Origin of the sequence: Kitasatospora sp. NPDC057940 (assembly GCF_042887425.1) — a bacterium.
GTDB lineage: Bacteria > Actinomycetota > Actinomycetes > Streptomycetales > Streptomycetaceae > Kitasatospora.
Map to the genome: position 1 here is coordinate 1 of NZ_JBHVPH010000039.1, position 56,837 is coordinate 56,837.

General features: G+C 72.9%; 49 protein-coding genes, 1 tRNA gene, 1 pseudogene and 1 riboswitch (1 of these 52 running past the window's edge). Of the genes and pseudogenes, 21 read left to right on the forward strand and 30 right to left on the reverse strand.

Translation table 11 applies throughout. The features are described 5' to 3' along the window. Positions 1-44 precede the first annotated feature (44 nt). Positions 45-1,337 (reverse strand): extracellular solute-binding protein, encoded by a 1,293-nt coding sequence (locus tag ACFVTF_RS35180; RefSeq protein ID WP_363619340.1) that lies wholly within the window; start codon positions 1,335-1,337, stop codon positions 45-47. A 337-nt stretch (positions 1,338-1,674) separates the two neighbouring features. Between ACFVTF_RS35180 and ACFVTF_RS35185 the strand changes: the two genes are divergently transcribed. From ACFVTF_RS35185 to ACFVTF_RS35200, 4 genes are all read left to right on the forward strand, one after another. Beyond that, the gene (locus ACFVTF_RS35185; protein ID WP_244293370.1) at positions 1,675-2,466 is read left to right on the forward strand and encodes a GntR family transcriptional regulator; all 792 of its coding nucleotides are present in this window, start codon (positions 1,675-1,677) and stop codon (positions 2,464-2,466) included. Positions 2,467-2,848: 382 nt separating this feature from the next. Beyond that, positions 2,849-3,115 carry a DUF3311 domain-containing protein gene (locus ACFVTF_RS35190; protein ID WP_350879663.1) on the forward strand — a complete coding sequence of 89 codons (267 nt, stop codon included), beginning with the start codon at positions 2,849-2,851 and terminating at the stop codon, positions 3,113-3,115. Next, positions 3,112-4,725, forward strand: coding sequence for a monocarboxylate uptake permease MctP (gene mctP, locus ACFVTF_RS35195; protein ID WP_387818076.1), 1,614 nt, complete (start codon positions 3,112-3,114; stop codon positions 4,723-4,725). The genes ACFVTF_RS35190 and mctP overlap by 4 nt, the downstream gene beginning before the upstream one ends. Positions 4,726-4,880: 155 nt before the next feature. Continuing rightward, complete coding sequence (locus ACFVTF_RS35200; RefSeq protein ID WP_387818077.1) at positions 4,881-5,669, forward strand: histidine phosphatase family protein; 789 nt, start codon at positions 4,881-4,883, stop codon at positions 5,667-5,669. Positions 5,670-5,748: 79 nt separating this feature from the next. Here the strand turns inward: ACFVTF_RS35200 and ACFVTF_RS35205 are convergent, their stop codons facing one another. Then, entirely contained in the window at positions 5,749-6,726 is a 978-nt protein-coding gene (locus ACFVTF_RS35205; RefSeq protein WP_387818078.1) for a helix-turn-helix domain-containing protein, read from the reverse strand. A gap of 397 nt (positions 6,727-7,123) precedes the next feature. On the opposite strand from ACFVTF_RS35205, the gene ACFVTF_RS35210 reads away from it, so the two are divergent. After that, complete coding sequence (locus ACFVTF_RS35210) at positions 7,124-7,618, forward strand: GNAT family N-acetyltransferase (RefSeq protein WP_371517178.1); 495 nt, start codon at positions 7,124-7,126, stop codon at positions 7,616-7,618. Between the two features lie 135 nt (positions 7,619-7,753). Next, positions 7,754-9,910 (forward strand): acyltransferase family protein, encoded by a 2,157-nt coding sequence (locus ACFVTF_RS35215; protein WP_387818079.1) that lies wholly within the window; start codon positions 7,754-7,756, stop codon positions 9,908-9,910. 7 nt (positions 9,911-9,917) lie between these two features. Here ACFVTF_RS35215 and ACFVTF_RS35220 read toward each other — a convergent pair whose 3' ends face one another. The 5 genes from ACFVTF_RS35220 to ACFVTF_RS35240 all read right to left on the reverse strand — a co-directional run bounded on the left by ACFVTF_RS35220 (position 9,918) and on the right by ACFVTF_RS35240 (position 16,385). Next, complete coding sequence (locus ACFVTF_RS35220) at positions 9,918-11,114, reverse strand: glycoside hydrolase family 113 (RefSeq protein WP_387818080.1); 1,197 nt, start codon at positions 11,112-11,114, stop codon at positions 9,918-9,920. A gap of 15 nt (positions 11,115-11,129) precedes the next feature. Next, positions 11,130-12,581 carry a glycosyltransferase family 2 protein gene (locus ACFVTF_RS35225; RefSeq protein WP_387818081.1) on the reverse strand — a complete coding sequence of 484 codons (1,452 nt, stop codon included), beginning with the start codon at positions 12,579-12,581 and terminating at the stop codon, positions 11,130-11,132. 83 nt (positions 12,582-12,664) lie between these two features. Next, positions 12,665-13,579, reverse strand: coding sequence for a hypothetical protein (locus ACFVTF_RS35230; protein ID WP_387818082.1), 915 nt, complete (start codon positions 13,577-13,579; stop codon positions 12,665-12,667). A gap of 182 nt (positions 13,580-13,761) precedes the next feature. Continuing rightward, positions 13,762-15,216, reverse strand: coding sequence for a glycoside hydrolase family 26 protein (locus ACFVTF_RS35235; protein ID WP_387818083.1), 1,455 nt, complete (start codon positions 15,214-15,216; stop codon positions 13,762-13,764). Between the two features lie 140 nt (positions 15,217-15,356). Continuing rightward, positions 15,357-16,385 (reverse strand): hypothetical protein, encoded by a 1,029-nt coding sequence (locus ACFVTF_RS35240; protein WP_387818084.1) that lies wholly within the window; start codon positions 16,383-16,385, stop codon positions 15,357-15,359. A 443-nt stretch (positions 16,386-16,828) separates the two neighbouring features. Beyond that, positions 16,829-16,971: riboswitch (cobalamin riboswitch) on the forward strand. A 191-nt stretch (positions 16,972-17,162) separates the two neighbouring features. Between ACFVTF_RS35240 and ACFVTF_RS35245 the strand changes: the two genes are divergently transcribed. The 4 genes from ACFVTF_RS35245 to ACFVTF_RS35260 all read left to right on the forward strand — a co-directional run bounded on the left by ACFVTF_RS35245 (position 17,163) and on the right by ACFVTF_RS35260 (position 21,996). Continuing rightward, positions 17,163-19,574 (forward strand): ribonucleoside-diphosphate reductase subunit alpha, encoded by a 2,412-nt coding sequence (locus ACFVTF_RS35245; RefSeq protein WP_387818107.1) that lies wholly within the window; start codon positions 17,163-17,165, stop codon positions 19,572-19,574. Beyond that, positions 19,571-20,590, forward strand: a complete 1,020-nt coding sequence (locus tag ACFVTF_RS35250) for a ribonucleotide-diphosphate reductase subunit beta (protein WP_363619348.1) — start codon at positions 19,571-19,573, stop codon at positions 20,588-20,590. Before ACFVTF_RS35245 ends, ACFVTF_RS35250 begins: the two co-directional genes overlap by 4 nt. Before the next feature lie 171 nt (positions 20,591-20,761). After that, positions 20,762-21,298 carry a Scr1 family TA system antitoxin-like transcriptional regulator gene (locus tag ACFVTF_RS35255; RefSeq protein WP_387818085.1) on the forward strand — a complete coding sequence of 179 codons (537 nt, stop codon included), beginning with the start codon at positions 20,762-20,764 and terminating at the stop codon, positions 21,296-21,298. 260 nt (positions 21,299-21,558) lie between these two features. Further along, complete coding sequence (locus ACFVTF_RS35260; protein WP_387818086.1) at positions 21,559-21,996, forward strand: hypothetical protein; 438 nt, start codon at positions 21,559-21,561, stop codon at positions 21,994-21,996. Positions 21,997-22,077: 81 nt separating this feature from the next. Here the strand turns inward: ACFVTF_RS35260 and ACFVTF_RS35265 are convergent, their stop codons facing one another. After that, entirely contained in the window at positions 22,078-22,542 is a 465-nt protein-coding gene (locus tag ACFVTF_RS35265; protein ID WP_387818087.1) for a hypothetical protein, read from the reverse strand. 187 nt (positions 22,543-22,729) lie between these two features. Between ACFVTF_RS35265 and ACFVTF_RS35270 the strand changes: the two genes are divergently transcribed. Next, positions 22,730-23,011, forward strand: a complete 282-nt coding sequence (locus ACFVTF_RS35270; protein WP_387818088.1) for a hypothetical protein — start codon at positions 22,730-22,732, stop codon at positions 23,009-23,011. A gap of 148 nt (positions 23,012-23,159) precedes the next feature. Here the strand turns inward: ACFVTF_RS35270 and ACFVTF_RS35275 are convergent, their stop codons facing one another. The 5 genes from ACFVTF_RS35275 to ACFVTF_RS35295 all read right to left on the reverse strand — a co-directional run bounded on the left by ACFVTF_RS35275 (position 23,160) and on the right by ACFVTF_RS35295 (position 29,183). Then, complete coding sequence (locus ACFVTF_RS35275) at positions 23,160-25,739, reverse strand: ABC transporter permease (protein WP_387818089.1); 2,580 nt, start codon at positions 25,737-25,739, stop codon at positions 23,160-23,162. A 30-nt stretch (positions 25,740-25,769) separates the two neighbouring features. Further along, complete coding sequence (locus tag ACFVTF_RS35280) at positions 25,770-26,528, reverse strand: ABC transporter ATP-binding protein (RefSeq protein ID WP_387818090.1); 759 nt, start codon at positions 26,526-26,528, stop codon at positions 25,770-25,772. A gap of 218 nt (positions 26,529-26,746) precedes the next feature. Then, a complete protein-coding gene (locus ACFVTF_RS35285) occupies positions 26,747-27,997 on the reverse strand; it encodes a sensor histidine kinase (RefSeq protein ID WP_387818091.1) in 1,251 nt (416 codons plus the stop codon). A 5-nt stretch (positions 27,998-28,002) separates the two neighbouring features. Further along, entirely contained in the window at positions 28,003-28,719 is a 717-nt protein-coding gene (gene cseB, locus ACFVTF_RS35290; RefSeq protein WP_387818092.1) for a two-component system response regulator CseB, read from the reverse strand. 245 nt (positions 28,720-28,964) lie between these two features. Then, positions 28,965-29,183, reverse strand: a complete 219-nt coding sequence (locus tag ACFVTF_RS35295) for a hypothetical protein (protein WP_387818093.1) — start codon at positions 29,181-29,183, stop codon at positions 28,965-28,967. Between ACFVTF_RS35295 and ACFVTF_RS35300 the strand changes: the two genes are divergently transcribed. Continuing rightward, positions 29,176-29,298, forward strand: a complete 123-nt coding sequence (locus tag ACFVTF_RS35300; protein WP_387818094.1) for a hypothetical protein — start codon at positions 29,176-29,178, stop codon at positions 29,296-29,298. The two genes, ACFVTF_RS35295 and ACFVTF_RS35300, sit on opposite strands and share 8 nt — an antisense overlap. An 80-nt stretch (positions 29,299-29,378) precedes the next feature. On the opposite strand, the pseudogene def reads toward ACFVTF_RS35300, so the two are convergent. From def to ACFVTF_RS35340, 8 genes and pseudogenes are all read right to left on the reverse strand, one after another. Then, positions 29,379-29,918: pseudogene (def, locus tag ACFVTF_RS35305) on the reverse strand (peptide deformylase); the annotation flags it as partial. Positions 29,919-30,112: 194 nt separating this feature from the next. Continuing rightward, a complete protein-coding gene (locus tag ACFVTF_RS35310) occupies positions 30,113-31,105 on the reverse strand; it encodes a tetratricopeptide repeat protein (RefSeq protein ID WP_387818095.1) in 993 nt (330 codons plus the stop codon). A 303-nt stretch (positions 31,106-31,408) separates the two neighbouring features. Next, a complete protein-coding gene (locus ACFVTF_RS35315) occupies positions 31,409-32,740 on the reverse strand; it encodes an HD-GYP domain-containing protein (RefSeq protein ID WP_387818096.1) in 1,332 nt (443 codons plus the stop codon). A gap of 23 nt (positions 32,741-32,763) precedes the next feature. Further along, positions 32,764-34,200, reverse strand: coding sequence for an HD-GYP domain-containing protein (locus tag ACFVTF_RS35320; RefSeq protein WP_387818097.1), 1,437 nt, complete (start codon positions 34,198-34,200; stop codon positions 32,764-32,766). A gap of 349 nt (positions 34,201-34,549) precedes the next feature. Further along, positions 34,550-34,957 carry a mycothiol system anti-sigma-R factor gene (rsrA, locus tag ACFVTF_RS35325; RefSeq protein ID WP_371517200.1) on the reverse strand — a complete coding sequence of 136 codons (408 nt, stop codon included), beginning with the start codon at positions 34,955-34,957 and terminating at the stop codon, positions 34,550-34,552. Then, positions 34,954-35,697: a sigma-70 family RNA polymerase sigma factor gene (locus ACFVTF_RS35330; protein WP_387818108.1), complete on the reverse strand. Its 744-nt coding sequence runs from the start codon at positions 35,695-35,697 to the stop codon at positions 34,954-34,956. Before ACFVTF_RS35330 ends, rsrA begins: the two co-directional genes overlap by 4 nt. Before the next feature lie 301 nt (positions 35,698-35,998). Continuing rightward, entirely contained in the window at positions 35,999-36,634 is a 636-nt protein-coding gene (locus ACFVTF_RS35335; protein ID WP_387818098.1) for an alpha/beta family hydrolase, read from the reverse strand. A 73-nt stretch (positions 36,635-36,707) separates the two neighbouring features. Next, positions 36,708-37,460 (reverse strand): SOS response-associated peptidase, encoded by a 753-nt coding sequence (locus tag ACFVTF_RS35340; RefSeq protein WP_387818099.1) that lies wholly within the window; start codon positions 37,458-37,460, stop codon positions 36,708-36,710. 138 nt (positions 37,461-37,598) lie between these two features. Here ACFVTF_RS35340 and ACFVTF_RS35345 point away from each other — a divergent pair, with 138 nt between their 5' ends. The 5 genes from ACFVTF_RS35345 to hisN all read left to right on the forward strand — a co-directional run bounded on the left by ACFVTF_RS35345 (position 37,599) and on the right by hisN (position 42,245). Beyond that, positions 37,599-38,330 (forward strand): M50 family metallopeptidase, encoded by a 732-nt coding sequence (locus tag ACFVTF_RS35345; RefSeq protein WP_371517203.1) that lies wholly within the window; start codon positions 37,599-37,601, stop codon positions 38,328-38,330. 154 nt (positions 38,331-38,484) lie between these two features. After that, positions 38,485-39,816, forward strand: a complete 1,332-nt coding sequence (gene aroA / locus ACFVTF_RS35350) for a 3-phosphoshikimate 1-carboxyvinyltransferase (protein WP_387818100.1) — start codon at positions 38,485-38,487, stop codon at positions 39,814-39,816. A gap of 15 nt (positions 39,817-39,831) precedes the next feature. Continuing rightward, the gene (gene rsgA, locus ACFVTF_RS35355) at positions 39,832-40,887 is read left to right on the forward strand and encodes a ribosome small subunit-dependent GTPase A (protein ID WP_363619364.1); all 1,056 of its coding nucleotides are present in this window, start codon (positions 39,832-39,834) and stop codon (positions 40,885-40,887) included. Between the two features lie 131 nt (positions 40,888-41,018). Then, entirely contained in the window at positions 41,019-41,342 is a 324-nt protein-coding gene (locus ACFVTF_RS35360) for a multidrug efflux SMR transporter (protein WP_063347889.1), read from the forward strand. A 105-nt stretch (positions 41,343-41,447) separates the two neighbouring features. Next, complete coding sequence (hisN, locus tag ACFVTF_RS35365; protein WP_063347890.1) at positions 41,448-42,245, forward strand: histidinol-phosphatase; 798 nt, start codon at positions 41,448-41,450, stop codon at positions 42,243-42,245. A gap of 84 nt (positions 42,246-42,329) precedes the next feature. On the opposite strand, the gene ACFVTF_RS35370 is transcribed toward hisN, so the two are convergent. Then, on the reverse strand, positions 42,330-43,805 hold the full coding sequence (locus ACFVTF_RS35370; RefSeq protein WP_363586983.1) for a catalase: 1,476 nt from the start codon (positions 43,803-43,805) through the stop codon (positions 42,330-42,332). Between the two features lie 103 nt (positions 43,806-43,908). On the opposite strand from ACFVTF_RS35370, the gene ACFVTF_RS35375 reads away from it, so the two are divergent. After that, positions 43,909-44,328, forward strand: a complete 420-nt coding sequence (locus ACFVTF_RS35375; protein WP_063347892.1) for a Fur family transcriptional regulator — start codon at positions 43,909-43,911, stop codon at positions 44,326-44,328. 40 nt (positions 44,329-44,368) lie between these two features. On the opposite strand, the gene ACFVTF_RS35380 is transcribed toward ACFVTF_RS35375, so the two are convergent. From ACFVTF_RS35380 to ACFVTF_RS35390, 3 genes are all read right to left on the reverse strand, one after another. Then, positions 44,369-46,342, reverse strand: a complete 1,974-nt coding sequence (locus ACFVTF_RS35380) for a tetratricopeptide repeat protein (protein ID WP_387818101.1) — start codon at positions 46,340-46,342, stop codon at positions 44,369-44,371. Positions 46,343-46,698: 356 nt separating this feature from the next. After that, a tRNA-Met gene (locus ACFVTF_RS35385) sits at positions 46,699-46,772 on the reverse strand. A gap of 88 nt (positions 46,773-46,860) precedes the next feature. Further along, positions 46,861-49,830 carry a UPF0182 family protein gene (locus ACFVTF_RS35390; RefSeq protein WP_371517207.1) on the reverse strand — a complete coding sequence of 990 codons (2,970 nt, stop codon included), beginning with the start codon at positions 49,828-49,830 and terminating at the stop codon, positions 46,861-46,863. Positions 49,831-50,029: 199 nt separating this feature from the next. Between ACFVTF_RS35390 and ACFVTF_RS35395 the strand changes: the two genes are divergently transcribed. Then, the gene (locus ACFVTF_RS35395) at positions 50,030-50,611 is read left to right on the forward strand and encodes a PPA1309 family protein (protein WP_387818102.1); all 582 of its coding nucleotides are present in this window, start codon (positions 50,030-50,032) and stop codon (positions 50,609-50,611) included. A 66-nt stretch (positions 50,612-50,677) separates the two neighbouring features. On the opposite strand, the gene ACFVTF_RS35400 is transcribed toward ACFVTF_RS35395, so the two are convergent. The 4 genes from ACFVTF_RS35400 to ACFVTF_RS35415 all read right to left on the reverse strand — a co-directional run bounded on the left by ACFVTF_RS35400 (position 50,678) and on the right by ACFVTF_RS35415 (position 54,002). Further along, positions 50,678-51,793: a PDZ domain-containing protein gene (locus ACFVTF_RS35400; protein ID WP_387818103.1), complete on the reverse strand. Its 1,116-nt coding sequence runs from the start codon at positions 51,791-51,793 to the stop codon at positions 50,678-50,680. Positions 51,794-51,835: 42 nt separating this feature from the next. Then, positions 51,836-52,027 carry a hypothetical protein gene (locus ACFVTF_RS35405; RefSeq protein WP_350879703.1) on the reverse strand — a complete coding sequence of 64 codons (192 nt, stop codon included), beginning with the start codon at positions 52,025-52,027 and terminating at the stop codon, positions 51,836-51,838. Between the two features lie 277 nt (positions 52,028-52,304). Beyond that, positions 52,305-52,745, reverse strand: coding sequence for a molybdenum cofactor biosynthesis protein MoaE (locus ACFVTF_RS35410; protein ID WP_350879704.1), 441 nt, complete (start codon positions 52,743-52,745; stop codon positions 52,305-52,307). A 108-nt stretch (positions 52,746-52,853) separates the two neighbouring features. After that, positions 52,854-54,002 carry an NAD-dependent epimerase/dehydratase family protein gene (locus ACFVTF_RS35415; protein WP_107452871.1) on the reverse strand — a complete coding sequence of 383 codons (1,149 nt, stop codon included), beginning with the start codon at positions 54,000-54,002 and terminating at the stop codon, positions 52,854-52,856. 200 nt (positions 54,003-54,202) lie between these two features. On the opposite strand from ACFVTF_RS35415, the gene ACFVTF_RS35420 reads away from it, so the two are divergent. Together ACFVTF_RS35420 and ACFVTF_RS35425 are read left to right on the forward strand one after the other, a co-directional pair. After that, entirely contained in the window at positions 54,203-55,777 is a 1,575-nt protein-coding gene (locus ACFVTF_RS35420; RefSeq protein ID WP_387818104.1) for a zinc-dependent metalloprotease, read from the forward strand. Then, entirely contained in the window at positions 55,774-56,361 is a 588-nt protein-coding gene (locus ACFVTF_RS35425) for an NUDIX hydrolase (RefSeq protein WP_387818105.1), read from the forward strand. The genes ACFVTF_RS35420 and ACFVTF_RS35425 overlap by 4 nt, the downstream gene beginning before the upstream one ends. A 129-nt stretch (positions 56,362-56,490) precedes the next feature. On the opposite strand, the gene ACFVTF_RS35430 is transcribed toward ACFVTF_RS35425, so the two are convergent. Beyond that, a protein-coding gene (locus tag ACFVTF_RS35430; RefSeq protein ID WP_371517208.1) for a M48 family metallopeptidase crosses the window boundary here: on the reverse strand, positions 56,491-56,837 show its 3' portion. The gene runs 310 nt beyond the window's last position; the window shows 347 of its 657 coding nt (coding positions 311-657); its start codon lies beyond the right edge, outside the window; it ends in the stop codon at positions 56,491-56,493.

Genomic DNA, 56,837 nt, shown 5'->3' on the forward strand with positions numbered 1-56,837 from the left:
CACCGACCCCCCGCCGGGGGTCGGTGAGCGACGCCGCTCGGTGCCTACTGCTTCTGGTTGAGCCGCTTCGCGATCTCGTCGTCGTACTTCTTCGCGGTGGCCGCGTAGTCGCCACCCTGGAGGGCGGCGGTCAGGAACTCCTTGATCGGGTTCGGCTTGTCCTCGACGCTCGCCCAGTTCGGGGTGATCGGGGTGACCGCGCCGACCGCCGAGGCGGACTGGGCGGCCTTCGCGAAGTCGCCGGTGAGCTGGCTGTTCAGCGCGGCCTTGTTCGGGATGTTGCCGGCGGCGGCGACCGCACCCTCGTTCTTGTCGTTGAGGGCGATCTTCAGGAAGTCCTTGGCCATGTCGGTGTTCTTGCTCTGCGCACCGATCGCCAGGTTCGAGCCGCCGAGGAAGACGCCGGAGGGCTTGTCAGCGGTCTTGCCCGGGAGCGGGAAGAAGCCGATCTTGTCCTTCGGCATGTCCTTCTCCGCCGGGAGCTCCCAGCCGAGGGCGATCATGGTGCCGACGTTGCCCTTGCCGAAGACGTCCTTCTGCTGCGGGGTGGCCTCGTCCTTGTCCTTCGGACCGGTGGCCGAGTAGCCCTGCAGCTTCTTGTAGGTCTCGAAGGCCTTCTGCGCCTCGGGCGAGGACAGGCCGCCGACCCACTTGTCGCCGTCCTTCTTGGCGATCTTGCCGCCCTCACCGGTGAGCAGACCGAAGTAGGTGTACCACTCCTGACCCGGCAGGTAGATCGGGTCGACGACGCCCTCGGTGGCCTTCAGCTTGTCCAGGTCGGCGTAGAACTCGTCCAGGGTCTTCGGCGCGTCGGTCAGCTGGGCCTTGGCCCAGAGGTCCTTGTTGTAGGCGACGACGCGGTTGGAGACCCACCACGGGGCGGCGAACTGCTTGCCGTCCAGCTGGGCGGCCTCGTTCTGGTTGGCGTTCCAACCGTCGCCGCCCAGGGCGGACTTGTCCTTGGTGATGTCGAGCAGGCCGCCCGAGGCCGCGTAGCCGGAGGTCTGGGTGTTGCCGAGCTCGACGACGTCGACCGAGCCCTCGGACAGCGCGGCGGTCACCTTCTGACCGATGCCGTCCCACTCCTGGATCTGGAAGTCGACCTTGGAGCCCGGGTAGGTGGTCTCGAACTCGCTCTTGACCGCGTCGGTCCAGCCCTTCGGGGCGGAGCCGGTCATCAGCCACACCTTCAGCGTCTTGCCGCTGTAGTTCTTGGCGCCCGCCGCGGACGACGAGTTCGAACCGGCGTTGTCCTTGCTCTTGCCGTCCGAGCCACAGGCCGCCAGGCCGACGACCATTGCTGCGACGCCGACCGCCGCGATGAGCTGACGCTTCACGCCATCCTCCTGAGGGATGCCTGGGTTACCCCCGTCGGGCGGCAGCGGCAGACCCACGTAAAGCGGGGGGAAAGGTGCCGCGGACCCCTTCGAGCGGGTGGGGGGATTCATAGTGACCGGCCTAGTGGTGTAGACCAGATGCCTGGAGCTTGGCCTAGACCAATGGGCCTGTCAACGGCTGTTCGACCGATCCGGACCACCCGTTATCAAGCCGACACCGCACATCGTTCATCGCGTGATGAGGTATTCGTTCCGTAGCCATACATGCAACGATGTCACCCGTTAACTATGTGGCGGGGCCCGTAAAGGCCCCGCGAGAAGCGGGAGAACAGGTCCGATGAGCAGCGACGGGGGAACCACCGCCCAGGTCAACGACCCCGAGGTGAAAAACCTCCCGACGCAGGCCGGCGCCGACCCGACCGCGCGCGTCCCCAAGTACTACGGTCTCAAGCGCCACCTGCTCCAGCTCACCGAGACCCAGCCAGCCGGCACCCCCGTCCCGCCCGAGCGCGCGCTGGCCGCCCAGTTCGACACCTCCCGCACCACCGTGCGCCAGGCACTGCAGGAACTGGTCGTCGAGGGCCGGCTGGAGCGCATCCAGGGCAAGGGCACCTTCGTCGCCAAGCCCAAGGTCGCCCAGGCCCTCCAGCTCACCTCCTACACCGAGGACATGCGGGCCCAGGGCCTGGAGCCCGCCTCGCGGCTGATCGAGATCGGCTACATCACCGCCGACGACCGGCTCGCCCCGCTGCTCGACATCAAGCCCGGCGGCCGGGTGCTGCGGATCGAGCGCCTGCGGCTGGCCAACGGCGACCCGATGGCCATCGAGGTCGCCCACCTGTCCGCCAAGCGCTTCCCCGCGCTGCGGCGCAACCTCGCCAAGCACAACTCGCTGTACGCGGCGCTGCGCGAGGTGTACGGGGTCACCGTGGCCGAGGCCGAGGAGACCATCGAGACCACCCTCGCCAACCCGCGCGAGGCCGGGCTGCTCGGCTCCGACCTCGGGCTGCCGATGCTCCAGCTCTCCCGGCACTCCTTCGACGCCGACGGCGACCCGGTGGAGTGGGTCCGCTCGATCTACCGCGGCGACCGCTACAAGTTCATCACCCGGCTCAAGCGCCCCGAGTAGTCCGGGCGGAGCAGTTCCGGACGGAGCAGTTCGAGGCGAAGCAGTCCGGGGCGGAGCAGTCCGGGCGGGGCACTCCCCCCGCGCACCACGGGCACCGGCGCGCGCGACCCGCGCGCGCCGGTGCCCGTTCGCGTCACGGGAGGAGCAGTACCGGTCGAATGCGGCCGGATGGCGTCCGGATGGCGGGAAGTCGCACCGACCCCGGTGACATGGATCACTCCATGCCCTAGATTGCGCAGCCGTACTGACTGTCGATCACCGATGGTGCTGCTCGGCGGGTTCGCGGGGGCGTGCGGTGCCCCGCGGGCTGCGGCGCCGACGGGGAGAACCCTCCGGAGCGGAGCCGAAGATGCCGTCTGATCCCGATACCGTCGAACCTGTCATGCCCGAGCCACCCGGGGACCGGGTGCCCGCGGTGACCCCCGAACGGGTGCTGGCCGGGCTCGCCCTGCTGGTGCCGATCGTCGCGATGCTGTGGGTGTCCTCGTACGACAAGACCGACCCGGGCGTCGGCGGGGTGCCGTTCTTCTACTGGTACCAGCTGCTCTGGGTGCCGGTGTCGGCCGTGTTCACCGTGGCCGCGTACCTGCTGATCAACCGGGACGAGAAGGCCCGCAAGGCGGCGCGGAAGGCGGGTGGCGCGCGATGAGCCACGTCAACGTGCCGGCCCTCACGGTCTTCGTGCTGTTCTTCGTCCTGGTCACCGTGATGGGCTTCCTCGCCGCCCGCTGGCGGCGCGCGGACGACGCGGCGCACCTGGACGAGTGGGGCCTGGGCGGCCGCAGCTTCGGGACCTGGGTCACCTGGTTCCTGCTCGGCGGCGACCTCTACACCGCGTACACCTTCGTCGCCGTCCCGGCGGCGGTCTACGCGACCGGCGCGGCGGGCTTCTTCGCGGTGCCGTACACGATCGTCGCCTACCCGCTGGTCTTCCTCTTCCTGCCCCGGCTCTGGTCGGTCTCCCGGGTGCACGGGTACGTCACCCCGGCCGACTTCGTCCGCGGCCGGTACGGCTCGCGGCCGCTCTCCCTGGTCGTCGCGCTGACCGGGATCCTGGCCACCATGCCGTACATCGCGCTCCAACTCGTCGGCATCCAGGCGGTGCTGGACGTGCTGGGCGTCGGCGGCGGCGAGAACGCCAACTGGTTCGTCAAGGACCTGCCGCTGTTCCTCGCCTTCGGCGTGCTGGCCGCGTACACCTACTCCTCCGGGCTGCGCGCCCCGGCGCTGATCGCCTTCGTCAAGGACGCCCTGATCTACATCGTGATCATCGTCGCGGTGATCTACATCCCGATCCGGCTCGGCGGCTACGGGCACATCTTCGACGCGGCCGCGCACAAGTTCAGCGCCCCCAAGTCCGCCGGCTCGCTGACCCTCCCGGGCGACAAGCAGTGGACGTACGCGACGCTGGCGCTGGGCTCGGCGATGGCGCTGTTCATGTACCCGCACTCGGTGACCGGCGTGCTGGCCTCCAAGTCCCGCGCCACGGTGCGCCGCAACATGGCGATCATGCCCGCGTACTCGCTGATGCTGGGCCTGCTGGCGCTGCTCGGCTTCATGGCCATCGCGGCGGGCGTCGGCAAGGGCGACAAGAAGTTCAACGCCCAGCTGTCCGTGCCGCAGCTGTTCGCCGACATGTTCCCGGACTGGTTCACCGGCGTGGCCTTCGCGGCGATCGGGATCGGCGCGCTGGTGCCGGCCGCCATCATGTCGATCGCGGCGGCCAACCTGTTCACCCGCAACGTCTACAAGGAGTGGCTGAAGCCCGCCGCCACCCCGGCGGACGAGACCCGGATCGCCAAGCTGGTCTCGCTGCTGGTGAAGGTCGGCGCGCTGGTCTTCGTGCTCGGCATGGACAAGCAGGCCGCGATCAACCTCCAGTTGCTCGGCGGCCTGTGGATCCTGCAGACCTTCGTGGCGATCGTCGGCGGCCTGTTCACCCGCTGGTTCCACCACTGGGCGCTGTTCGCCGGCTGGGCGGCCGGCATGGCCTACGGCACCTGGAAGGCCTACGGCATCGCGAGCCCCGCCACCAAGCACTTCGGCGGCAACGCGGCCGCGATCCCCGGCATCGGCGAGATCGGCTACATCGGCCTGACCGCCTTCGCGCTCAACCTGATCGTCGCGGTGGCGCTCACCCTGGTGCTGCGCGCCGTCAAGGCGCCCGAGGGCCCGGACGAGACCAGGCCCGCCGACTACAGCGCCGAGGCCGGCGACGAGGAGCCGAAGAACGCGCCGGAGCCCGTAGCGGCGCACTGATTCGCGCCGCACGCGCCCTGTGATCGCGCCGCCCTCTCCGTGAACACTGGAGAAGGCGGCGCGATCATATGTATGAACAGCCGCCTTCGCAGGGCACCACCAGACCGGACCGGCGACCGGCCGGCAACTGATCGACCCACGGGGAGCACGCGGCCATGGCAGAACTCGGCACCACCCTCAACGGCCAGCACCAGTCCACCCAGAGCCCGCACCACCTCACCACCCACCGCCCGGTGTCGGCCACCCGGCTGCCGTCCGTGCTGATCGCCACCCGGCACGGCGAGTCCACCGCCAACGTCGAGTTCCAGCTGGCCGAGGCCGCCGGCGCGCTCAGCGTCCCGATCAGCTGCCGGGACGCCGACATCCCGCTGTCGCTGCACGGCCAGCAGCAGGCCCAGGCGCTCGGCCGCTGGTGGGCCGCCCTGCCCAGCGCCGACCGCCCGCGCAGCGTCTGGTGCTCGCCGTACGTGCGCACCACCGAGACCGCCCGGATCGCGCTCGCCCAGGCCGCCGGGCTCGGCGCCGTCCCGGTCACCCTCGCCGTGCGCCACGACGAACGGCTGCGCGACCGCGAGCTGGGCGTCCTGGAGATGCTGACGCGGGCCGCGATCGAGGCCAAGCACCCGGAGGAGTCCGCCCGGCGGCGCAAGATGGGCGAGCTGTACTACCGGCCGCCCGGCGGCGAGTCCTGGGCCGACGTCGCGCTGCGGGTGCGCAGCCTGCTGCGGGACGTCTGCGAGGAGGAGGCCGGGCGGGCCGTCCTGCTGGTCGCGCACGACTGCACGGTGCTGATGCTGCGCTACGTGCTGGAGCGGCTCACCGAGGAACGGCTCACCGCGCTCGCGCCGGTGCGCAACTGTTCCACCAGCCTGTGGCGCGCCCAGGACGGGCGGCTGCACCCGGACCGCTGGAACAGCGTCGACCACCTCGCCCCGGGGAACTGACGCGCCGCCGCACTCCCTCGTCCGGTCGCACTCCTTCGTCCGGTCGCACTTCCTCGGCCGGTCACGCCTCGTCGTCCGGTCACACCGTCTCGTCCGGTCGCGCCTCGTCGTCCGGGCCGGCGAAGCAGCGCCGGTAGGCCAGCGGCGTGGTCCCCAGCCGGCGCCCGAAGTGGTGCCGCAGCGCGGCCGCGTTGCCGAAGCCGCAGCGGGCGGCGATCGCGTCCACCGGCTCGGCGGTGGACTCCAGCAGCCGCTGGGCGAGCAGCACCCGCTGCCCGGTCAGCCAGCGGTGCGGCGTGGTACCGGTCTCCTGCTGGAAGCGGCGGGCGAAGGTGCGCGGGGACATGTGGACCCTGGCGGCCAACTGCTCGACGGTGCAGTCCCGGTCCAGGTGGTGGCGCATCCAGTCGAGCAGCGGCGCCAGCGAGTCGCCGTCGCCGCCGGGCAGCGGGCGGCTCACGAACTGGGCCTGCCCGCCCTCCCGGTGCGGCGCCACCACCATCCGGCGGGCGATCCCCCGGGCCACCTCGGCACCCTGCACCTTGCGCACCAGGTGCAGGCAGGCGTCGATGCCGGCGGCCGTCCCGGCCGAGGTGATCACCGGGTCGTCGTCCACGTACAGCACGTCCGGCTCGACGGCGGTCCGCGGGAAGCGCCGGGCCAGGTCCTCGCTGTGCCGCCAGTGGGTGGTGGAGCGGCGGTCGTCCAGCAGCCCGGCGGCGCCGAGCACGAAGGCACCGCTGCAGATGGACAGCACCCTGCCGCCGTCCGCCACCACCGAGCGCAGCCCCGCCAGCAGCGGCTCCGGGTACTCCGGGCGGATCGTCGTCGCGGTGACCACCACCAGGTCGGCCCCGGCCAGCCGCTCGGGGCCGTGCGGGACGTCCACCGCGAACCCGGAGTGCGTCGTGTGCGGCCCGGGGCGGGCGCCGGCGATCGCGAAGTCGTACCCGGGCAGGCCGTCGGCCGTCCGGTCGAGGCCGAAGACCTCGCAGGCCACACCGAGCTCGAAGGGGTGGATCTCCTCCAGCACCACCGCGACCACGTTCTTCAGCATGCCGCCCAGGATGCCCCGGCGGGCACCGGGGACGGAAGGGCCGGATGGCAGTTTTTCGATGGGATCAGTCATTCCTGCCACTCGTGGCCGCCGCGCCGCCCGGCCAGAGTGGAGCCATGGACACCGGGACTCTCGCAAGCGCATTCGCCCTGGTCGGGGCCGTCGGCAGTTTCGGCCTGCTCGGCACCCTGATCGGCCGGGAGGTCGCCCGCAGCGCCGCCACCGGCCGCGACAACTGGCACCGCCCGGGCGGCTACCCCGCCGGCCCGGAACGCCTGGACCGGCTGTACGGCACCATGCCCGCCGCCTCGCTGCGCCCCTCCGCCGACCCGGCCACCCTCCCGGTCCGGGCCACCCCGGAGATCACCACCCCGGACGGCTCCGGCACACTGACGGGATGGACATCCTCATCCGCCAGGCCCTTCCGGAGGACCTCGACGACGCCGGCCGCATCACCGTCGAGGCCTTCGTCGGCGACGGCCACACCTCGCCCGAGAGCAGCTACGTCGAGCTCCTGCGCGACGCCGCCCGCCGGGCCCGGGAGGCCGAACTCCTGGTCGCGGTCGACCAGGCCGAAGGACGGGTCCTCGGCTGCGTGACCTACGCCGTCGGCGGCACCGAGTGGGCCGACATCGCCGGCCCGCGCGAGGGCGAGATCCGGATGCTCGCCACCGCCGCGGCCGCCCGCGGCCGGGGCGTCGGCGAGGCCCTGGTCCGCGCCACCATCGCCCGCAGCCGCGAACTCGGCCTGGACGGCATGGCGTTCTCCACCCGCCCGCAGATGACCGCCGCCCACCGCGTCTACGAGCGGACCGGCTTCCGCCGCACCCCCGAGCGCGACTGGTCCCCGTACCCGGGCATGGACCTGATGGTCTACAGCCTGGCGTTCTGAGCCCGGCCGGGGCGCCGTCGGCCCCCCTCCTCCCCGGTGACCAACAGACGATCAACGGACGTCTTTTGATATAAACCACAGATCACGTCTGATGCCACGTCGCGGCAGCCGACCGATCCCGGGGGGACGCACCACATGGACGACGGGCCCCGCCTCGGCACGCCCGCGAGCGGCCCCACGCTCCAGGACATGCGCACCTCCCGGGGCATCGAGCCCCCGGCCACCAGCCGCTACGCGATCCCCGCACCGACGCCCCGGCCGCGCGGGCCGCTGCCGCCCTCCGTCCGCTTCCCCGCGGTCGACGGGCTGCGCGGCCTCGCCATCGCCTCCGTCCTGCTCTACCACACCAACTGGTTCCAGAACGGCCTGTTCGGCGTGGACGTCTTCTTCGTCCTCTCCGGCTTCCTGGTGACCCTGGTGCTGATCCGCGAACTGGACCGCACCGACGGCATCCGGCTCGGCGTCTTCTACCGCCGCCGGGCCAAGCGGCTGCTGCCCGGACTGCTCGCCACCGTCCTCCTCGTCGTCGCGCTGTCCGCACTGGTCAGCCCGCTACGGGACGTCAGGGACCTCCGCCCGCAGGCGCTCGCCGCGCTCGGCCAGGTCGCCAACTGGGCCCAACTGGCCCGCGGCGACGCCTACTGGCAGCACTTCGCCTCCATCGACCCGCTCGCGGCCATGTGGTCGCTCAGCATCACCGAGCAGTTCTACGCGCTCTGGCCGCTGCTGCTGCTCGCGGTCTTCGGCCTCTGCCGCCGCTCGCTGCGCGCGACCGGCGTCGTCACCGCCGGGCTGTTCGTCGTCGCCGCGCTCGCCGCCCCGCTGCTGTGGAACGGCGACAACAGCGACCGCCTCTACCTCGGCACCGAGACCCGCGCGGTCGGCTTCGCGGCCGGCGCCACCGCCGCCTTCGCCGTCTACCTGCGGCTGCGCCGCCAGGTCCGCGCGGCGGCCCCCGACGGCGACCGCGCCACCCGCTCCCGGCGGCGCCTGCTCGACCGCTCCTCAGCGGCCGGCACCCTGGCGCCCGCCCTGCTCGGGACCGCGGCCCTCGGCGGCGTGGTCTGGGCCAGCCTGTCCGTCAGCGGCTACCACGAGCCGCTGCTCTACCAGGGCGGGCTGGCCGTGGTCGCGGCGCTGGCCGCCGTCCTCGCCGCCTCGCTCTGCCACGACCGGGGCCCGCTGGTCCGGCTGCTGTCGCTGCCCCCGCTGCGGCTCACCGGCACCATCTCCTACAGCCTCTACCTGCTGCACCTGCCGGTGTACTGGCTGCTCCAGCACTACGTCGACGACATCTCGCCGCAACTGCTGCTCGCCATCGGCGCGCCGCTCTCCTGGGTGCTGGCCTGGCTGATGCACACCGGCACCGAGAAGCTGCGGGTGCTGCGCTGGCGGGCCTTCCCGGCCGTCCCGCTGCTGGCCGTCGCCACGGCGGTGGCCACCACCGGCGCCTGGTACCTGCCCGCCTGGGTCCAGTACGACATGCGGTCCGGGCCGGGCGGCAAGCCCGCGGTCCTCGTCCTCGGCGACTCCTTCGCCCAGGACCTCGCCACCGGCCTCTACCGGCACGGCGACCGCTACCGGGTGGTCGACGGCGGGATCAGCGGCTGCGGCGTGTTCGACCCGGACAAGGTGCGCACCACCTCCGGCGAGGAGTTCGACACCAGCCGGGAGTGCCGCGACCGGGCCGCCGCGTGGGACCGGCAGCTCACCGGCGCCGCCCCGCAGGCCGTCGTGATCCACCTCGGCTGGGACGCCGCCGAGCAGTACCTCGACGGCAGCTGGCTCAGCCCCTGCGAGGAGGACTACCGGAGCCGCTACACCGTCCAGCTCACCCAGGCCGTGGACCAGGTCCGTCGCCGCGCGCCCGGCGCCCGGGTGCTGCTGATGAACGAACGGGTCGAGAACGGCGCCATCAACAAGGGCTGGGGCACCTGTTACGACCAGCAGGTCGCCGCCTACGTGAAGGCCACCGCCGGCGCCGTCCGGCTGGTCGACCTCAACACCTTCTTCTGCCCGTACGAGACCTGCGTGTGGAGGGACCGCGACGGCCACTGGGTCACCCCCGCCAACGACGGGGTGCACCTCACTCCGGCCGGCATGCGGTTCGTGACGCCGTGGCTCGAGCAGCAGATCGCGGACGGGCTGACCGGACCGCCGGCGGGGCCGCCCACGGCCGCCCCGACACCGACCTCGACACCGACGCCCGCACCCACGCCCACGCCGACTCCGACGGCCACCAAGTCCACGGGCCAGCCGAGTTCGGCCAAGCCCGGCCGGACCACGCCGTAACCGGGGCCTAGGACGGCGGCAGTTCGTAGGTCTGCGCAAAGCAGTCGCGGATCGCCTGCTCGGAGGCCGGGCGCCCGGCGTAGTCCATCCGCGGGGTGTCCTGGTTGGTCGGCAGGTTCGGGTCGATGCCGAAGTACAGCGACCAGAAGTACAGTCCGCGCAGCTTGCGCTCCTGCGCCACCTGGCAGACCGCGGTGAACCAGGTCGCCTGGACGGCCTCGTTCAGCTCGGTCTTCTTGTAGTACTCGCCGGGCGTCTTGTAGGCGCCCTTCTGCGCCGGGATGCCCACCTCGGTGAGCTTGGTGGTCGGCTGCGGACCGCTGCCGCGCTTGTCGAGCCAGGCGTTCCAGCTGGCCTTCAGGTCGGCGACCGGGGCGTCGTCACCGGCCGACTTGGCCGGCGGGTAGGCGTCCACGCCCGTGCCGTCCGCCGGGACCGCTATCGGGCCCTTGGACCAGTTGTCGAAGTTCGCGTCGTACACCAGCTCGCCGTGGAAGGTCTTCCGCGCCTGGTCGATGAGACCGGGCCACCGCGGGTCGCCCTCCAGCGAGTTGAACTCGGTGCCGATGGTGACCTCGGCCGCGGAGTGCTCCTGGGCGGTCTTCAGGTAGGGCGCCAGGAAGGCGGCGTAGCTGGCGAACCAGGCGTCCCGGTCGGTCGGCGCGATGTTGCCGCGCCACTTGAGGGTGTTGAGGTAGTCGAAGACGTCCTCGTCCATGATCGGACGGATGGTGGTGCGCAGGCCCGCCCGGTGGGCGGCGTCCAGCAGCAGGGCCAGCCGCTCCGGGGTGGGGGTGGTCGGCCGGGCGGCGACGGCGTTCGACCTGGTGCCCGTCGTGTAGTACGGGAAGGTCACCGACAGGGAGTTGGCATTCAGCCCGACCACGTACTTGACGATGCGGTCGACCTTGCCCTGGACGAAGTTGTCCGGGTCCGCCGGATCGTCCAGCCAGTACACCTGCACGCCCCACTCGGGGCTGCCCTTGGCCCACGGGCGGGCCACCTTGGGGCCGGTGTCCTCGGCCGGCGGCGCGTCCTTGCCGAAGCCCCAGACCCGGCCCTGCTCGGTCGCGGAGCCGGCCCAGTGCACGGCGGTCGGGCGCTGGTGGACGAACTTGAGCGGGTGGTCCCCCCAGACCACCGGGACGGCGACGGTGACGGCGACCACCACGGTCGGCAGGATGAAGATGGCGGGGCGCTTCACAGCGGTGACCTCCGATCAGGCCGGCTTGGCGATGACGACGAACTTGTTCTCCTCGCCCTTGAGGAACTTGACCAGCCCGCGCAGGCCGCCCCAGCCCTCCAGGAAGGAGAACAGCGGGATGGCCGCCACCACGACGATCGGCTCCCACCACTTGCGCCGGTGGTTCGCCGAGGCGACGACGTTCAGGCGCAGGCCCTCCCAGTACGTCCAGATGACGTAGGCGAAGTTGATCGACCAGACCAGCACCACGGACTGGGTGACCGGGGAGGTGTTCCAGGTGCCGGTGAACCAGGCGACCAGCAGCACCAGGCCGACGTGCTGGAGCGGGCCGAGCACCCAGCTGACCATGCCCATCCCGATGAACAGCCGGTACCGCAGCGGGATCGTCCTGTTGAAGCAGAGCGCGACCAGGCCCCAGGCCCAGCGCTCGCGCTGCTTGAGGAAGTCCTTGACGCCGGCCGGCGAGGCGCCGTAGCAGCGCCCGTTGAACCAGTCGCTGCGGCCCGGGTAGCGCTGGCAGAAGTTCAGCGCCATCTGGGCGTCCTCGACGATGGTCTTCGGGCCGAAGTCCCAGCCGATGGTGGCCTCCACCGAGGAACGCATCAGGAGCAGTTCGCCGTGCACGCCGGCGATCGGGGTGCCGGTGCCGGTCATCGCGCGGAAGCGGGCGATGTCGTCGGCCGGGCGGATCGCGTCGGCGAGCCAGGTGAAGGTGGAGACGGCGTTCTCCCGCGGGTACGTCAGGATGCCCTGCGCCATGTGCTTGGCGTCGTCCCCGGCCCGGCGCTGCCGGTTGACGAACTGCGCGACGGCGGCGGCGGTGTCCGGGCCGACGCCGGTGTCGTCGTCCATGTGCAGCACCCAGACGTCGTCCTCGGCCTCGCCCTCCTCGATCCGCAGCTCGTGCGAGTAGTGGTTGGCGCGGGCCTTGAACTTGGTGCCGTTGGCCGTCTCGTAGGCCTTCGGCACGGTCACCACCCGGATCAGCGGGTTGCGGGCGGCCAGCCCGTCGATCTTCTCGGCGGCCGCGCAGCCCTCCTCGGTGAGGACGTCCACCCGCATCCACGGGAAGTAGGCCGGCAGGTGCTCGACGTACGAGAGCACCGAGCGCTCCAGCGCCGGATAGGTGTCGTGGCGGCCGATGGTCGGCACCAGCACGATCAGGAAGTCGTCCTCGACCGGCACGGCCGGCGTCATCCGGCTCACCTGGCGCAGCCGGCGGCGGACCATCAGCACGCCCTGGAAGCCGATCAGGACGCCGAACACCGGCATCCCCCACAGGATGGTGATCGTCCAGCCGAGCGGGGTGGGGTTGGGCACGTAGGCCCAGACCGAGAAGGCGAAGATGACCGTGAAGGAGAAGTAGAACGGGAGGACCCGGGGCTTCCACGACATCTGTCGCTCGGCGAGCCGGGCGGCCTCGCGGGACGTGGTGAGCACCGTCCGTGCGGGGGCTGTCGATGGCATGGCGAAAGTCGCTCCTCGTCTGGTGTCCGGCCGATCCCTTGCAGGAGCCGGGTCGTTCGTGGGCGGTCCGGGGCTGCGGAGGTTCAGGCCTGCGGCGGGCGGTCCTGCGGCGGGCGGTCGGCCGGCGGGCGGTCGGCCGGGGGCACGACCGGGCCGGGGGCGACCGGACCGGGCGTCACCGGCGGCGCGGCGGGCCACGGCTGCTGGGCGAGCGTCGACGGGTGCGGGGCCGGCTGGGCGGGCTGCTGCTGCTGCGCGTACGGCACCGGCTGCGAAGGCTGGGCCGGCGCCGGCTGCGGCCAGGCAGTGGGTTGCGACTGCGGCTGCGGGGTCGGGGGCTGCTGCGGCCACGCGGGCTGCGGCTGCTGCTGGAACGGCGGCTGCGCCGGCCAGGCGGCCTGCTGCTGTTGCTGTTGCTGCTGCTGCTGTTGCTGCGGCCAGGCGGGCTGGTGCTGGAACGGCGGCTGCTGGAACGGCTGCCGGCCCGGGGCCGGCTCGGCCGGGATCGTCTGCAGCAGCGACCAGTGCACCTGGCCGCCCGGCGCCGCGGCGGCCTCCGGTGCCCGCTGCTCCCGCCACTTCAGCCGGGCCAGCAGCAGGATCAGCGCCGCGGTGACGGCCACGCCGAGCGCGAAGGTCGCAAGCTTGAGCCCGCCCTCGGTGGTGCTGGTGAACCACTCCCGCTGCGGCTTGTCCAGCAGCGCGCCGGTCAGGCTGCGCACCCGGTTGTACCCCTCGACCAGCGCGACGCCGGCCGCCACCCCGAGCGCCCAGCCGCGCCCGCGCAGCAGCAGGATTCCCGAAAGCAGGTAGATCAGGCCGTAGTTGAGGCTGCCGGTCTCGGCGTCCACCGAGGTGCCGCCGTAGTAGAAGATGCCTTTGAGGTAGGTCGCGAACCCGACCTGGCCGAAGCAGTTGTACGCCGCCCAAGCGAGCAGCACCGCGCCCCAGCCGACGGCGATGCCGCCGGCCGCGCGCATCGCACGCACCTGTCCCATCCCGCACCCCCGCCCCGCCGGGCCCGTCCCGGCGTCAGCCCCTCGGCTTCGCCGCCACAGGATGCCACACGGCACAACGGACACGGTATTCCAGCCGTTCAAGGGAATTCGGCGCTGTAGCGCACCTCACGGCGCCCGGTTCGACGGGCCTGCGGGGCCGCTCGGCGGACCTGCGGAACGGCTCAACGAACGTGCAGGCCACCCCAGTCGACGTTCGCGCCGAACGGCCCGGCGCCGCCGGTGAGCGCCAGCGGGCTGTGGTAGGTGGCGTTGACGTCCGCGCCGGAGTTGCGCGGCTGATCCGGCGTCAGGTTGTCCGAGGTGAGCGACTGCCCCCAGACCGTCCAGATCGTCCAGGGCGTGCGCCGCAGCGTGTCCGGCTGGCGGGAGTTGACCGGGACGGCGAAGGACTCGGCCAGGATCCGCGGCTTGTCGTAGCCGGCGAGCCCGTCGTAGTACCGCTTGGTCCACACCTCGCCGGTGCCGATCGGGTGCGCGGGGCTGCCGCTGTAGTCGTCCACCCCGACCACGTCGACGTACTGCGAGCCCGGGTAGTAGTCCCACGGGTCCGCGCCGGGGGCTCCGTCCCAGGACACCGGCGTCCAGACGAACAGCAGGTTGTGCAGGCCCCTGGTCTCCACCAGGTAGCGGTAGGTGATCCGCCACAGCGCCTGGTAGTCGGCCGGCTTCTGGCCCGACCACCAGAACCTGCGGGAGCAGTCCTGCACGTTCATCTCGTGGTACGGGCGCAGCAGCACCGGCACGTCGTGGGCGGCCAGGTACTCCAGGTGGTCGGCCAGGTAGGACAGGTCGGTCATCAGCGCGCGGTACTCGGGCGTGTCGTGCGCGCTGTCGACGACCCGGCCGAACCAGCCCTTGTCCTTCGCGGCCGGGGAGTTCGAACAGAGCACCTGCTCGAAGGACTTGACGTCCGAACCGGGGTAGGGCTGGTGGAAGGACATGCCGACGATCCCGGCCGGCCCCCCGCCGTTGTCGGGCAGTTCGGTGGTGGTGCCGTCGCAGTTGCGCTGGACGCCGGCCGTGCCGTACGTGCCGTCGTCGGCGCGCGGGTGACCGGACCAGACGGCGGAGAGCAGGTCGACGGCGTCGTCGGTGTACTGCCAGCCGGGCCGGCAGGTGGGCCACCGTCCGGCCGAGTAGGAGCGCGGGTCGCCGACGCCCCAGCCGGTCTGGCCGTAGCCGGGGCCGAGGTCGGTCTCGACGAAGCCGGGCAGCTTGCCGGTGAGGTCGGCGGCCTTCTTGTAGTAGTAGCCGACCTGCTTGGTGCCGCGGTAGTCGCCGTACTCGGGGTTGTTGCGCTCGTTGTGCGCCTCGACGTGCTGGCCGATCACCGTCCCGCCGCTCTGCCCGGTGCGGGCCCGGCCCTCCAGGTCGGCGAGCAGCTGCTGGACGGCCCGGGCGTTCGGCGAGGCCTGCGGGTCCCGGGCGAGCAGGTCCCGGCCGACCTCCGGCGGCAGGGTGCGGCCGGGGAGGCCGACCGTCACCGGGACGCGGGCGGGCCGTTCGCCGTCGGCCCGGCCGTCGCGCTGCAACAGCGCCACGGCGCCCGCGGCCACCACGACCCCGGCCGCGGCCAGGACGGCGGGCTTGCCGCGCAGGGCTCTGGGCAGGGCCACGGACCGCTCCTCCGGTTGCTCGCCGGCACCGGCCCAGGCGGACACAACCGGAACACTCGTGCGAATGACTGCCCCGAGAGCCTGCCACACTCCCCCGGCACCGGCGAGCGAACCCGCCGGTGCCGGGGTGTCACGGCGGATCAGCCGGCCGCGGCGGCCCCCGGCGCCCCCGGCGCGGCCGCGGCTGCGGCCTTGGCGCGCTGGAGCAGCTGGCCCTTCACGTGCTCGCCGAAGCCGGCGGCCGCCGCGGTGGCGGCGGAGTCGGCGGCGTCGCCGCCCTTCGCCGAGCCCTCGACCGTGAAGTAGGCGTACCGGCCCAGGGTGTTGTGCGTGTTGGTGCAGCCCGGGGTGGCGCAGAAGGCCGGCGCGCCCGGCGCGACGGCGCCCTTGAGGTGGCCGGTGTAGCTCTTCATCGAGGTCTCGGCCTGGATCTTGTGGTCGAAGACCGCCACACCGACGGTCACCGCGCTGTCGCCGGAGACGTAGGTCGCCCGGAGCACCTTCTGGCAGCCTTGGTCACCGAGGACCTTGCCGAGCCCGCCGGTCGTCGAGTTCCCGTCCCAGCAGGGCGAGTCCAGCGAGACGAAGGTCCGGTTCCAGGTGGCGCCGTTGACCGTCACCTGGAGCGCGGAGAACAGTGCCCCCGCGTCCTGCGGCGCCGGGTCGGTGGCGGCCTCCCAGATCGGCTTCGACGGGTCGTCCGGCGCGCCGCCCGGGGTGCCGGACGGGTTCCCGCCCGGGGTCGCGGCGGCACTGGGCGCGGCGCTCTGGGCGGCACCCGATGCGGCGGAGGACGGCCGGCTGGAGGCCGAGGTGACCGGCCCGGCGACCGGCTTGTCGTCGCCGCCCTTCGTCAGCAGCACCGCCCCGCCCGCGATCAGTCCGCCGACCACGACGACCCCGACCGCCACGCCGAGGGCCCGCAGCCGGCGGCGGCGCTTGCCGTCCGCCGCGTTGCGGTCCGCCAGCGCCTCCCAGTTCGGCTCGGAGCGCTGCGGCGCCTGGGGCTGCGGGTACGACTGCGGGTGCTGCTGGGGATGCGGCTGGGAGTGTGCCTGCGGGTGCTGCTGGGGGTACGCCTGGGGGTTCGGCTGCCACTGCTGCCCCGGCTGCGGCAGCGGAGGCTGCCCCGGCGGACCGGGCTGCGCCACCGGCGGCGCGGGCGGCACCGGGGGCCCGTACGAGGCCGGCGGCGGCCCGAAGCCCCCGCTCGGCGGCAACACCGGACCGGGCACCACCGGCGGCTGCTGACCGTGCGCGCCTCCCGGCCCGGTGGGAGGCGTTCCCTGCGGACCCTGCCCGGGTGCGCCAGTTCCGTCGCTCACGCGCCCCCTCGCTTCGCTCGATGATCGCTTCGCGAAACGCGCCCCTCGGCGCTTCGCCCGCTCATGCGCCCAGATCGTAGGGCATGCCCCCGGCAACCGGTCCGCCCGGTGACCGTTCCGTATCGAAACCAGGACGACGGGGCCCGGAATCAGGGCGCCAGGGGCTCGGAATCGGGGCGCCGGGAGCCCGGATCCGAGGCGCCCCAAGGCCACGACCCGCCTCCTCCCGGCACCCCCGGTTATCGCTCCGACACACCGCGCCGTACTACATGTGGGGTCGCATCAGAGAGACACCACTAGATGTATGCTCAATCCTGCTGTCGATGCAGGGGAACCCGGTGCGAATCCGGGACTGCCCCGCAGCGGTGAGCGGGCGGCTCCAGCAGCCGCACCGCGAGTCCGAGTACCTGCCGACGGTGTGCGCACGGGCCCTCCCGCAGAGGCCGCGCCAGCACGAGAACCACCTTCCGGGCCTCGCGGGCGGGCCGGGGACGCCACTGTCGCGCGACGCTTCCTGCGTACGTGCCGTGCTCCCCTGCCCCGAACGGCCCGGTACCCCCCGAGCACCACCGCCGATCGCCGCCAGGAGAGAGCGCCTTGACCACCGCTGCCTCAGCCACCCTGCCCGCCCAGGGCACCGGCCCCGCCCCCACCGACCCGACGGTCTCCGACCCCGGTGGCGCGCTCCTTCGGCTGCTCACCGACCGCAGCGTCGATCTCCCCCAGGTGGACCCCGGCCATGTCGCCGCCGCCGCGCTGCGCGGCCGCCACGCCGGCTCGGACTTCGCCGAGCTGCGCGGGCTGGCCGTGGACGCCGCCGCGTCGATGATCGCCGAGGACCCCCAGTACTCGAAGCTCGCCGCCCGGCTGCTCGCCCTGGAGATCGTCGACGAGGCGAACAGCCAGGGCTCGCGCTCCTTCGCCGCCTCGATCGCCGTCGGCCACGCCGAGGGCCTGATCGGCGACACCACCGCCGCCTTCGTCGCCAAGCACGCCGCCGCCCTGGACGCGCTGATCGACGCCCACGGCGACGACCGCTTCGAGTACTTCGGCCTGCGCACCGTGCAGTCCCGCTACCTGCTGCGCCACCCGATCACCCGCAAGGTCATCGAGACCCCGCAGCACTTCCTGCTCCGCGTCGCCTGCGGCCTGGCGGTCGGCGACAGCGAGCAGTCGGTGCGCGAGGTCGCCGAGCTGTACGGCCTGATGAGCCGGCTGGAGTACCTGACCTCCTCGCCGACCCTGTTCAACTCCGGCACCCGGCACCCGCAGATGTCGAGCTGCTACCTGCTCGACTCCCCGCTGGACAACCTGGACTCGATCTACAACCGCTACGCGCAGATCGCCCGGCTGTCCAAGCACGCCGGCGGCATCGGCCTGTCCTACTCGCGCATCCGCTCGCGCGGCAGCCTGATCCGCGGCACCAACGGCAAGTCCAACGGCATCGTCCCGTTCCTGCGCACCCTCGACTCCTCGGTCGCCGCCGTCAACCAGGGCGGCCGCCGCAAGGGCGCGGCCTGCGTCTACCTGGAGACCTGGCACGCCGACATCGAGGAGTTCCTGGAGCTCCGCGACAACACCGGCGAGGAGGCGCGGCGCACCCACAACCTCAACCTGGCGCACTGGATCCCGGACGAGTTCATGCGCCGGGTCAACGCCAACGAGGACTGGTCGCTGTTCTCCCCCGCCGACGTGCCCGAGCTCGTCGACCTGTGGGGCTCCGACTTCGACGAGGCCTACCGCAAGGCCGAGCTGGCCGGCAAGGCCGTGCGCACCATCCCCGCGCAGACCCTGTACGCCCGGATGATGCGCACCCTGGCACAGACCGGCAACGGCTGGATGACCTTCAAGGACGCCTCCAACCGCGCCGCCAACCAGACCGCGCTCCCCGGCCGCACGGTGCACTCCTCGAACCTGTGCACCGAGATCCTGGAGGTCACGGACGACTCCGAGACCGCCGTCTGCAACCTCGGCTCGGTCAACCTCGGCGCCCACGTCGCCCCGGGGGCCTCCGTCGACGACCTGCTCGGCGCCATGGACTGGGAGCGCCTCGACGCCACCGTCCGCACCGCCGTGACGTTCCTCGACCGCGTGGTGGACATCAACTTCTACCCGACCACCGAGGCCGGCACCTCCAACTCCCGCTGGCGCCCGGTCGGCCTCGGCGTGATGGGCCTCCAGGACGTCTTCTTCAAGCTGCGGATCGACTTCGACTCCGCCGAGGCCGCGCGGCTGTCCACCCTCATCGCCGAGCGCATCATGCTCACCGCGTACGAGCGCTCCGCCGACCTGGCCGAGCAGCTGGGCCGCCACGAGGCCTACGGCGAGACCCGCGCCGCCCGCGGCGAGCTGCACATCGACCACTTCCCGACGGCCGCCCCGCAGTGGGCCGACCGCTGGACCGCGCTGCGCGCCCGCATCGCCGAGACCGGCCTGCGCAACTCGCTGCTGCTGGCCATCGCGCCGACCGCGACCATCGCGTCCATCGCCGGCGTCTACGAGTGCATCGAGCCGCAGGTCTCCAACCTGTTCAAGCGCGAGACGCTGTCCGGCGAGTTCCTCCAGGTCAACCCGTACCTGGTGCGCGAGCTCAAGGAGCTCGGCGTCTGGGACCAGCAGACCCGCGACGCCCTGCGCGAGGCCAACGGCTCCGTCCAGGAGCTGGGCTGGCTGCCCGCCGAGGTCCGCTCGCTCTACCGCACCGCCTGGGAGCTGCCCCAGCGCGCGCTGATCGACCTGGCCGCGGCCCGCATGCCGTACCTCGACCAGAGCCAGTCGCTGAACCTGTTCATGGCGGCGCCGACCATCGGCAAGCTCAGCTCGATGTACGCCTACGCGTGGAAGGTCGGTCTGAAGACCACCTACTACCTGCGCTCGCGCCCGGCGACCCGGATCGCCCAGGCCGCCTCCGGTACCGCCCGCGCCGCCGCGCCCGCGCCCGCGCCCGTGAACACCCCGACCCTCACCCCGGAGGAGGAGGCCGCGCTGGCCTGCTCCCTGGAGAACCCCGAGTCCTGCGAGGCCTGCCAGTGAGCACCCCCGACCGCGAGAAGATGCTGCTCGACCCCGGCTTCGAGCTGACCCTGCGCCCGATGCGCTACCCGTCGTTCTACGACCGGTACCGGGACGCGATCAAGAACACCTGGACCGTCGAGGAGGTGGACCTGCACTCCGACGTCGCCGACCTGGCCAAGCTCAGCGAGGGCGAGCGCCACCTCATCGGCCGCCTGGTCGCCTTCTTCGCCACCGGGGACTCGATCGTCTCCAACAACGTGGTGCTGAGCCTCTACAAGCACATCAACTCCCCGGAGGCGCGGCTGTACCTGTCGCGCCAGCTGTTCGAGGAGGCCGTGCACGTCCAGTTCTACCTGACGCTGCTCGACACCTACCTGCCCGACCCCGAGGACCGCGCGGCGGCCTTCGACGCGGTGGAGAACATCCCCTCCATCCGCCAGAAGGCGCAGTTCTGCTTCAAGTACATGAACGCCGTCGACCACATCGACTCGCTGCAGACCAAGGAGGACCGCCGCGCGTTCCTCCTGAACCTGATCTGCTTCGCGGCGTGCGTCGAGGGCCTGTTCTTCTACGGCGCGTTCGCGTACGTGTACTGGTTCCGCTCGCGCGGCCTGCTGCACGGCCTGGCCACCGGCACCAACTGGGTGTTCCGCGACGAGTCCATGCACATGGACTTCGCGATGTCGGTCGTCGACACGGTCCGCGAGGAGGAGCCCGACCTCTTCGACGACGAGATGGCCAAGCAGGTCACCGAGATGCTGGAAGAGGCCGTCGAGGCCGAGCTCCAGTTCGCCCAGGACCTGTGCGGCGACGGCCTCGCCGGCATGAACACCGACTCCATGCGCCAGTACCTGGAGGCCGTGGCCGACCAGCGCCTCGCCCGCCTCGGCCTGCCGATCCGCTACGGGTCCACCAACCCGTTCGGCTTCATGGAGCTCCAGAACGTCCAGGAGCTGACCAACTTCTTCGAGCGCCGCGTCTCCGCGTACCAGGTCGCCGTCGAAGGCTCCGTCGCCTTCGACGACGACTTCTAAACCGCTCAGACACACCAGAGGTGCCCCGCCCGGCCCACCGCCGCGCGGGGCACCTCTGTCCGTACCGCCCCGACCACCCACCCCATCCCCCCGAACTCCCCCGCCCCCACCCGGCGTTCACGCCGGTCGGGGCCAGCTGAACCACTTTCCCGTTCCGGAAAGATCGCGTTCTTGACCCTGCGGGCGCTACGAATCGCCTCGGACAGGACAGCCGAGACCGTCGCCCTCAGGGCTTCCATGTCTCCAGCCAAGTTTTCGAAGACCGAAAACGGCAAGACCCTGCCGAGCGTGCAGGACGTGGACCTCATTCCGACTCTTCCAGGGCAGCTGATTCCTGGACTGCCCCAGAGCGCCGAATACGTCTCGGCCGCCTTCGCCTTGCACCCAGAGCTACCGGAAGGGGCGAAGGCGAGAACGATCGCGGCTCGACTGGAGCGCCAGGCCGTGTTGCACGAACGCCAGCGGCAGTTCCACTTCCTCATCTGTGAACACGTACTACGTTGGCGGATCTGCCCTCCTGCCGTCATGGCTACACAGCTCGATCGCCTGGTCATCGTGGGGACGTTCCATTCAGAGATCACCACTCACGATCCACGAGATGTCGACGTCCATCTGTCGAAATTCTCCGAATTCGACGCCGTAGCACTACACGGAGACGACATTCGCGCACTGGCCGAAGGGATTCGAGACGAGTTCCTTCGAGAATAGGAAGCCTGCGCCACAGGATCTCTGCCGATAGCCGATCCGCCCGACAGGAACCGACCCCAGAGGAACTTCGCGGCGCAGAAAGTCGGCCATTCCGACTTCCTGCGCCAGCACTCGATACGCCCACCTGGCCACCGCAGAGCCGGGACGGAAGATGAATGCGCGCGCGGATCGACAACAACCCGGTCCGGAAGGACCTGACGACCGGGTGCCTGGTCGAGATCGTGGGTGCCCAGGACGGCCGGGGCTCCTAGCATCTCGTTGTGACGGACAGGACCGAGGCGCGGGACGCCTTCAAGAACCGATGTGCCAATGCCGCACTCGCACCGCGCGTCGGATACTCCATCAGCCGCGTCTCGTTCGAGAACTTCGCCGAGGAGGACTCCCGGGAGATCACCCTCAGGGAGGGACCGTGGAACCCGGACGTCGTGATCTCACTCTCCGGTCTCCACCATGTCTCGGTCACCAAGCCCCCGCAGATGGTCGGCAGCTTCATCGACGAGATCTCCTTGATTCACCTGCCGAAGCTTCCGCACTCCTGGCCCACGGACGTCACCCGCCGCGTCCGGCGATTCGACGGACTCGATGACCTCGCGTGGCTGCGCATCACCGGACCGGCCGGGATCGACGCCGTCGCCTCGACTATGACCGTTTTCACCGCAATGAGCGAGAACCAGGCCTCGACGGTCCGGATCACCTGAGTCGGCCCCAAACATCGTGTCCTGTCTCAGCGAAGGTTGGCCGATCTCGCCGAACTCTGACTGCATCACTGCTGGCAGCTTCTACTCGTCACTGTCAGCGCCCAGGTCAGTTCGCATTGCACCTTGCACCGCGCTCAGGGCGGCGAGGTACTTCTGCATGCGCTGCCGGCCGTGAGTCGGGATCCGTGTGCCTTCGATAATGAGGTCTCGAAGATCACGAGCGCACCGGTCGAAGTCCTTCGCCAAGGCCAACACTTGCTGGGGGGCCAGCACCGCGAGCTCATACCTGGGGGCATAGCAGGCGGCGTATGCGGTGAAGGCTCGATATCCGCGTTCCTCGTCGGTCAGGTCCGATGCGACCGAGATGATCCGCAGCTGCGTACGGGTATCGGCGTGGGCAGCGAGGTAGCGCGCATACACTTCCTGTTTCGTCTTGAGGCGTGTCCTGCGATCCTCTCTCCGTTCTCGCCGCTGCTCCACGAGGAGAGTTGAGCCGAGCGCGATGACAGCGCCCAGCAGAGTTCCAAGAAGAGGTAGCCAGGTCATCTGACGACCGTAGGGGCGGAGATGGCCTTTGGCTCCGGTCGTACCCGTCGAAGCTCGGCGAGACCGGTCAATCTTCGCCGGGAAGGAACACCCAGATCGGGGCTCTCGTGACGACCCCGGTACCGGCCGGGCCGGCGAGGGAGGACGCTGGTACCGGTCCCGCCCGCACCAGACTTCCGGAGGAACGGTGAGCGCAGCGCCCCTGCACGGCCACCACGACAGCCAGCAGCCGATCCCGCGGACCCAGGACGCCGTCGCCGCCGCTCTCCCGCCGGCACAGCGGATCGATTTCTACCGGGAGATGGGCGAGGCCGACGACTCGACGATCGGCGGCGTCCTGCGGCGCTGGTGGCTGCGCACCCAGCTCTACCGCGACCCGGAGGGCGACCGCCTCCACGCCGCCGTCCAGTCCGGCACCGCCACCGGCGCCCCCGCATCCGCGGTCCTGCGCCGTCTCGGGGCCCGGTGATCGGCCTTGTCCGACAGCCGCCGGTCCGGCCTCCGCATGGTCGTGTGCCCCGACCGAGTCTGGCCGGAGAGCCGGTGTCCGACTCGGCGCTGACGGTCCCCCGCCCGGCGCGGGCGCCGGGCGGGGGACCGTCGGGCGGGCGGGGCGCTCACGCTGCCGCGACCGCTTCCAGGGGGCTGAGGGTGGCGGCCCGGCGGGCGGGGAGGGTGGCGGCGAGGGCGCCGATGGTGAGGGAGGCGAGGCAGAGGAGGGCCAGTGTCCCCCAGGGCAGGGCCAGCGTGTACTGCTTGACCGCGCCGCCGGCCAGGGCGCCGACGGCCCAGGCGCCGAACAGGCCGCCGGCCAGGCCGAGCAGGGTGCCGAACGCCGCGACCGTCACGGCTTCCAGGCGGATCATCCGACGGATGCCCCCGCGGTCCATGCCGATGGCACGCAGGACGCCGATCTCGCGCGTCCGTTCGGTGACGGACATGGCCAGGGTGTTGACGATGCCGAGGGCGGAGATCACGACGCCGATGCCGAGGAGCCCGTACATCAGGGTCAGCAGGTCGCTCATCGTCCCCGCCGCTTCGCGGACCAGCTCGGCCCGGTCCTGCACCTTCAGCAGCGGGTTGTTGCCCACCGCCGCCCGCAGCCCCTCCCCGGAGGCGCCGTCGCCCCGGACGAGGATCCGCTGGACGGAGCCGGGCTTGAAGCTGTGCTTCTGCACGTCGCCCCGGGCGCCGACCGCGTCGTGGGCGGTGGGGTTGTCCTGGTAGACGCCCACGACGGTGTACCGCGTGAACTCCTCGCTCCGGCCGAGGCGGGCGTTGACCTGGGCCCCCGTGCTCACCCCGGTCTCGCGGGCGACGCTGCTGGAGACGGCGATCCGGCCGGGCCCGAGGTCCTGCGCGGAGCCGCTCACGAAGTCGAGCTTCATCACCTGGCCGACGCCGCCGGGCTCCACGCCGCCCGACTTCACGTCGGCCGGGTCGATGCCGGAGATCTCGCGCACCTTGCCGCCGATGACCACGGTGGAGTCGGCGACCGCGCTCGCGCCGCGTACCCCGGGGGCGCCGGCCACCCGCTGGACGGCGGCCGGGTCGATGCCGGTCATGGTGTCGCCGGTGCTGATCACGTAGTCGGCCGCGAGCCCGTCCGCCGTCTGCCGGTCGAGGGCCTGCCCGGTGGAGTGGCCGATGGTGGCGAGTCCGCTGACCAGTGCCGTGCTGATCAGCAGCGTGGCGGCGGTCGCCGCCGTGCGCCGGGGGTCGCGCAGCGCGTTCTGCCGGGCCAGGAGGCCGGCGACGCCGAACCGCCGGGTGAGGCGGCCCGTCAGCCGGATCACCGGGACGGCGAGGGTCGGCGCCAGCACGATCAGGGCGACGACCAGGACCCCGCAGCCGAGCATCGCGCTGCGCAGGTTCGCCTCGGAGGCGTCCTCGGCCGAACCCGCGAGCGCGACCAGCAGGCCGATGCCGAGCGCGAGCAGCCCCACCCCGGCGGTCGGACGCAGCCACGAGCGCTGGCCCGGCTGCGCGGCGGCCGCCGCCCGCAGCGCCTCGATCGGCGCGATCCGCGCCGCCCTGCGCGACGGCAGCCAGGCGGCCAGCACCGTCACCCCGACCCCGACGAACAGGGCCGCCGCCACCGGCCGGGGCCCGATGACCAGCGGGCCCTTCGGCACCTGGTTCCCGTCACCGCTCAGCAGCCCGGGCAGCACGGCCGCGATGCCGAGCCCGAGGGCGAACCCCGCCGTCGACGCGACGACCCCGACCAACGCCGCTTCGGCCAGCAGCGAGCGCACCACCTGGCGCCGCGTCGCGCCCACCGCCCGCAGCAGGGCGATCTCCCGGGTGCGCCGGGCGACGAGCATGGTGAAGGTGTTGACCACGAGGAACGAGCCGATGAACAGCGACACCCCGGCGAAGACCATCGGCAGCTTCTGGTAGCCCCGGGTCAACGTGCCGACGTAGATGGCCTGTTGGTTCGCCTGCGCCTGTCCGGTGGTGACCTCGGCGGTGCCGGGCGGCAGGACGGCGGCGATCCGCTCCGCCAGCTCGTACTGGCCGGTGCCCGGCCCGGCGGAGACCTCAAGGCTGGTGTCGTGCCCGGGAGTTGCGAACAGCCGCTGTGCGGTGGCCCGGTCGAACAGGGTGAGCGTGCCGCCGGCCGTGACCCGGGTGTCCCCGGTGGTGACGGTGCCGACCAGGCGCGCGGTGAGGACCGGGCCGTCGGTGGCGAGGGTGATCGTGTCGCCCACCCGGTACCGGCCGGCCGCCGCGGTGCCCCGGTCGACGGCGATCTCGTCGGCGCCGGCGGGGGCCCGCCCCTCGACCACGGGGTAGCGGGCGTCCTTGCCGTCGCGCCCCGGGACGTAGGCGGCCGCGAGGTTCGTCCCCCGCTTGACCCGCAGCGGTCGGCCGTCGGCCGCGTTCAACGTGGCGCTCCCGTCGACCGACGGCCGTACCGCCGCGACGCCGGGCACGTCGGCGAGCCGGCGCGCCAGCGCGTCCGTCAGCACGCTCGGCGCACTCGGCCGGTCAGGGGCGGCGGGAGACTCCTTCGCGGTGACGCTGACCGCGATGTCGGCGAAGGTGCGGGACGCGGCCGCCCGCTGGACGGCGGCGGTCGAGTCCGCGAAGACGAGGGTGCCGGAGACGAAGGCGACGCCGAGGCAGACCGCGAGGACGGTCATGAGCAGCCGGGCCTTGTGCGCCAGGACGTTGCGCAGGGCTATGGTCAGCATGATCAGCTTTCGGAAGTGGCGGGTGCGGGGTCAGCCGGCGAAGGACTTCATGACGTCCAGCACCCGGTCCGGCGTCGGGTGCGCCATCTCGTCGACCAGCCGCCCGTCGGACAGGAACACCACCCGGTCCGCGTACCCGGCGGCCACCGGGTCGTGGGTCACCATGACCACCGTCTGCCCCAACTCCCTGACGGAGCCGCGCAGGAAGCCGAGCACCTCGCCCCCGGCCCGGGAGTCGAGATTGCCGGTCGGCTCGTCGCCGAACACGACCGAGGGCCGCGCGACCAGCGCCCGGGCGACCGCCACGCGCTGCTGCTGCCCGCCGGACAGTTCGGCCGGCCGGTGGTCGAGGCGCTGGGAGAGCCCGACCATCGACACCACCCGGTCCAGCCACTGCCGGTCCGGCGTGCGCCCGGCCAGCGACAGCGGGAGCGTGATGTTCTCCAGCGCGGTCAGGGTGGGCAGCAGGTTGAACGCCTGGAAGATGAAGCCGACCCGGTCCCGCCGCAGCCGGGTGAGCTGCCGGTCGCCCAGGCCGCCCAGCTCCGTCGTGCCGATCCGCACCGACCCGGACGTGGGGGTGTCGAGCCCGGCCGCGCAGTGCATCAGGGTGGACTTGCCGCAGCCGGACGGGCCCATGATCGCGGTGAACTCGCCCTCCCGGAAGGCCACGCTGACCCGGTCCAGGGCGGTGACCCGGGTGTCGCCGCTGCCGTAGGTCTTCGTCAGGTCGACGACGGCGGCCGCGACCCCGGGGGTCGTTTGCAGGGCAAGGGGGTTGGCGATCACGGGAGGGGCTCCTGTCCGAAGGCGCGGGTCAAGGTGCGGGTCGGTGCACTTCGAAGGGTGTCCGGAGCACGTATCAGGCCCCTGCGCCGCCGTGTATCGGTCCCCGCGCCGCTTCGCGGCAGTTCTGCAGCAACCGCAAGCCGCAGCGGTCAGCCCGGCAGCTCGGCAGCTCGGCAGCTCGGCAGCCCAGCAACCCGGCAACCCGGCAACCGGTTCGCTCAGCCCGGCAGCCGCAGCGTGGCCACCGCGCCGCCGTCCTCCGCGTTGTCGAGGCGCAGCTCCGCCCCGAGCAGCCGGGCCTGCCCCAGCGCGATGGTCAACCCCAGTCCGTGGCCCGTGCCGCGCTCGGCGGCGCCGGTGTGGAAGCGGCGCGGTCCGTGCCGCAGCAGGTCCGGCGGGAAGCCGGGGCCGTGGTCGCGCACGACGACCGTACGGTCCTGGACGGTGACCAGGACGGGAGCGGCCCCGTGCCGGTGCGCGTTGGCGACGAGGTTGCCGACGATCCGCTCCAGCCGCCGCGGATCGGTCTCGACCGTCCGCTCCGCCGTCCGCTCGGCCTCCACGGCGATCTCGGCCTCGTACCCGGTGCGCAGCACGGCCTCCCGGACGACGGCCGCGAGCGGCACCCGGGCCCGTGCCACCTCCTCCGCCCCGGCGTCCAGCCGCGAGATCTCCAGCAGGTCCTCGACCAGCCCGCGCAGGTCCCGCACCCGCGCCCGGATCAGGTCCTCGGTCTCGCCCGCCGGCAGCAGGTCGACGGCGGCCAGCAGTCCGCCGACCGGCGTGCGCAGCTCGTGCGCCACGTCCGCGGTGAACTGCCGTTCGGAGCGCAGCCGTCGGCCGAGGCTGTCGGCCATCAGATCCACCGTCGCCGCGATGTCGGCGACCTCGTCGCCGCCCTTGGTGGGCCCGGTCCGGGCGTCGAGGTCCCCGGCGGAGATCCGGCCCGCCGTCTCGGCGACCCGCCGCAGCCGGCGGGCGAGCAGTCCGGCCCCGTAGACCGCGGCCGGTGTGGCCGCCACGAGCGCGACCAGCGAGGCCACCGCCATCGCCGCGTCCAGCCGGGGCAGGTCGGAGAGCTGCGGTGCCAGGTTGACCCGGATGGCGAGGACGGGGCTGCCGGGCCCGCCGGTGCCCTGGGCGGCCCAGTAGCTCGGGCCCGAGTTCCCTTCGGCGTGCCCGTCGTAGGCCGTGTGCCGTTCGCCGTCGGCCGGGTGGCGCAGGGCGGCGGGCAGGTCGACGGGGTCGAGTTCGGCGCCGTCCGCCAGCGATCCGGTGCGCCGGTAGACGTCCATGGCCGAGTAGACGGCGTTGAAGGCCTGTGCCTCGGCCCGGCTGCGGATGTCGTGTGCGGTCCACAGGTGCACCAGCACCCCGACCGCCACCGCGACGAGGCAGGCGGTGGCGGCGGCCAGCGCGGCGATCTTCCAGCGCAGGGGGGCGCGGACCGGCCGGGGAGTCGGGTGCACCGCTCTCAGCGCCTGAGCTTGTAGCCGAAGCCGCGGACCGTCTCGATCCGCTCCCGGCCGAGCTTGCGGCGCAGCCGCTGCACGCACAGGTCCACGACCCGGCTGTCGCCGTCCCAGCCGTACTCCCAGACGTTGCGCAGCAGGGTGTGCCGCTCCAGCACGACGCCGGGGTGGGCGGCGAACTCCAGCAGCAGCTTCAGCTCGGTCGGGGTCAGCGCCACCGGCGCCCCGCCGACGGACACCTCCATTCCGGCGGTGTCGACGGTGAGGTCCCCGAACACCAGGACGTCCCCGTCGGCGGCTCCCGCCGAGGGCGCCGGGGCGGGTGGCGCGTACGTCGCCCGCCGCAGCAGCGAGCGGATGCGCGCCACCAGCACGTACGTGTCCACGGGCTTGACCACGTAGTCGTCCGCCCCGGCCTCCAAGCCGGCGACGACGTCGAGGCCGTCGCCGCGCGCGGACATCATCAGGACGGGCACCAGGCTGGTCTCCCGGACCTTGCGGCACAGGCCGATCCCGTCCAGGCCGGGCAGCATCACGTCCAGGATCAGCAGGTCGAACTGCTCGTCCCGGAACAGCTCCAGCGCCGTGAGGCCGTCCGCCGCGGCGCGCATCCCGTAGCCGTAGCGTTCCAGCGCGACGGTGAAGGAGCGGCGCATCAGCTCGTCGTCCTCGACCAGCAGCACGCGGACGGGGTGCGGGGGCGGCGCGGGCGAGGACACGGGCGGACGGCTCCTGCTCGGACGGCTGCGGGCGGCGGGCGGTGGGCGGCGGTGGGCGGCGGCGAACGGAGACGGCGGCAAACGGCGGCGGACAAGGGCACGATACGGCAGATACCGGACGCCCCGGCCTCCTCGCCCCCATCGACGTCAGGCCGCGCGCTCCCTGATACCCGGCGGATACAAACCCGCCGACGAACCCCCGCCGCACCCACCGCACCCACCGCACCCACCGCACCCGCCACCGATCACCCCTTGACCGACCCGACGGTCAGGCCCTGGGCCAGGTAGCGCTGGAGGAACTGGTGGACGACGATCACCGGCAGCGAGGTCACCAGCGCCCCGGCCGCGAACAGCCCGTAGTTCTGGTCCTGTTGGCCGGAGATGATCCCGTAGAGGCCGACCGCGACGGTCTTGGAGTCGTTCGAGGTCAGGAAGATGTTCGCCAGGATCGCGTCGTTGAGCACGGCGGTCGCCGAGGCCCTGTGGCGCCGGCTGGAGGGACACGGCGGGCAGGCCCGGGACTACCTGTTCACGCCGGAGCTGGTCGCCCGCGAGTCCACCGGCCGGGCACCCGGCTGACGGGCCGCACCCGACGGGGAATCAAGTGCGGGAACGCCGAGGGCCGGGACGCCTGTCGCGCCCCGGCCCTCGCCGGTTCGTCAGTCGTTCGCCACGGTCGCGTACCGCGGGGTGCCCTCGGCCATCTGCTTCAGCGCGTCCTTGCGGTCCCGCTTCGACAGCTTGTCGATGTAGAGGGTGCCGAACAGGTGGTCGGTCTCGTGCTGCAGGCAGCGGGCGAAGAAGCCGGTGCCCTCGACCCGGATCGGCCGGCCGTCCTTGTCCACGCCGGTCACCGCCGCGTACTCCGGGCGGGGCAGCTCGGCGTACGCGCCCGGCACCGACAGGCAGCCCTCGTTGCTGTCGTCCAGCACCCGCCGGCGGTCCGCCGGGTACTCCTCCAGCTTCGGGTTGATCACGTGGCCGATGTGGCGCACGCCCTCGTCGTCCGGGCAGTCGTAGACGAAGACCTTCAGGTCCACGCCGATCTGATTGGCCGCCAGGCCCACGCCCTCGGCCGCGTACATCGACTGGAACATGTCGTCGATCAACGCGGACAGCTCACCGTCGAACGCGGTGACGTCCTTGACCTCGCGGTGCAGGACCGGGTTGCCCACCACGGTGATCGGACGCGCGGTGCCCTTGGAGAGGTCCGGCTGCTCGCCGACCACCTTCAGCGGGGCCTCGGCGGCCGCCGACTCCTGGTCGTGGTCGTGGTCGTGGTCGTGCTGGTGGTCCTGCTGCTCCGCCATCGCTGCTTATCCGCTTCCGCTTCCGAGAATGGTCCAGGTATTCGGCTCTCGCCGGGTACACCGCTCAAGGGTAAGCGGCGCGCTCAACAGACTTCTTCCAGATCGCGGTACGCCCGCGTGCCGGGCGAGGCCGCGGCCCAGCGGTCCAGCAGCGAGCGGACCAGCAGCGCGGGCGCGGCGATCCCGCACTCGCGCTCCACCAGCCAGGACATTCCGGCCTCCCCGCCCTGGCTGAGGTGGCTGAGGTGCCCGGGGTGCGCGGCGTCGCCGTCGTCGTGCGGGTCGTGGTGGGCGGTGTTCCCGTCGTCCGTGGCCATCCGGCTCTCCGAGCAGGCCCGGCAGAGCAGCCGCACCGAGGACGTCCAGTCCTCCGCCGCGTAGCCGGCGTCCGCGACCACCCGCTCCAGCACGTCCCGGTCCGCCGCCGTGGCGGCCTGGAGCAGCACCACGTAGGTCGGCACCGGGGACGGCGCCCACAGCTCGATCTCGTCGAACACCGGGTAGGCGACCCCGTCGGTGACCCGCTCGCCGTGCGGGGCGCCGTCGTGCAGCACCACCTCGCCCCAGCGGCGGCCGGAGGACGGCAGCGGGATGGACAGCACCTCGATCCGGGCCGGGTCCAGCCGGCGGCCCCACACCACCTCGGACTCGCCGTCCGGGGAGAGCCGCACCGGGGTGGTGCCGAGGTCCAGGCTGACCGGGCCGTCCTGCTGCCCGCCCGGGCCGCCGGGCAGCTTCAGCCCGTACGCCTGCCAGGCGCGGCGGGCCAGCGGCCAGTCCTGCAGGGCGGTCGCGGTGATGCCGAGGTTCCACCAGTCGGGGGCGCCGTGCTCGCGGTCCAGCAGGGCGACGGCCCGCAGCCCGGCGGAGCGGGCCTGCTCCCAGTCCCGGCGGAACTTGTGCAGCAGGGCGAGGTTGAACCAGGAGTCGGACAGCCAGGGCTCCAGGTCGGCGGCCATCACCAGCAGCGCGCCGGCGTCCTCGTAGCGGCCGTCGCCGATCAGCGTGAAGGCCCGGTCGGTCGTCTGCCGCCAGGTGGCGGACGGCCGGTGCCGTGCCCGGTGGAAGATCCTCACGTTCGTCCCTGCCGTCGTCGTCCGCTCAAGTCCCGTACCGCCGCGTCCGGATCCACTTCCGCGGGGGTCCGGGGCACGGTGCCCCGGGTCGGTGTTCCACGCTACGACCGCATCCAACCACGCCCGCCCCCGCCCGCGCTCCCCACCGCCGAGGTTGGGGCCGCCCCTACCCAGCCTGCCCGCCCGGCCGCCCCGCCTCAACCCCGACCGAGGCCCGCCGGTCCGCGGCGCTCCGCCGGAGCCCGGGTCAGCCGCCGGACTCGGGCCCGCGCCCGAGCCCGGGCCCGACCCGCAGGACAGGTTCTAGCCGCCCACCCGGGCCAGCGCGTCCACCACCCGGGCGTCGTACAGCCGGCCGCGCCCCAGCCGCAGCACCTCCAGCGCCTCCAGCCGGCCCGCCGCCTCGCCGACCCCGCGGCCGCGGGCCGCCGTCAGCAGGTCGTCGTGGGCGTTGGCCACCCGGATGATCCGGGCCGCCAGCGGCACCGCGCCGTCCCCGCCGGCCGTGCCGAGCACCGGATCGGCCAGCCGGGCGACCTGCTCGGCGACCTGCCGGGGCACCCCGGTGCGGCGGATCACCTCGCTGCCCAGCCGGGCGATCCGCTGCTGCTCGGCGCAGGGCAGCAGCGCGGTCGCGCCGTCCGGCACCGGCTCGACCAGCGACAGCTGGCCCACGTCGTGCATCAGCGCCGCGTACTCCAGCAGGGCGAGTTCCCGGGTGCCCAGCCCCAGCTCGCGCCCCAGCGCGCACGCCGTGTCCGCGACCCGGCGGGCGTGCCCGTGCGGGGTGTAGCCGGCCACCTCGGTGGCCCGGGCCAGGCTGGCGATGGTCTGCCCGGTGGTGGCCCGCACGGCCGCGGCCCGCCGGAAGGACACCTGGGCGAGCAGCAGCGGGGTGCAGAACAGCGGCAGCGCCCACAGCCCGACCTCGCCGGCCGCCAGGCTGACCAGCATCCCGGTGGCGACGATCGCCGAGCCGATCCCGAACAGCGAGCGCAGCTCGTCCTCCAGCGCCGCCGGGAACCGCAGCCCGCCCTCCAGGCCCGCCGCCGACCGGCGCAACAGCGCCGCCAGGGTCGCGTCGCAGAGCGCGGCCAGCGCGGCGACGGCGGTCAGGAACACCCCGTACGCCGGGCCCTCGGGCGAGAAGCGGTCGACCAGTCCGCCGTTGTAGAGCGGCTGAAAGACGGCGGCGGCGAAGCCGACCCCGAGCAGCCGGCGGGCGGCGCTGTCCCGCCGGGCCGGGTCGGCCCAGGGCGGGCGCCGGTGCGGGCGGCCGGGGCGGGCCCGCTGGACCGGGCCCGGCCGGCCCCGGCCCGGGCGGCACGCCCTGAGCCGGGGCAGCACGAGGCCGGGCAGCCAGGCCAGCAGCAGGCCGACGCCGGTCACCGCGACGACCTGGAGCATCCCGGGCGCGGTGGGCACCCCGCGCAGCGGCCCGAGCAGGGCGTACGCCAGCGCGCCGGCCGCGCCGATCGGCGCCTGCTCGCGGTCGCCCGGAAGGGTGATCCGGACGCACTCGCCGAGCGCGATCAGCGCCGTGAACGCCAGCGCGACCCGCGCCCCGGCCACCCCGCGCAGCGCGACCGCGCCCACCGCGAACACCAGCAGCGCGGCCGCCACCGCGTGCACCACGCGGGCCTCCCGGCCGGCCGCTGTCACGGCTGCCCGGCCGTGGGGACGCTCCCGCCCTGCGCGGGCACCCGGCCCGGCGCCGCCCGGGCCGGCTCGGGCACCCCGAGCGGAATGTCGGGGACGGCCCGGATGCCGTCCCCGGGCGGCGGCAGCACCGGCTGCCAGTCGTACCCGGCCAGCGCGTCGATCAGCGCCCGGACCATCACCGGGTCGAACTGGCTGCCCGAGCAGCGCTCCAGTTCCGCCACCGCCTCGGCGACCGGGCGGCCGCGCCGGTAGGAGCGGGTGGAGGTCATCGAGTCGAAGGCGTCGGCGACCGAGATGATCCGGGCGAACTCGGGGATCTGCTCGCCGACCAGCCCGCTCGGGTAGCCCCGGCCGTCCATCCGCTCGTGGTGGTGCAGGATCCCGGCGTGCGCCTCGCCGAGGAAGGCGATCCCGCGCACCAGCTCGTACCCGTACACGGGGTGGACCTCGACGGCCCGCCGCTCCGCCTCGCTGAGGGGACCGTTTCTGCGCAGCAACTCGGTGGCCACGCCCAGCTTGCCGACGTCGTGCAGGATCCCCGCGAAGCGCAGGGTGCGCAGCCGCTCGGCCTCCATGCCGAGCTGACCGGCGATCAGCACCGAGGCCCGGCCGACCCGTTCGCTGTGCCCGCGGGTGTACGAGTCCTTGATCTCCACGGCCTGCACCAGCGACTGCACGGTGGCCTGGTGGGCGTCCCGCTCGCGCTGGCCCTGGGCGAACACCCAGGCCGAGATCGACAGCGGCAGCAGCGCCAGCAGGGCAGCGAACGCCCCGTACGGGCCCTGCCAGAGCACGGCCACCATCAGCCCGCCGGCCGCGTGCACCAGCACCGGCAGCCCGCACACCGCGACCGCCCCGCGCAGCAGCACGACGGGCCGGCGGTCCTCCGCGAGCATCAGCATCGCGCCCACCAGCACCCCGTTGACCAGGCAGAACGTGACGACGGCGGCGAAGCCGGGCAGCAGCGCGGCCGGGAAGCGGGAGCCGAGCAGCAGTTGCGGCCCGTGCAGCAGGTGGAAGGCGGCCGCGGAGGCGAAGGCGCACAGCGCGAGCTGGGAGCCGTTCCACAGCCGGCGGGTACGGCAGTCGGTCCCGCCCGGGCCGCCGAGCACCGCGGCGGGCACCGCGACCAGCGCGGCGGCGGCCGGCGGCAGCATCAGCACGCCGGCGAACAGCACCGGGAAGAAGGCGTTGACCCCGGGGCGGGAGGGCGCCCGCTCGGGCGGCGGCGGGCGGCGCAGCAGTCGGCGGACCAGTCGCAGGCAGGGCGTCGGCAGGCCCTGGGCCAGCGACTCCCAGCAGCCGTGCAGGAAGGCCAGCAGCCCGACCTTGGGCCAGTCCACCGGGGCGCCGAGCCAGCGCGGGACCCCGGGCGGCACACCGGCCGGCAGCAGCGGCAGCAGGCAGCACAGCGCCGCCACCGGGACGGCCACCAGGTAGCGCAGCGCCCCCTCCGGCAGGGCCGCGTCTTCGCCGTCGATAGCGATCTCGACCTCCCCGACGTCCGGGCCCGCGTTGCCTCAGCTCGCCGGGCGGACCGGCGGTGAGCGTCCGTCAGGAGGATAGGCCGCCACCCGGGCGTAGGGACGCATGATGGCGCGACGACGCTGCTGGCGCACCGCCAACTCACTCGAACGAGTGAGGGGCGCATGCAAGCACAAAGGGAGCGGCCCCGGGAGCGCACGCTCCCGGGGCCGTCTGACTCCGTGTCCGGACCACTCGGCCCGCCCTCGCCGGCAGGCCCGTCCGCTTGCTCCGCCCGGCCGTTGAACGGCCGCCCGGCTACTCCGCCGGGGCGCCCGCCTCGACGGTGGCACCGGGCCGGACCGCCGGGTCCTCCGGGGCCTCGCCGACGCCCGGCGCCGGCCGGTCCGTCTCGACGTGCAACTCGACCGTGGTGTCGACGGCGACCACCACCTGCTCGCCCGAACGCTGCCCCGCCCGGATCGAGTCGATCCTGGCCAACACCTTGCTGCGCAGGTCGGCCGGGGTGTCGTCGCAGCCGCAGGAGCGCTTGATCAGCGCCTTGATCGCCTGCTCCAGCCCGTACTGCTTCAGGCAGGGCGAGCACTCCTCGAAGTGCACCCGCAGCTTGGCGCAGTCGCCCTCGGCCATCTCGTTGTCGAGGAATTCGTAGAGGTGGTCGAGGACCTCGCCACACTCCGTGTCGTGCGGATCGCCGCAGCTCATGAGCCCGAGCCCTTCGCTTCCTGCCCTGCCCCGCTGCCGGCCGGGACGAGCCCGCGCTCACGGGCGTAATCCTCCAGCATGCCGCGCAGCTGACGGCGGCCGCGGTGCAGCCGGGACATCACCGTACCGATGGGAGTACCCATGATGTCCGCGATCTCCTTGTACGCAAAGCCTTCTACGTCCGCGAGGTACACGGCGATCCGGAATTCCTCCGGAATGGCCTGGAGCGCGTCCTTCACGTCACTGTCGGGGAGGTGGTCGAGCGCCTGGGTCTCGGCCGAGCGCAGACCGGTCGACATGTGCGACTCGGCGCGGGCCAGCTGCCAGTCCTCGATCTCCTCCGCCGCCGTGCGCTGGGGCTCGCGCTGCTTCTTGCGGTACGAGTTGATGAACGTGTTGGTGAGGATGCGGTACAGCCAGGCCTTGAGGTTCGTGCCCTCACGGAACTGGTGGAAGGACGCGTACGCCTTGGCGAACGCCTCCTGGAGCAGGTCCTCCGCGTCCGCGGGGTTGCGCGTCATGCGCAGCGCCGCCGAGTACATCGGATCCAGGAAGCCCAGGGCGTCGCGCTCGAAGCGCTCCCGCCGGGCCTCCTCGCTCTCCTGTGCCGACACCCGGAAGGTGTCCTCACCGATCGCCTCGGCCAGCTCCTCACCGGTGAGCGCCTCGCCCGCGGGCCGGCCCTCATCCGGGCCCCGGCCCGGCTCGGCCTCGTGCTCGGTCCCGACGACCGGACCCACCTCCTCGGCATGGCGGGCACGACCCACGGCGGGCCGCCCCGAAATGGAGGATATCGGGCTGACGGGCTTCTCGCCCGCGACAATCCAGTCGGACCAGGCGGGGCCGAACGCCGCGGCGGCCTCGCGCTGCTCTGACCGCTCGGGGCACGCGATCGAACCCATCTGCCCTGCCTCTCAACCGGGAATCGTGCTGACGAGAGTGCCAACCACCCCGGCCCCGCCCGCATTCCCGCGCCCGCCCCGAAATCGCTCGTACGGGTGATCGAGTGGAAACCCCCCGCTCACGGCCGCCCCCGCCGCCTCAGACGACCCGCAGCACCCAGTCCCCGACCGCCCGGCAGATCGCCTCCAGCACCTCGTCCTGCCCCACCGGCGCCCGCTTGGGCACGTCGAAACCGTGCCCGCCGTACGGCACCGCCACCAGCTCGTGCCCGGGCGGCAGCTCCGGGAACTCCTGCGGCCCGCCGAACGGATCCGCCGTACCCTGCACCACCAGCGTCGCCGTCCCCGACTCCAGCAGCTCCTGCGCCCGGCTCTTCTCCGGCCGGCCCGGCGGGTGCAGCGGGAACGCCAGCGCCACCACCCCCACCGCCCCGCTCGCCGCCCCGGTCCGGCAGGCCACCCGCGCCCCGGCGCTGCGCCCGCCGACCACCAGCGGCAGCCCCTGGCCGGCCAGCCGCCCGGCGACCGGGGTCCAGCCGCGGTCCAGCGTGCGCGGCGCCGGGGCGAGCCGCTTGCCCGCCACCCGCCAGGGCTGCTCCACCAGCGCCACGGTGATCCCGCGCGCCGGCAGCGCCGCGGCCAGCGCCGCCAGGTCCCGGGCCTCGATCCCGCCGCCCGCGCCGTGACCGAGCGCCAGCAGCGCCTTCGGCGCACCGGCCCGGTGGTAGCTGATCCGGGCGTCCCCCACCTCGGTGGGGACGAGTTCGGTGGTCATCGTCGGTCGCTCCAACCGGCTCAGGCTCCCTCAGCTGTCAGGACTCGATCGTCAGGACTCAATACATCAGACGTCAGAACAGGGTGGTCTCGTACTCCGGCTCGGCCCACGGCTCCTTGAGCTCCGGCCCGTTGTTGCGGATGCTGCCGACCGCCGGCGAGACCGGGGTGGCCAGCAGCGCGCCGGGCGGCGGCGGTATCAGCAGCCGGCGCAGCTCGTCCGGATCGTCCAGCCCCGGGTCCAGCCACTCGTCGTAGGAGCCCGGGTCGAGGAACAGCGGCATCCGCTCGTGGATCGGCGCCAGCGGCTCCTCGGCGTCGGTGGTGACGATGGTGAAGGTCACCAGCCAGGCCGCCGGATGGTCGGCCGGCACCGTCCGGTCGCGCCAGAACTCGTACAGCCCGGCCAGCGCCAGCGGGGTGCCGTCCGCCCGGGAGACGAAGAACGGCTTCTTGCGCGCCTTGCCGCGCTCCCCCGGCACCGTCTGCCACTCGTAGTAGCCGTCCACCGGCAGGATGCACCGGCGCGAGACGAACGCCTGCCGGTACGAGGGCTTCTCGTGCACCGTGTCCGAACGGGCGTTGATCATCTTCACCGCCGTCTCGGCCGACCGCGACCACTGCGGCACCAGACCCCAGCGCAGCACCCTCAGCTGGCGCACCGGCCGCGCCCGGCCCTTCGGCACCCGCTCCAGCACCACGAAGGCGCTGGTGGTCGGGGCGACGTTCCAGTTGGGGGCCAGCGTCTCCGCCGGATCCCACTGCTCGACGCCGAACAGCTCGACGATGTCCTCGGGCTTGCCACTGGCTGCGAAGCGACCGCACATGCGGGCCAGCTTGCCATGCCGGCCCCGCTCACCACTTCTTCATCCCGCCAGGAGAACCGTCCGCTCCCGCCCGCCCGTCCCCGCATGGGAGGCTGCCCCGAACGGCCCAACGCAGCGGACGGAGGCGGAGACGAGACGATGAGCGCACAACCCACCGACCAGAACCTCGGCGAACTGTGGAACCAGGTCACCGGCACCCAGCCCGCGCCGCCCGGCTGGCTGGTGCTGGCCACCGCCGGCGCCGCCCTGCTCGCCGTCCTCGCCCGCCCGCTCTGGCACGTCACCCGCAACGCCGTGACCATCGCCCACGAAGGCGGCCACGGCCTGATCGCCCTCGTCACCGGCCGCCGGCTCGCCGGCATCCGGCTGCACTCCGACACCTCCGGCCTCACCCTCTCCTACGGCCGCCCCACCGGCCCCGGCATGATCCTCACCGCCGCCGCCGGCTACACCGCCCCCGCCCTGCTCGGCCTCGGCTGCGCCGCCCTGCTCTCCACCGGCCGGATCACCCTGCTGCTCTGGCTGGCCGTCGTCCTGCTGCTCGCCCTCCTGGTGCGCATCCGCAACGCCTTCGGCCTGTTCACCGTGCTGGTCGCCGGCGGCGCCTTCTTCCTGGTCTCCTGGTTCGGCAGCGCCGAGGTCCAGGCCGGCTTCGCCTACCTCGGCTGCTGGTTCCTGCTGTTCGGCGCCGTCCGCCCGGTCCTCGAACTCCAGCACCAGCGCCGCATCGGCTGGGCCCGCGACTCCGACGCCGACCAACTGGCCCGCCTCACCCACATCCCCGGCTTCGCCTGGATCACCGTCTTCCTGCTCACCGCCCTCGCCTGCCTCGCCCTGAGCGCGAGCTGGCTGCTCCAGCCCCTGCACTGAACCCCGCCCCCGGCGCGAACCGGCTGCTCCGGGCCCCGCACCGGGCCGCCCCCGCGGACCGGGCCGGCTGCCACAACCCCTGCACCGGGCCTCCCCCGTCCCGCCATGCGGTTGGCGCAGGGGCCGTTCCGGTACGGCCCCTAAACTTGGCCCCATGACCGAGACCCTGTGGCCCGCCCCCGTCGCGACCACCCCCGTTGACGCCACCGTCACCATCCCCGGCTCCAAGTCGGTCACCAACCGAGCCCTGGTGCTGGCGGCGCTCGCCGACGAGCCCGGCTGGGTGCGCCGACCGCTGCGCAGCCGCGACTCCCAGCTGATGGCCGACGGCCTGCGCGCCCTCGGCGTCGGCATCGAGGAGAAGGTCAACAACGACTCCGGCGGCACCGGTGGCGGCGAGGCCTGGCGGGTCATCCCGACCCCCGCGCTGCGCGGCCCCGCCTCGATCGACGTCGGCAACGCCGGCACCGTGATGCGCTTCCTGCCCCCGCTCGCCGTCCTCGCCGACGGCCCGGTGCACTTCGACGGCGACCCGCGCAGCTACGAGCGCCCCCAGCACGGCGTGATCAACGCCCTGCGCGCGCTCGGCGCCCGGCTCGACGACGGCGGCCGCGGCGCCTTCCCGCTGACCGTGTACGGCACCGGCGCGCTCGACGGCGGCCCGGTCGAGCTCGACGCCTCCTCCTCCTCCCAGTTCGTCTCCGCCCTGCTGCTCTCCGGCGCCCGCTACAACCAGGGCGTCGAGGTCCGGCACGTCGGCGGCCCGGTGCCGTCGCTGCCGCACATCCGGATGACCGTCGAGATGCTGCGCCTGGCCGGCGTCCAGGTCGACGCCCCCGAGGACGGCGGCGAGAAGGACGTCTGGCGGGTCACCCCCGGCGCCCTGATCGGCCGCGACCTGGTCGTCGAGCCGGACCTCTCCAACGCCGCGCCGTTCTTCGCCGCCGCCCTGGTCACCGGCGGCCGGGTCACCGTGCGCGACTGGCCCAAGCACACCAGCCAGCCCGGCGACCAGCTGCGCGAGATCTACACCCGGATGGGCGGCGCCTGCGAGTTCACCGACGAGGGCCTGCAGTTCACCGGCACCGGCCGGATCCACGGCATCGAGGCGGACCTGCACGACGTCGGCGAGCTCACCCCGGTGATCGCCGCCGTCGCCGCGCTGGCCGACTCCGAGTCCCACCTGTACGGCATCGCCCACCTGCGGCTGCACGAGACCGACCGGCTCGCCGCGCTCGCCAAGGAGATCAACGACCTCGGCGGCGACGTCACCGAGACCGAGGACGGCCTGCGGATCCGCCCCCGCCCGCTGCACGGCGGCGTCTTCCACACCTACGAGGACCACCGCCTGGCCACCGCCGCCGCCGTGGTCGGCCTCGCCGTGCCCGGCGTCGAGGTGGAGAACGTGGCCACCACCGCCAAGACCCTGCCGGACTTCCCGAAGATGTGGGCGGAACTGCTCGGCGAAGCGGTGGCGGACGCCTGAGCGGAGACTGAGCACATGCGCCGCTACGGCAAGGACGCCGACGAGGACGACATCCGCAACCGCCCCGCCCGCCGGGGCTCCCGGCCGCGGACCCGGATCCGGCCCAAACACGAGGACGCCGCCGAGGCGATGGTGCTGACCGTCGACCGCGGCCGGCTGACCTGCCTGATCGACCCGGGCACCAAGCAGGAACGCGAGATCGTCGCCATGAAGGCCCGCGAGCTGGGCCGCAAGGGCGTCGTCGTGGGCGACGTGGTCAACATCGTCGGCGACCTCTCCGGGGACACCGACACGCTCGCCCGGATCGTCCGGGTCGAGGAGCGCAGCTCGGTGCTGCGGCGCACCGCGGACGACGACGACCCGTACGAGCGGATCGTCGTCGCCAACGCCCAGCAGCTGGCCATCGTCACGGCGCTGGCCGACCCGGAGCCCCGGCCCCGGCTGATCGACCGCTGCCTGGTGGCCGCGTACGACGCGGGCATGGAGCCGCTGCTGGTGCTCACCAAGGCCGACCTCGCCCCGGCCGGGCCGCTGCTGGAGTCGTACGCGCCGCTCGGCATCGACTACGTGGTCACCCGTCGGGACGAACTGGAGACGGCCGGCGCCGAGGCCGTCCGCGCGCACCTGCGCGGCCTCTCCACGGTGTTCATCGGCCACTCCGGCGTCGGCAAGACCACCCTGGTCAACGCCCTCGTCCCGGACCACCAGCGGCAGACCGGCCGGGTCAACGCGGTCACCGGGCGCGGCCGGCACACCACCGTGTCCGCCCTGGCGCTGCGGCTGCCCCCGCCGCCCGGCGCCAAGCCGGGCTCCAAGAAGGCGCTGGACCCGGGCTGGGTGATCGACACCCCGGGCTTCCGCTCCTTCGGCCTCTCGCACATCGACCCGTCCCGGGTCATCCACGCCTTCCCCGACCTGGAACCCGGCACCGTCGACTGCCCGCGCGCCTGCAGCCACGACGAGCCGGACTGCGCGCTGGACGCCTGGGTCGCCGGCGGCCACGCCGAGGGCGCCCGGCTCTACTCGCTGCGCCGTCTGCTGGCCAGCAAGGAGGCCCGCGAGGGCGACTGATCCCGGCGGCGGTTTTACCGTCCCATGGGGTTTCCCGACCGTTCGAGGTGTCGGACCGCGCCGGCCTGGCGATCATAGGAAGGTCGGGCCACAGCGCGGTCCGACCCGTCGATCGACAGGGAGGGCACGCGATGGCATGGGCCTTGGTGGTCCTGGCCGGCCTGCTGGAGACCGGCTTCGCGATCAACCTCAAGCTCAGCGAGGGCTTCACCAAGCTCTGGCCCACCATCAGCTTCTGCGTGTTCGCCCTGGGCAGCTTCGGCCTGCTCACGCTGTCCCTGAAGAGCCTGCCGGTCGGCCCCGCCTACGCGGTGTGGACCGGCATCGGCGCGGCCGGCACCGCCATCTACGGCATGGTCTTCCTGGACGAGACCACCTCGGTGCTGAAGCTGGTGTCGATCTCCCTGGTGATCGCCGGCGTGATCGGCCTCCAGCTCAGCGGCTCGGCGCACTGACCGCCGCCGGCCCGGCCCTGTCGCCCGCCCCACCGCCTCCGGCGGCCCGTCCCGGTCCGCGAGCCCGGCTGTCCCGATCCGGGCGGGATCGCTAGGGTTTCGGGCATGGCCGATTACCACGACGATCTCCGACTCGCCCACGTCCTCGCCGACTCGGCCGACTCGGTCACCCTGGAGCGCTTCCGCGCCCTCGACCTGAAGGTCGAGACCAAGCCCGACCTCACCCCCGTGAGCGACGCCGACAAGGCCGCCGAGGAACTCGTCCGCAGCGTGCTGCAGCGCGCCCGCCCGCGCGACGCGGTGCTCGGCGAGGAGTTCGGCCTCCAGGGCTCCGGCCCGCGCCGCTGGGTGATCGACCCGATCGACGGCACCAAGAACTACATCCGCGGCGTCCCGGTCTGGGCCACCCTGATCGCCCTGCTGGAGGACGGCCCGGACGGCGTCGAGCGCCCGGTGGTCGGCATCGTCTCCGCCCCCGCGCTGCAGCGCCGCTGGTGGGCGGCCAAGGACCTCGGCGCCTACGCCGGCCGCAGCCTCACCAAGGCCTCCCGGATCCACGTCTCCGGCGTCTCCCGGATCGAGGACGCCTCGTTCTCCTACTCCTCGCTCTCCGGCTGGGAGGAGCGCGGCCGCCTCGACCCCTTCCTGGACCTCACCCGCGCCTGCTGGCGCACCCGCGCCTACGGCGACTTCTGGTCCTACATGATGGTGGCCGAGGGCGCGGTCGACATCGCCGCCGAGCCCGAGCTGTCGCTCTGGGACATGGCCGCCAACTGCGTCATCGTCGAGGAGGCCGGCGGCCGCTTCACCGGTCTGGACGGCGTGCCCGGCCCCGGCGGCGCCGACGCCGTCGCCAGCAACGGCATCCTCCACGAGGAGACCCTGCGCCGCCTGAGCGTCTAGGTCCTCTCCGACCGAACATGGTGCGGGCCCGGTCGACCAGTCCTCCGGTCGACCGGGCCCGCCGCTCATCGGGGCGCGTCCCGGTTACTGCTTGCGCAGCTCCCGGACGGCCGCCTCCAGCCGCTGCCCGTAGTCGGCGTCGGCCTTGCGGAAGTTGTCGACCGCCCGCTCGACGATGTCCTCGCGGTCGGCGGAGACCTTGGCGATGAAGCCGGCCAGGTTGGCGATCAGCCGCTGCTTCTCGTCCTCCGAGAACAGCCGGTACAGGTTGCCGGCCTGCACGAAGTCGTCGTCCTCGGCATGCGAGGGCGCCTCGTGGTTGCCGGTGGCGCCGGTGACCGCGGTGGCGGCCCACAGCGGGCGGCCGGTCTGCACCGGGCCGCCGAAGCTGTTCGGCTCGTAGTTCTTCTGGCGGCCGTGGCGGCCGTCGTACAGGTGGCCGTCGCGGCTGTTGGTGCGCGCCTCGGTGGCGTGCGGGCGGTTCACCGGCAGGTGGTCGGCGTTGATGCCGACGCGGTAGCGGTGGGCGTCCGCGTACGCGAACAGGCGGCCCTGCAGCATCTTGTCGGGGGACGGGCCGATGCCGGGCACGAAGTGCGACGGGGAGAAGATCGACTGCTCGACCTCGGCGAAGACGTTGTCGGGGTTGCGGTTGAGCTCCAGCCGCCCGATCTCGACCGGCGGGTAGTCGGCGTGCGGCCAGACCTTGGTGAGGTCGAAGGGGTTGAAGCGGTAGTTCGCCGCGTCGGCCGCCGGCATGATCTGGACCTGTACGGTCCAGCTGGGGAACTCGCCGCGCTCGATCGACTCGCGCAGGTCGCGCTGGTGGCTGTCCGGGTCCTCGCCGGCCAGCCGGTTGGCCTCGTCCTGGGTGAGGTTCCTGATGCCCTGGTCGGTCTTGAAGTGGTACTTGACCCAGAAGTGCTCGCCGGCCTCGTTCTGCCACTGGAAGGTGTGCGAGCCGTAGCCGTTGAGGTGGCGGTAGCTGGCCGGGATGCCGCGGTCGCCGAACAGCCAGGTCACCTGGTGGGTGGCCTCGGGCGACAGGCCCCAGAAGTCCCAGACGTTGTCCGCCTCCTGGGAGCCGGTGTACGGGTCGCGCTTTTGGGTGTGGATGAAGTCGGGGAACTTCACGGCGTCCTTGATGAAGAACACCGGGGTGTTGTTGCCGACGAGGTCGTAGTTGCCCTCCTCGGTGTAGAACTTCAGCGCGAAGCCGCGCGGGTCGCGCACCGCGTCGGCCGAGCCGAGGTTGCCGGCCACGGTGGAGAACCGCAGGAAGACCTCGGTCTGCTTGCCGACCTCGGACAGGAACGAGGCCCGGGTGTAGGGCGTCAGGTCGGCGGTCACCGTGAAGGTGCCGTAGGCCGCCGCGCCGCGGGCGTGCACCACGCGCTCCGGGATCCGCTCGCGGTTGAAGTGCGCGAGCTTCTCGAAGAGCTGCTGGTCCTGGATGAGCGCCGGGCCGCCGGGGCCCGCGGTCTCGGTGTTCTGGTTGTCGGCGACGGGGGCACCCGCCTCCGTGGTGAGGGTGGGGCGCAGCTCGTCCTGGGTCGTCATAAGAGGGCCTCCGCGTTATCCGGTCGTGACGACTCGATCCTAACTTGGACTTTGTCCAAGTCAACACTGGAACCAATCTCAGAGCGTGACTTACCCTGTTCCCATGAGCGACCTGCTGGAACGACTTCGCGGACGCGGCTGGCGGCTGACCTCACAGCGCCGGGTCGTGGCCGAGGTCCTCGACGGCGACCACGTGCACCTCACCGCGGACGAGGTGCACGCCCGCGCCGTCGCCCGCCTGCCCGAGATCAGCCGCGCGACCGTCTACAACACCCTCGGCGAACTGGTCGGCCTCGGCGAGGTCCTGGAGGTCGCCACCAACGGGCGCGCCAAGCGCTACGACCCCAACGCCCACCGCGCCCACCAGCACCTGGTCTGCTCCGGCTGCGGCGCCATCCGCGACGTCCACCCGCACGGCGACCCGCTCGCCGCCCTCCCGGCCGGCGAACGCTTCGGCTTCACCGTCACCACCGCCGAGGTCACCTACCGCGGACTCTGTCCGGACTGCACGGGCACGCCGTGACGCGGCCCCGCCCGGCCCGGCGGGAACCTCCCGACACGCCCTACGCGCTCAGCTCCGCGTGCAGCGCGCCCAGCAGGCGCCCGGCCCGCTCCGCCACCTCGGCCGGCCCGTAGTCGGCCGCCCGGCGGCACCAGTTCTCCGCCTGCACCGGCTCCCCCCGGCGCAGCGCCAGCAGTGCCAGGCGCAGCGCCGCCCGCCCGTGCCCGGCATCGGCAGCCCGGGTGTACCAGAGCATCGCCTGCGCCTCGCGGTCCTGCCGGGCCAGCAGCAGCCCCAGGTTGAAGGCGGCGCTGCGGCTGCCGGCCTCGGCCGCCCGCCGGTACCAGCTCTCGGCGATCTCCAGCGCACCGCGCTCGGCCGCCCGCACCCCCATCCGCACCTGCGCCCGCCGGTGCCCGGCATCGGCCGCCAGCGCGTACCAGTGCTCGGCCTCGGTGTCCGCGTCACCGCGCCGGTCCAGCACCGAGGCCAGCCGGAACGCGCCCTCCGCCGACCCGCCGGACGCCGCCTGCCGGTAGCGCTCCAGCGCGCCGGCCAGGTTGCCCCGCTGCTCCTGGGCGACGGCCAGTTGCAGCGCGGCCTCGCCGTGGCCCTCGGCGGCGGCCCGCGCGTACCACTCCTGGGCCTGCCGCTGCTCGCCGCGCCCGGCGTGCAGCACGCCCAGGTTGAACGCGCCGTCCACGCTGCCGGCCTCGGCCGCCTTGGAGAACCAGGGCTCGGCGCCGGTCTCCTCGCCGCGCTGCAACAGCACCACGGCCAGCGCGTTGCAGGCCTCCCGGTGCCCGGCGTACGCGGCCCGGCGGTACCACTGCTCGGCCTGCTGGTCGCGGCCGGTGGCGACGCAGAGCAGGCCGAGGTTGAAGGCGCCGTTCTGGTCGCCCGCGTCCAGGGCGGTGCGGTACCAGTGCTCGGCCTCCTTGGACTCGCCGCGGCCGGCGTGCAGGGCGCCCAGCGCGTTGGCGGCGTTGCCGTCGCCGGCCTCGGCGGCCTCCCGCCACCACTCGGCGGCGGCGGCCAGGTCCCCGGAGTCGCGCAGCAGGAAGCCCAGCGCGCAGGCGGCCCGCGGCTCGCCGTTCTGCGCGGACTGCCGGTACCAGCGGGCGGCCTCCTCCAGCAGCGGCTGGTCGGTGGCGGCGCGCTCCTCCAGCAGCACGCCCAGGCGCAGCGCGGCGCGGGCGTGGCCGCGGGCGGCGGCGGTGCGGTACCAGGCCTCGGCGATCTCCTTGTCCCCGGCGGCCTCGCGCATCCGGGCCAGCCGGTAGGCGGCCTCCCGGTGCCCGGCGTCGGCCGAGACCTTGAACCAGCGCTCGGCGCGCACGTCGCGCCGGTGCTCCATCAGGTCGCCCAGCGCGTAGGCGCCGAGCGGGTGGCCGTGGTCGGCGGCGAAGTGCAGCCAGTACTCGGCGGCCTCCTCCTCGCCCTGGTCGCGCAGTTGGAGCCCGAGCGCGTGCGCGGCGGGGGCGCTGCCGGCCACCGCGGCCTGGCGCCACCACTGGGCGGCCTCGGCACGGTGGCCCTGCTGGTGCAGCAGCACGCCGAGGTTGTTGGCGGCGGCGCGCGTCCCGGCGGCCGCGGCGGCGCGCAGGTAGGGCTCGGCGTCCTCCAGGTCGCCGCGGCGCAGCAGCAGGGTGCCGAGCCGGCTGGCGGCGTCCGGGTCGCCGTCGTCGGCGGCCTGCCGGTGGCGGGCCTCCAGCGCGGCGCTCTCGCGGGCGGCCAGCGCGGTCTCGAAGCTGGTGGTGTCCAGGCCGGCCGGGTCGAGTGCGGCGGCGTTCGGGCCCTCGGCGGCGCCGTCGGACCCGTACGGGCGGACGGCGTCGGCGAACTGACGGGTGGGCACGCGGACCAGGCTGTCGGGGCCGTAGCCGGCGACCGGGGGGCGCTCGGACAGGCCGCTGGTGCGCTGGGCGGGCAGGGCTCCGGGGCGGCTCTCGGAGCTCTCCGCCCAGGCGTCGGTGTCCGCCTCGGTGGCCGCCGCGGACTTGGTGCCTGACCCGTACTTGCCGATCAGCCTCATGCCGACTCCCGCTCCCCCAGAGTGTCGCGGCATCGTGCCCCGGCCCGCGGCCGGGGGGACCCCCAGGGGAGGCGCCGGAACCGACGGCCGGTCAGCAGCCGCGCACCGTCCCCCATGTGTCCCATCGTCGCACCACCCGCAACCCGCGTACACCTGCCCCGGCCGAATTCGGGCGGGGCCGACCCGAAGCCGACGAAATTGCTTCGGCGCTTTGTCGATTTCCCGACACTCGGGCCCCACAAACCCCGTGCCGTCGTCGTTGGCGACGGTTGATGGTACCGGAGCGGTTCCCACCGCTTCGGGGGAAAAACGCCAGAGGCCCGGAGGAAGAATCCTCCGGGCCTCTGGCCACTGAGTAGCGGGGACAGGATTTGAACCTGCGACCTCTGGGTTATGAGCCCAGCGAGCTACCGAGCTGCTCCACCCCGCGTCGGTAGTTGAACCATAGCACGGGTGCGGGGTGGAACAGGAATCGGTCGCCGCAGCTCAGCGGGCCACGGCTATGGCCACGGCTACGACTACGGCTGCCCGGACGGCGATCCGGTCGGCGTCGCGCCCGGGGTCGCACCCGGCGTCGGGGCCTGCGCCGGGCTCCCGCCGCGGGCCGCCTCGGCCGCCTTCAGCGCGTCGCCCAGCGCCTTCTGGGCGTTGCCGTAGGCCACCCAGTCGCCGTTCTTGAACGCGGTCTGGCTGTCGTTGTACGCCTTCTCCGCGTCCCCGAGCGCCTTCTGCAGCTCCGGCGAGATCGTCCCGCCCGGCGTCGCCGTCCCCGGACCGGTCGACGTCCCCGGGTTGGTGGGCGTCCCCGGGTTGTTCGGCGTGGACGGCGCGGTCGGCGTGGTCCCCGGGGCCGCCCCGGCGAACACCTTCTTCAGCGCGTCCTCCAGGGTGTTCTCGAACGCCACGTTGTCGTTCCCGTACACCGCCAGCACCTTCTGCAGCGTCGGGTACTTGGCGCCGCGTCCGCGCACGTACACCGGCTCGACGTTGAGCAGCCCGCCGCCGACCGGCAGGGTCAGCAGGTTCCCGTACTCCAGCTCGGTGTCACCGCCGCTCTTCAGCGCGAAGATCTGCGAGGCCACCTCCTGCCGGGAGTTGAACGTCGACTGCACGAGGCCCGGGCCGGGGGCGCTGTTGTCCCCCGAGATCTTCAGGATGCGGATCTTCCCGTAGTCCGGCCCCGGATCGGCGTTGACGGCCATGAACGCGGCCAGGTTCGGGCGGCCGTTGGGCACGAAGGTCGTGGTCAGCGAGAAGCTCGCCGAGGTGACCTGCGGGTCCGGCATCCGCACCGTCACGTAGTACGGCGGCTGGACCTGCTTGGTGTCGCTGGTCGGGTCGACCGGGATCTGCCAGATGTCGCTGCCGTTGAAGAAGGAGTTGGCGTCGGTCACGTGGTACTGGCCGAGCAGGTCGCGCTGCACCTTGAACATGTCCTGCGGGTAGCGCAGGTGCGGCAGCAGCGTGCCCGGGATGTCCGCCTTCGGCTCGACGGTGCCGGGGAAGGCCTTCATCCAGGTCTTCAGCACCGGGTCCTGCTCGTCCCACTGGTAGAGCTTCACCTCGCCGGTGTAGGCGTCCACCGTGGCCTTGACCGAGTTGCGGATGTAGTTGACCTGGTTGGCGACGGTCAGCAGCTCACCGCGCTGGTTGGTCAGCGAGTCCTTGGTCGCGGTGCCCAGCGTCGTCTTCGACGAGAACGGGTAGCCGTCCGAGGTGGTGTAGCCGTCCAGCACCCAGACCACCCGGCCGTCCTGCACCACCGGGTACGCGTCGGCGTCGATCGACAGCCACGGGGCGACCTTCTCCACCCGCTCCTTCGGCGTCCGGTTGTAGATCACCTTCGCGCCGTCGGTGATCGCCCCCGCGTACAGGATCTGCGGCTCGGCGAAGCGCACCGCGTACGCGGCCCGGGTGATCGGGTTGTCCAGCGAGACACCGCTGTTGCCGGTGTAGGTGTACTCCTTGTTCTCGCCGGTCTTGGTGGTGTAGTCGATCTCCTTGTTCGAGCCGCCGACGATCGAGTACGACGTCGTCTTCTCGCCGTAGTAGATCCGCTGCTGGTAGTCGCCCAGCGCGCCGGTGGCCGGCAGGCCGGACTCGGTGAACACCGGCTCGCCCTTGTCGCTGACCTGGTTGCCCTTGGCGACGACCGCGCCGTAGCCGTGGGTGTACTTGAAGTGGTCGTTGATCCAGTTGCGCTGCACGCCGTTGAGGTCCAGCTCGCGCAGGCCGATCACGGTGTCCTGCTTGTCCGTGCCGGAGCCGTAGCGGTCCACGTCCAGGGTGTTCGGGAAGGCGTAGTAGTTGCGCTGCTGCTCGATCGACTGGAAGGTCGGCGAGACGACGTTCGGGTCCAGCAGCCGGATGTCGGAGATGGTCTGCGCGTCCGGCTTGAGCGCCTCGGCCGTCGTCGACCCCTGCGGGCTGTACTGGGTGGTCTGCGCGTCCGCGATCCCGTACGCCTGCCGCGTCGCGTCGATGTTCTTCTGGATGTACGGCGTTTCCTTGGCCTGCTCGTTCGGCTTGACCTGGAACTGCTGCACGATCGCCGGGTACAGCCCGCCGATCAGCACCGCCGACAGCACCATCAGCCCCAGCCCGATCAGGGCCGGCGCCCAGGTGCGGCGCACCGGGGTCAGGAAGAACAGCAGCGCGCAGATGATCGCCACGAAGAACAGGATCGTCTTGGCCGGCAGGAACGCGTTGGCGTCCACGTAGCGCAGGCCGGTCCAGCCGGAGACCCCCTTGTAGGAGCCGGTCTTCACCGCCAGCGCGTACCGGTCCAGCCAGTACGCCACCGCCTTCAGCAGCACGAACACGCCCAGCAGCACCGCCAGGTGCCCCTGCGCGCCCGCGCTCGCCCGACGGCCCGGGCCCTGCAGCCGCAGCCCCCCGTACAGGTAGTGCACCAGCGCCGAGGTCAGCAGCGAGACGATCACCGCGCTGAACGCGAAGCCCAGCACGAACTCGTAGAACGGCAGGTCGAAGGCGTAGAACGAGACGTCCATGCCGAACTGGGCGTCCTTCTCGCCGAACGGCGTCGCGTTCGTCCACATCAGCCAGGTCCGCCACTGGCCGGACGCCGCGGCGCCCGCCACCAGGCCGATCACCAGCGAGACCCCGATCAGCGCCCAGCGCTTGAACGGCGCCAGGCCCGACCGGTAGCGGTCCAGGCTCTGCTGCTCGACCGACATCGCCGACAGCGGCGGCCGCAGCCGGTGCGCCAGCCAGACGTTGAAGCCGACGATCACCGCCATCAGCAGGCCGAACACCGCGAACAGGCCGATCTTCGTCCACAGCTGCGTGGTGAACACCGAGGAGTAACGGACGGACCTGAACCACAGCCAGTCCGTCCAGAACCCGGCGAACATGACGAACAGCAGGAACAGCACCGCGAGCACGCCCAGGGTCAGCAGGGCCACCCGCGCCCGCCGGGAGGGCGGCCCTACCCTGCGCCGGAAACCCGGCCCTGAGCGTTCCGGCATCTGGAATACCACGGTGGCACCTCAGCTGTGTCGTCTGGAGTCACTGGAGTCAGTCGGTCTTCAGGGAAACTTAACCAGGCTTTGGCCGAGTTCCCACCGTTAGCAGACGGTTACGACGACGTTCCCCGTCCCGGCCGTTCCCCGGCGCGCTCGCGGCGCCCGGCGCCCGGGCCCCCGCCCGGCGTGTGAGGATTGAGGCATGTCCGACGCGTCCAATGCACTCAACTCCCCCGGCTCCCCCGACGACGTCTCCAAGCTCCCCGCCGCCACCCCGCTCACCCGGGCCGCGCTGGAGATCGACGAGTACGCCGCCACGCTCGGCTGGGACCTCCCGGCCCGGCTGTTCGCCCTGGTGGACAGCTCCGCCCTGCGCAAGGCCGACCCGAAGATCGCCGCCCAGCTCGGCCTCGGCGACGACGACACGGCCGGCCTCACCCCGGTCGAGCAGGACGAGCTGCCGGCCGGCATGGAGCTGGACAAGTTCCTCGGCACCATCGCCTGGCCCGACGCGGTGGTCGGCTGCGCCCTGGTCGTCGAGCGCCTGATGCTGCCGCCGGGCTCCGAGCAGACCCGCCCGCGCAACGCCAGCGACGCCCAGCTCGCCGAGTGGGTGGCCAACCACCCCAAGCGCGAGGAGGTGCGGATCACCGCCGCCGTGCTGCGCAACGGCAAGAAGGAGATCGCGCTGCGGCTGCGCTCCAAGGACGTCGCCCGCGAGGTGCTGACCGGCCCGGACCTGGTGCCCGGCCTGACCGCGGCGCTGCTGGCGACCTTCTCCTAGCCCCCGGCCGCCCCGGCGGCACCCCTCCAGGTTCACCGCACCACGTCACGGCGTCACTTCACGGCACTACTTCACGGCGCAGGACGGCAGCGCCGAGGTCTGCCCGGAGCGGATCTGCTCCAGCGACTTCAGCGCGCCGTCCAGCGTGTCCGTCTTGATCAGGTTCAGCCCGGACGGGACGTTCTTGGTCGCCTCGGCGCAGTTCGAGGACGGGGTGAAGAAGTACTCGGCGCCGGCGTCCCGGGCGGCGATCAGCTTCATCGATATCCCGCCGATCGGGCCGACCTTGCCGTCGTCGTCGATGGTGCCGGTGCCCGCCACGAACTTGCCGCCGGTGAGGTCGCCGCCGGGGGTGAGCTTGTCGATGATGCCGAGCGAGAACATCAGCCCGGCGCTCGGCCCGCCGACGTCCTGGAGGCCGATGTCGATCTGGAACGGGTAGGTGTGCCGGATCGCGGTGCCGATGCCGACCACCGCGAGTTCCGCCCGCTCGGCCGGGGCCTTCGGGTCGAGGTCCTTGGCCCGCACGGTGGGGACGGTGACGTCGGTCCGGTCCCCCGGGGTGGCCCCGCCGTTGCCGGTCGCGTCCTTGACCCGCGGGACCACGGTGAAGACCACCGACTCGCCCGGCTTGTGCTTGGTGACCGCGGCCACCACCTGCTCGGCCGTGCTGACCTGCGTGCCGTCGACGGCCACGATCTGGTCGCCCGCGTGCAGCCGGCCCTCCGCCGGGGCCCCCGCGGTGACCGACTTGATGATCAGCTCGGTGCCGACCGGGATGCCCAGCTGGTTGAGCGCGGCGGTGCGGGCGCTGTCCTCGGAGGAGGCGAACTCCTCGGCGTTCTGCTTCTTGGCGTCGGCGTCCGTCTGCCCCTTCGGGTAGACGTTGTCGTGCGGCACGACCATCACGTCGTCGCGCAGCCACCCGACCACCGCGTTGACCAGGCTGGGCTCGTACTTGGCCCCGGTGACCTGGACGGTGGTCATGTTGAGGTGCCCGGTGGTCGGGTACGAGTCGCGCCCGGTGATGGTGATCACCGACTTGCCCCCCTGGTTGCCGAGCGTGTTGTACGTCGGCCCCGGGCTCATCTCCGTGTACGGCACCTTCATCAGCACCGAGACGCAGAGCAGCGCTATGAGCAGCAGGGTGGAAGCGAGCATCGTCGCGGAGCGGCGTGGCATGCCTCGACAGTACGGGACGCGGATGAGCGGGCGCCCTCCGGGCTACCGGCCGGAACCGTCCTCGGAGGCGGCGCTCCCGGCGGTGGTGCGTTCCATCGCGGCCATGAAGCGCCGGTGCTCGGCGAGCGAGGCCGGGTCCCCCGTGGCCCTCGGGGCACGCTGGGCCCAGCCCGCCCACAGGGCGGCGAGCAGGACGGCGATGACCGGAATGATCAACCAGGCGAGCGCACCCATATCAGTACTCCCAGCTCGTCGTGTCTACGAGCAGATTAACCACTCCGGCGGACAACGCGGGCGGCGCCGTCCGGGTAACGGGACGGCCGATCGGCTCACTGCCAGGGAGTATTCGGCCCACTGACCCGGACCCGTTCGAGTGAGAGCCCGGCCCACCCGGCATGCTCGTCGCATTCCGTGCACAGGCGGCGACTCTCCGCAGTCAATCGGCTCTTTCAGGTCCGGCCCGACCCGGCCCAGCCCGGTCCGATCCGGTCCGATCCACAGGGCCCCCGGGTCAGCAGCTGCCGGCGCCGACCCACTCCTCCTCGCCGTCGGTGAAGACCTGGTGCTTCCAGATCGGCACCTCGTGCTTGAGGTCGTCGATCAGCCGCCGGGCGGCCGCGAAGGCCTCGCCCCGGTGGGCGCAGGACACCGCGACGATCACCGCCTTGTCGGTGATCTCCAGCCGGCCGACCCGGTGCACCGCGGCCAGCGCCCGCACCGGGAAGTCGGCGACGACCTTCTCCGCGATCCGGCGCATCTCCTGCTCGGCGGTGGGGTGGCAGCTGTATTCCAGCGCGGTGACCGACTTGCCGCCGTCGTGGTCGCGGACCGTCCCGACGAAGACGGTCGTCCCGCCGGCCGCGTCGTCGCCGACCGCCTCGTACACCTCGTCCAGCGAGAGCGGGGTGTCGCGGATGGCGAGCAGGCGGATGGGGTCGTGGTTCTCGGACATGCCCCCATGATTCCCCATCCCGGGTGGTTTGAGGCAAGCAGGTTCCGCATCACGATGGCGGGATTCCGCATCGTGAGAAAACCTGCCCGACCCTCGGGGCCACCGGCCTCAGAAGCGGCGCCGCTTGCGGGCCCGGCGCACCAGCGCGGCCGTACCGACCAGCGCCACCGTCGCCCCGGCCGCCCCCAGGCTGGTCGCGGCCTCCTTGCCGCCCAGCCGGCGCCCGGCCACCGCGTGCTTCCCGGCGACCTGGCCCAGCAGCTCGGCCAGCACCTGCTCGTTGCTGTGCTCCGGACGCCAGCCCGCCTCGTGCAGCCGGCTGCCGGACACCACCCACGGGTACATCGTGTAGGCCAGGTCCCCCGCCGGGGCCGGGGTCAGGCCCAGCCGGTGCAGCCGGGCCGCAGTGCCCAGCGCCAGCGAGGCCGGCAGCTCCATCCGCCGGATCCCCGACAGCCGCTCCACGTCCTCCTGCTCCAGCCAGCCGTCGCAGCCGACCGTCACCTCGCCCTCCACCAGGCCCAGCGCCGCGTACTCCAGCGCCGCCGCCAGGTCGTCCACGTGGCAGAACTGCCAGCACGGGCGGGAACCGGCCACCACCAGCAGCCTCGGCGCCTCGAAGTGCCGGGTCAGCACGGTGTCCACGCCGGGGCCGACCACCACCGCCGGACGCAGCACCGTCACCTGCAGCCCCGGGTGGGCGCGCGGCGCCCGGCGGGCCAGGCGCTCGATCTCCAGCAGGTCACCGACCAGCGAGGCCTCCTCGGTCGCCCGCAGCTCGGAGTCCTCGGCCAGCGGCACCTCGTTGTCGGCCAGCGCGCCGTAGACCATCGCGGAGGTGCAGAGCACCACCCGGTGCACCCCGGCGGCCGCGGCCGCCGTCAGCACGGTCTGCGCGCCGCGCACGTTGTAGGCGCTGCGGGCGCGCGGATCCGACTCCATGCCGAAGTCCATCGCCAGGTGCACCACCACGTCCACCCCGGACAGCCGCTCGGCCACCGCGGGGTCGCGCACGTCCAGCACCCGCCACTGCACACCCGGCACCTCACCGCGCCGGTCGTCCACCGCCAGCACCCTGCGCACGTGCGGCGAGGCGACCAGACGGGCCGCGACCCGTTCGCCGATCACGCCGGCGGCACCGGTGACGGCCACGGTCAGCGGCCGTCCGCCGTAGGCTGGAGGCGGCGACGCCGTGATGTCCGGGGCGTCCTCGTCTCCGGTCAGCCCAGAGCGAACGTCCGAAGGCGGGGAACTCACCGACCATCCTCCACGGTTAGCTTATGTGCGTACGGACGTGTGTCACGTACGTCCATCCTGCCCGAGGCGAAGGCCCGGCGGTGCACCCGGCGCGGGCCTGCCGCACTGGAGCCGCCCACGAGTCCCCCACTCCGCTGGTGCCCCGGGCGGGCAGCACTTCCCGCCACACCCGTATGACGGCCGACCGGATCGAGGACCCCGTGAGCGACCTTCCCTTCGGATTCGGCGTTCCGCCCGAGGAGCCCGAGGACGGCAAGGCCAAGCCCGACAACGAACAGCAGAAGAAGGACCAGGGCTCCGCAGGCTCCGACCAGAGCGGCGCGCAGCCGTTCGGCTTCGGCGCCGGCAACCCGTTCGGCGCGCTGTTCGGCATGCCCGGCATGCCCGGCATGCCCGGCGGCGGAGCCCCGGGCGGCCCCGGCGGGGCCGACAACCCGTTCGCCGCGATGTTCGGCGGCCTCAACCCCAACGACCTCGGCAGCGCGTTCCAGCAGCTCGGGCAGATGCTCTCGTTCGAGGGCGGCCCGGTGAACTGGGACCTCGCCAAGAACATCGCCCGCCAGAGCGTCGTCGCCGAACCCGCCGAGGGCAAGAGCAAGGACCGCTCGGTCAGCGCCGCCGAGCACTCCGCCGTCGCCGAGGCCGTCCGGCTGGCCGACCTGTGGCTCGACGGCGCCACCGAGTTCCCCTCCGGCGCCGGCACCGCCGTCGCCTGGAGCCGCGCCGAGTGGATCGAGGCCACCCTCCCGGTCTGGAAGGACCTCGTCGACCCGGTCGCCGAGCGGGTCGGCAACGCCATGGGCGGCGTCCTGCCCGAGGAGATGCAGGCCATGGCCGGCCCGCTGATGGGCATGATGCGCTCCATGGGCGGCGCCATGTTCGGCACCCAGATCGGCCAGGCGCTCGGCGCCCTCGCCGCCGAGGTGGTCGGCTCCGCCGACGTCGGCCTGCCGCTCGCCCCGGCCGGCAAGGCCGCACTGCTGCCGCAGAACGTCGCCGAGTTCGGCGAGGGCCTGAACGTGCCCGCCGACGAGGTCCGGCTCTACCTCGCCCTGCGCGAGGCCGCCCACCAGCGGCTCTTCGCCCACGTGCCGTGGCTTCGGGCCCACCTGCTCGGCGCCGTCGAGGCCTACGCCCGCGGCATCAAGGTCGACACCTCCCGGATGGAGGAGCTCGTCGGCCAGCTCGACCCGAACAACCCGGAAGCGCTCCAGGAGGCGCTGGCCGGCGGGCTGCTCCAGCCCGAGGACACCCCCGAGCAGAAGGCCGCGCTCGCCCGCCTGGAGACCGCGCTCGCGCTGCTCGAAGGCTGGGTCGACGCGGTCGTGCACGCCGCCGCCGAACCGCACCTGCCGCAGGCCGGCGCGCTGCGCGAGACCGTCCGCCGCCGCCGCGCCGCCGGCGGGCCCGCCGAGCAGACCTTCGCCACCCTGGTCGGCCTGGAGCTGCGCCCGCGCCGGCTGCGCGACGCCGCCCGGCTGTGGGCGCTGCTCGCCGACGCGCGCGGCATCGAGGGCCGCGACGCGCTCTGGCAGCACCCGGACATGCTCCCCACCGCCGCCGACCTGGACGACCCGGACGCCTTCGTGCACCGGGGCACCGGCGACCTGGAGGGCGGCCTCGACTTCGACGCGATCGACAAGCTGCTCGGCGAGGCCGCCGCGGGCGGCACCGCCGCCAAGCCGGACCTCACCAAGAACGACGGGCCGGCGAAGAGCGACGAGCCGAAGCAGGACGGCGACGGCACCGACGGAAAGGGCGAGCCCACCGCATGACGGCCACCGACACCGGGACGACGTCCCTGCACGCGGACGCCGTGCGCACCCTGACCGGGTGGCGCCCCGCCGACGAGGAGCAGGACCGGCTGCGGCTCGACTACCTGGCGCACCTGGCCGAGCAGCCCGAGGGCCTGTACCGGTCGTGCCTGCCCGCGCACATCACCGCGAGCGCGGCGGTCGTCGACCCGGCGGCCGGGCGGGTGCTGCTCACCCTGCACCCCAAGGTCGGCATCTGGCTGCAGATGGGCGGGCACTGCGAGCCCGACGACCGGGACCTCGCGTCGGCGGCGCTGCGGGAGGCCGTCGAGGAGTCCGGCATCCCCGACCTGGCCCTGCTGGAGGTGGACGGCGTCCCGGTGCCGGCCAAGCTGGACCGGCACCTGGTCCGCTGCACCGGCAAGGACCGGCCGGAGAACACCCACCTGGACGTCCAGTACATCGCGGTGGCACCGGCCGGTGCGCAGGCGCTGATCAGCGAGGAGTCGCTGGACCTGCGCTGGTTCGACTACGACCGGCTGCCGGAGCTGACCGACCACTCTGTGCGGGACCTGGTGGCACGGGCCCGCGTGCTGACCAGCTGAGGTGAAACGCGAAGAGGGGGCGCGGGCCACTAACGCCCGCGCCCCCTCTTTTCGCTCCCCGCGTCGTTCCCCGCGTCCTTCTCCCCCGCCGACCTCTCCGCCGCCGCCTCCCGGCCGGGCGGCAAGCCGTCAGCCGCAGGAACAGGCCGGATCGGCATCCCGGTCGGCGTGCCGGGCGCCGGGGATGTGCGGCAGCCGGGCCGCCGAGACCACGCCCTCCAGGTAGCCGCGGGCCCGTTCCGTCCGGGGATAGGCCTCCAGCAGGGCCCAGAACGCCGGGCCGTGGTCCGGCACCAACAGGTGGGCCAGCTCGTGCAGCAGCACGTAGTCCAGGACGTACTCCGGCATGCCCTGCAGACGGTGGGAGAGGCGGATCGTCCCCTCGCTGGGGGTGCACGAGCCCCAGCGCGAGTTCTGGTTGGTGACCCAGCGGACCTGGGCCGGCCGGGCGCGATCGCCCAGGTAGGCGGCCGACA

Excerpts from the sequence above, each read along its gene's own strand:
- ACFVTF_RS35335 (WP_387818098.1), bottom strand. The coding sequence starts at position 36,634 with ATGACCACCGAACTCGTCCCCACCGAGGTGGGGGACGCCCGGATCAGC.
- ACFVTF_RS35210 (WP_371517178.1), top strand. The coding sequence starts at position 7,124 with ATGGACATCCTCATCCGCCAGGCCCTTCCGGAGGACCTCGACGACGCC.
- ACFVTF_RS35390 (WP_371517207.1), bottom strand. The coding sequence starts at position 49,830 with ATGCCGGAACGCTCAGGGCCGGGTTTCCGGCGCAGGGTAGGGCCGCCC.
- ACFVTF_RS35360 (WP_063347889.1), top strand. The coding sequence starts at position 41,019 with ATGGCATGGGCCTTGGTGGTCCTGGCCGGCCTGCTGGAGACCGGCTTC.
- ACFVTF_RS35265 (WP_387818087.1), bottom strand. The coding sequence starts at position 22,542 with ATGACCTGGCTACCTCTTCTTGGAACTCTGCTGGGCGCTGTCATCGCG.
- ACFVTF_RS35205 (WP_387818078.1), bottom strand. The coding sequence starts at position 6,726 with ATGCTGAAGAACGTGGTCGCGGTGGTGCTGGAGGAGATCCACCCCTTC.
- ACFVTF_RS35400 (WP_387818103.1), bottom strand. The coding sequence starts at position 51,793 with ATGCCACGCCGCTCCGCGACGATGCTCGCTTCCACCCTGCTGCTCATA.
- ACFVTF_RS35370 (WP_363586983.1), bottom strand. The coding sequence starts at position 43,805 with ATGACGACCCAGGACGAGCTGCGCCCCACCCTCACCACGGAGGCGGGT.
- ACFVTF_RS35190 (WP_350879663.1), top strand. The coding sequence starts at position 2,849 with ATGCCCGAGCCACCCGGGGACCGGGTGCCCGCGGTGACCCCCGAACGG.
- aroA (WP_387818100.1), top strand. The coding sequence starts at position 38,485 with ATGACCGAGACCCTGTGGCCCGCCCCCGTCGCGACCACCCCCGTTGAC.
- ACFVTF_RS35405 (WP_350879703.1), bottom strand. The coding sequence starts at position 52,027 with ATGGGTGCGCTCGCCTGGTTGATCATTCCGGTCATCGCCGTCCTGCTC.
- ACFVTF_RS35410 (WP_350879704.1), bottom strand. The coding sequence starts at position 52,745 with ATGTCCGAGAACCACGACCCCATCCGCCTGCTCGCCATCCGCGACACC.
- rsgA (WP_363619364.1), top strand. The coding sequence starts at position 39,832 with ATGCGCCGCTACGGCAAGGACGCCGACGAGGACGACATCCGCAACCGC.
- ACFVTF_RS35345 (WP_371517203.1), top strand. The coding sequence starts at position 37,599 with ATGAGCGCACAACCCACCGACCAGAACCTCGGCGAACTGTGGAACCAG.
- ACFVTF_RS35200 (WP_387818077.1), top strand. The coding sequence starts at position 4,881 with ATGGCAGAACTCGGCACCACCCTCAACGGCCAGCACCAGTCCACCCAG.
- ACFVTF_RS35395 (WP_387818102.1), top strand. The coding sequence starts at position 50,030 with ATGTCCGACGCGTCCAATGCACTCAACTCCCCCGGCTCCCCCGACGAC.
- ACFVTF_RS35275 (WP_387818089.1), bottom strand. The coding sequence starts at position 25,739 with ATGCTGACCATAGCCCTGCGCAACGTCCTGGCGCACAAGGCCCGGCTG.
- hisN (WP_063347890.1), top strand. The coding sequence starts at position 41,448 with ATGGCCGATTACCACGACGATCTCCGACTCGCCCACGTCCTCGCCGAC.
- mctP (WP_387818076.1), top strand. The coding sequence starts at position 3,112 with ATGAGCCACGTCAACGTGCCGGCCCTCACGGTCTTCGTGCTGTTCTTC.
- ACFVTF_RS35380 (WP_387818101.1), bottom strand. The coding sequence starts at position 46,342 with ATGAGGCTGATCGGCAAGTACGGGTCAGGCACCAAGTCCGCGGCGGCC.
- ACFVTF_RS35225 (WP_387818081.1), bottom strand. The coding sequence starts at position 12,581 with ATGCCATCGACAGCCCCCGCACGGACGGTGCTCACCACGTCCCGCGAG.
- ACFVTF_RS35375 (WP_063347892.1), top strand. The coding sequence starts at position 43,909 with ATGAGCGACCTGCTGGAACGACTTCGCGGACGCGGCTGGCGGCTGACC.
- ACFVTF_RS35340 (WP_387818099.1), bottom strand. The coding sequence starts at position 37,460 with ATGTGCGGTCGCTTCGCAGCCAGTGGCAAGCCCGAGGACATCGTCGAG.
- rsrA (WP_371517200.1), bottom strand. The coding sequence starts at position 34,957 with ATGAGCTGCGGCGATCCGCACGACACGGAGTGTGGCGAGGTCCTCGAC.
- ACFVTF_RS35230 (WP_387818082.1), bottom strand. The coding sequence starts at position 13,579 with ATGGGACAGGTGCGTGCGATGCGCGCGGCCGGCGGCATCGCCGTCGGC.
- ACFVTF_RS35215 (WP_387818079.1), top strand. The coding sequence starts at position 7,754 with ATGGACGACGGGCCCCGCCTCGGCACGCCCGCGAGCGGCCCCACGCTC.
- ACFVTF_RS35425 (WP_387818105.1), top strand. The coding sequence starts at position 55,774 with ATGACGGCCACCGACACCGGGACGACGTCCCTGCACGCGGACGCCGTG.
- ACFVTF_RS35185 (WP_244293370.1), top strand. The coding sequence starts at position 1,675 with ATGAGCAGCGACGGGGGAACCACCGCCCAGGTCAACGACCCCGAGGTG.